At 62.5% G+C, this 56,431-nt stretch carries 54 protein-coding genes (1 of these 54 cut by a window edge); 22 read left to right on the top strand and 32 right to left on the bottom strand.

Annotated elements, in window-relative coordinates; all coding sequences use genetic code 11:
* The 5 genes in view from AC0L25_RS22950 to AC0L25_RS22930 are tightly spaced (at most 30 nt apart) and all read right to left on the bottom strand, a layout consistent with a single transcriptional unit that may run on beyond the window.
* Window positions 1–1,153: the 5' portion of a ribulose-bisphosphate carboxylase large subunit gene (locus AC0L25_RS22950; protein WP_473597607.1), read on the bottom strand. 341 nt of this gene lie to the left of the window's left edge; the window shows 1,153 of its 1,494 coding nt (coding positions 1–1,153); the start codon lies at window positions 1,151–1,153; the stop codon falls past the left edge of the window.
* Between the two features lie 21 nt (window positions 1,154–1,174).
* Window positions 1,175–2,254: a class II fructose-bisphosphate aldolase gene (fba, locus tag AC0L25_RS22945; protein ID WP_473597606.1), complete on the bottom strand. Its 1,080-nt coding sequence runs from the start codon at window positions 2,252–2,254 to the stop codon at window positions 1,175–1,177.
* Between the two features lie 30 nt (window positions 2,255–2,284).
* Window positions 2,285–4,291, bottom strand: coding sequence for a transketolase (gene tkt / locus AC0L25_RS22940; RefSeq protein ID WP_473597605.1), 2,007 nt, complete (start codon window positions 4,289–4,291; stop codon window positions 2,285–2,287).
* A gap of 10 nt (window positions 4,292–4,301) precedes the next feature.
* Complete coding sequence (locus AC0L25_RS22935) at window positions 4,302–5,174, bottom strand: phosphoribulokinase (RefSeq protein ID WP_352961916.1); 873 nt, start codon at window positions 5,172–5,174, stop codon at window positions 4,302–4,304.
* 5 nt (window positions 5,175–5,179) lie between these two features.
* Entirely contained in the window at window positions 5,180–6,226 is a 1,047-nt protein-coding gene (locus AC0L25_RS22930) for a class 1 fructose-bisphosphatase (RefSeq protein ID WP_473597604.1), read from the bottom strand.
* A 123-nt stretch (window positions 6,227–6,349) separates the two neighbouring features.
* On the opposite strand from AC0L25_RS22930, the gene AC0L25_RS22925 reads away from it, so the two are divergent.
* Window positions 6,350–7,309 (top strand): LysR family transcriptional regulator, encoded by a 960-nt coding sequence (locus AC0L25_RS22925; RefSeq protein ID WP_473597603.1) that lies wholly within the window; start codon window positions 6,350–6,352, stop codon window positions 7,307–7,309.
* 24 nt (window positions 7,310–7,333) lie between these two features.
* On the opposite strand, the gene AC0L25_RS22920 is transcribed toward AC0L25_RS22925, so the two are convergent.
* Window positions 7,334–7,792, bottom strand: coding sequence for a nuclear transport factor 2 family protein (locus AC0L25_RS22920; protein ID WP_473597602.1), 459 nt, complete (start codon window positions 7,790–7,792; stop codon window positions 7,334–7,336).
* 121 nt (window positions 7,793–7,913) lie between these two features.
* Here AC0L25_RS22920 and AC0L25_RS22915 point away from each other — a divergent pair, with 121 nt between their 5' ends.
* The 3 genes from AC0L25_RS22915 (at window position 7,914) to AC0L25_RS22905 (ending at window position 10,314) form a co-directional block, all read left to right on the top strand.
* Complete coding sequence (locus tag AC0L25_RS22915) at window positions 7,914–8,492, top strand: TetR/AcrR family transcriptional regulator (protein WP_473597601.1); 579 nt, start codon at window positions 7,914–7,916, stop codon at window positions 8,490–8,492.
* Window positions 8,493–8,539: 47 nt separating this feature from the next.
* Window positions 8,540–9,844: a beta-ketoacyl-ACP synthase II gene (gene fabF, locus AC0L25_RS22910; protein WP_473597600.1), complete on the top strand. Its 1,305-nt coding sequence runs from the start codon at window positions 8,540–8,542 to the stop codon at window positions 9,842–9,844.
* A gap of 269 nt (window positions 9,845–10,113) precedes the next feature.
* Window positions 10,114–10,314 carry a hypothetical protein gene (locus AC0L25_RS22905; RefSeq protein ID WP_095518885.1) on the top strand — a complete coding sequence of 67 codons (201 nt, stop codon included), beginning with the start codon at window positions 10,114–10,116 and terminating at the stop codon, window positions 10,312–10,314.
* Window positions 10,315–10,340: 26 nt separating this feature from the next.
* Here the strand turns inward: AC0L25_RS22905 and AC0L25_RS22900 are convergent, their stop codons facing one another.
* The 6 genes from AC0L25_RS22900 to AC0L25_RS22875 all read right to left on the bottom strand — a co-directional run bounded on the left by AC0L25_RS22900 (window position 10,341) and on the right by AC0L25_RS22875 (window position 15,508).
* Entirely contained in the window at window positions 10,341–10,970 is a 630-nt protein-coding gene (locus tag AC0L25_RS22900; RefSeq protein ID WP_473597599.1) for a hypothetical protein, read from the bottom strand.
* The gene (locus AC0L25_RS22895) at window positions 10,970–11,830 is read right to left on the bottom strand and encodes an ABC transporter permease (protein ID WP_456008565.1); all 861 of its coding nucleotides are present in this window, start codon (window positions 11,828–11,830) and stop codon (window positions 10,970–10,972) included. Before AC0L25_RS22895 ends, AC0L25_RS22900 begins: the two co-directional genes overlap by 1 nt.
* A gap of 11 nt (window positions 11,831–11,841) precedes the next feature.
* Window positions 11,842–12,630 carry an ATP-binding cassette domain-containing protein gene (locus tag AC0L25_RS22890; RefSeq protein ID WP_473597598.1) on the bottom strand — a complete coding sequence of 263 codons (789 nt, stop codon included), beginning with the start codon at window positions 12,628–12,630 and terminating at the stop codon, window positions 11,842–11,844.
* 99 nt (window positions 12,631–12,729) lie between these two features.
* The gene (locus AC0L25_RS22885; protein ID WP_192359671.1) at window positions 12,730–13,230 is read right to left on the bottom strand and encodes a cupredoxin domain-containing protein; all 501 of its coding nucleotides are present in this window, start codon (window positions 13,228–13,230) and stop codon (window positions 12,730–12,732) included.
* A gap of 37 nt (window positions 13,231–13,267) precedes the next feature.
* Window positions 13,268–14,194 carry a YVTN family beta-propeller repeat protein gene (locus AC0L25_RS22880; RefSeq protein WP_473597612.1) on the bottom strand — a complete coding sequence of 309 codons (927 nt, stop codon included), beginning with the start codon at window positions 14,192–14,194 and terminating at the stop codon, window positions 13,268–13,270.
* Window positions 14,195–14,260: 66 nt separating this feature from the next.
* A complete protein-coding gene (locus tag AC0L25_RS22875; protein ID WP_473597597.1) occupies window positions 14,261–15,508 on the bottom strand; it encodes an ABC transporter substrate-binding protein in 1,248 nt (415 codons plus the stop codon).
* A 225-nt stretch (window positions 15,509–15,733) separates the two neighbouring features.
* On the opposite strand from AC0L25_RS22875, the gene AC0L25_RS22870 reads away from it, so the two are divergent.
* From AC0L25_RS22870 to AC0L25_RS22855, 4 genes are read left to right on the top strand one after another with little or no spacing between them, the layout of a single operon-like run.
* Window positions 15,734–17,575 (top strand): (5-formylfuran-3-yl)methyl phosphate synthase, encoded by a 1,842-nt coding sequence (locus tag AC0L25_RS22870; RefSeq protein WP_473597596.1) that lies wholly within the window; start codon window positions 15,734–15,736, stop codon window positions 17,573–17,575.
* A gap of 3 nt (window positions 17,576–17,578) precedes the next feature.
* Window positions 17,579–18,130, top strand: a complete 552-nt coding sequence (locus AC0L25_RS22865; protein WP_473597595.1) for a flavoprotein — start codon at window positions 17,579–17,581, stop codon at window positions 18,128–18,130.
* On the top strand, window positions 18,123–19,517 hold the full coding sequence (locus AC0L25_RS22860) for a DUF6513 domain-containing protein (protein WP_473597594.1): 1,395 nt from the start codon (window positions 18,123–18,125) through the stop codon (window positions 19,515–19,517). The genes AC0L25_RS22865 and AC0L25_RS22860 overlap by 8 nt, the downstream gene beginning before the upstream one ends.
* Before the next feature lie 3 nt (window positions 19,518–19,520).
* Window positions 19,521–20,111: a DUF447 domain-containing protein gene (locus AC0L25_RS22855; RefSeq protein WP_473597593.1), complete on the top strand. Its 591-nt coding sequence runs from the start codon at window positions 19,521–19,523 to the stop codon at window positions 20,109–20,111.
* 237 nt (window positions 20,112–20,348) lie between these two features.
* On the opposite strand, the gene AC0L25_RS22850 is transcribed toward AC0L25_RS22855, so the two are convergent.
* The 3 genes from AC0L25_RS22850 to AC0L25_RS22840 all read right to left on the bottom strand — a co-directional run bounded on the left by AC0L25_RS22850 (window position 20,349) and on the right by AC0L25_RS22840 (window position 25,484).
* Window positions 20,349–22,958 carry a DEAD/DEAH box helicase gene (locus tag AC0L25_RS22850; protein WP_473597592.1) on the bottom strand — a complete coding sequence of 870 codons (2,610 nt, stop codon included), beginning with the start codon at window positions 22,956–22,958 and terminating at the stop codon, window positions 20,349–20,351.
* Entirely contained in the window at window positions 22,955–23,926 is a 972-nt protein-coding gene (locus AC0L25_RS22845; RefSeq protein ID WP_473597591.1) for a hypothetical protein, read from the bottom strand. Before AC0L25_RS22845 ends, AC0L25_RS22850 begins: the two co-directional genes overlap by 4 nt.
* A 523-nt stretch (window positions 23,927–24,449) precedes the next feature.
* Complete coding sequence (locus AC0L25_RS22840; RefSeq protein ID WP_473597590.1) at window positions 24,450–25,484, bottom strand: hydantoinase/oxoprolinase family protein; 1,035 nt, start codon at window positions 25,482–25,484, stop codon at window positions 24,450–24,452.
* A 52-nt stretch (window positions 25,485–25,536) separates the two neighbouring features.
* Here AC0L25_RS22840 and AC0L25_RS22835 point away from each other — a divergent pair, with 52 nt between their 5' ends.
* Window positions 25,537–26,235 carry a HisA/HisF-related TIM barrel protein gene (locus tag AC0L25_RS22835; protein ID WP_473597589.1) on the top strand — a complete coding sequence of 233 codons (699 nt, stop codon included), beginning with the start codon at window positions 25,537–25,539 and terminating at the stop codon, window positions 26,233–26,235.
* A 243-nt stretch (window positions 26,236–26,478) separates the two neighbouring features.
* Here the strand turns inward: AC0L25_RS22835 and fae are convergent, their stop codons facing one another.
* The 7 genes from fae to AC0L25_RS22800 all read right to left on the bottom strand — a co-directional run bounded on the left by fae (window position 26,479) and on the right by AC0L25_RS22800 (window position 33,061).
* Window positions 26,479–26,985, bottom strand: coding sequence for a formaldehyde-activating enzyme (gene fae, locus AC0L25_RS22830; protein WP_473597588.1), 507 nt, complete (start codon window positions 26,983–26,985; stop codon window positions 26,479–26,481).
* A 167-nt stretch (window positions 26,986–27,152) separates the two neighbouring features.
* Window positions 27,153–27,974 carry a triphosphoribosyl-dephospho-CoA synthase gene (locus tag AC0L25_RS22825; RefSeq protein WP_473597587.1) on the bottom strand — a complete coding sequence of 274 codons (822 nt, stop codon included), beginning with the start codon at window positions 27,972–27,974 and terminating at the stop codon, window positions 27,153–27,155.
* A gap of 63 nt (window positions 27,975–28,037) precedes the next feature.
* The gene (locus tag AC0L25_RS22820) at window positions 28,038–28,994 is read right to left on the bottom strand and encodes an ATP-grasp domain-containing protein (protein WP_473597586.1); all 957 of its coding nucleotides are present in this window, start codon (window positions 28,992–28,994) and stop codon (window positions 28,038–28,040) included.
* A gap of 85 nt (window positions 28,995–29,079) precedes the next feature.
* Window positions 29,080–30,036 carry a methenyltetrahydromethanopterin cyclohydrolase gene (mch, locus tag AC0L25_RS22815; protein WP_473597585.1) on the bottom strand — a complete coding sequence of 319 codons (957 nt, stop codon included), beginning with the start codon at window positions 30,034–30,036 and terminating at the stop codon, window positions 29,080–29,082.
* Window positions 30,033–31,181 carry an ATP-grasp domain-containing protein gene (locus AC0L25_RS22810; protein WP_473597584.1) on the bottom strand — a complete coding sequence of 383 codons (1,149 nt, stop codon included), beginning with the start codon at window positions 31,179–31,181 and terminating at the stop codon, window positions 30,033–30,035. The genes mch and AC0L25_RS22810 overlap by 4 nt, the downstream gene beginning before the upstream one ends.
* On the bottom strand, window positions 31,159–32,052 hold the full coding sequence (locus AC0L25_RS22805; protein WP_473597583.1) for an NAD(P)-dependent methylenetetrahydromethanopterin dehydrogenase: 894 nt from the start codon (window positions 32,050–32,052) through the stop codon (window positions 31,159–31,161). Before AC0L25_RS22805 ends, AC0L25_RS22810 begins: the two co-directional genes overlap by 23 nt.
* 40 nt (window positions 32,053–32,092) lie before the next feature.
* A complete protein-coding gene (locus AC0L25_RS22800) occupies window positions 32,093–33,061 on the bottom strand; it encodes a beta-ribofuranosylaminobenzene 5'-phosphate synthase family protein (protein WP_473597582.1) in 969 nt (322 codons plus the stop codon).
* 157 nt (window positions 33,062–33,218) lie between these two features.
* Between AC0L25_RS22800 and AC0L25_RS22795 the strand changes: the two genes are divergently transcribed.
* On the top strand, window positions 33,219–33,599 hold the full coding sequence (locus AC0L25_RS22795) for a 4a-hydroxytetrahydrobiopterin dehydratase (RefSeq protein WP_352956233.1): 381 nt from the start codon (window positions 33,219–33,221) through the stop codon (window positions 33,597–33,599).
* A gap of 88 nt (window positions 33,600–33,687) precedes the next feature.
* Here AC0L25_RS22795 and AC0L25_RS22790 read toward each other — a convergent pair whose 3' ends face one another.
* On the bottom strand, window positions 33,688–34,020 hold the full coding sequence (locus AC0L25_RS22790; protein ID WP_473597581.1) for a hypothetical protein: 333 nt from the start codon (window positions 34,018–34,020) through the stop codon (window positions 33,688–33,690).
* Between the two features lie 193 nt (window positions 34,021–34,213).
* Between AC0L25_RS22790 and AC0L25_RS22785 the strand changes: the two genes are divergently transcribed.
* Genes AC0L25_RS22785 through AC0L25_RS22770 form a run of 4 tightly spaced genes read left to right on the top strand, consistent with a single transcriptional unit; the run spans window position 34,214 to window position 38,131 of the window.
* Complete coding sequence (locus tag AC0L25_RS22785) at window positions 34,214–34,804, top strand: hypothetical protein (RefSeq protein WP_473597580.1); 591 nt, start codon at window positions 34,214–34,216, stop codon at window positions 34,802–34,804.
* Window positions 34,798–36,429: a formylmethanofuran dehydrogenase subunit A gene (locus AC0L25_RS22780; protein WP_473597579.1), complete on the top strand. Its 1,632-nt coding sequence runs from the start codon at window positions 34,798–34,800 to the stop codon at window positions 36,427–36,429. Before AC0L25_RS22785 ends, AC0L25_RS22780 begins: the two co-directional genes overlap by 7 nt.
* Window positions 36,417–37,325: a formylmethanofuran--tetrahydromethanopterin N-formyltransferase gene (gene fhcD / locus AC0L25_RS22775; RefSeq protein ID WP_473597578.1), complete on the top strand. Its 909-nt coding sequence runs from the start codon at window positions 36,417–36,419 to the stop codon at window positions 37,323–37,325. The genes AC0L25_RS22780 and fhcD overlap by 13 nt, the downstream gene beginning before the upstream one ends.
* Window positions 37,322–38,131 (top strand): formylmethanofuran dehydrogenase subunit C, encoded by an 810-nt coding sequence (locus tag AC0L25_RS22770; protein WP_473597577.1) that lies wholly within the window; start codon window positions 37,322–37,324, stop codon window positions 38,129–38,131. The genes fhcD and AC0L25_RS22770 overlap by 4 nt, the downstream gene beginning before the upstream one ends.
* Window positions 38,132–38,152: 21 nt before the next feature.
* Here the strand turns inward: AC0L25_RS22770 and AC0L25_RS22765 are convergent, their stop codons facing one another.
* The 3 genes from AC0L25_RS22765 to AC0L25_RS22755 are packed head-to-tail and all read right to left on the bottom strand — an operon-like array spanning window position 38,153 to window position 41,721.
* Complete coding sequence (locus AC0L25_RS22765) at window positions 38,153–38,977, bottom strand: alpha/beta hydrolase (RefSeq protein WP_473597576.1); 825 nt, start codon at window positions 38,975–38,977, stop codon at window positions 38,153–38,155.
* Between the two features lie 11 nt (window positions 38,978–38,988).
* Entirely contained in the window at window positions 38,989–40,476 is a 1,488-nt protein-coding gene (locus AC0L25_RS22760) for an NAD-dependent succinate-semialdehyde dehydrogenase (RefSeq protein WP_473597575.1), read from the bottom strand.
* 18 nt (window positions 40,477–40,494) lie between these two features.
* Window positions 40,495–41,721, bottom strand: coding sequence for an iron-containing alcohol dehydrogenase (locus tag AC0L25_RS22755; protein WP_473597574.1), 1,227 nt, complete (start codon window positions 41,719–41,721; stop codon window positions 40,495–40,497).
* Between the two features lie 145 nt (window positions 41,722–41,866).
* On the opposite strand from AC0L25_RS22755, the gene AC0L25_RS22750 reads away from it, so the two are divergent.
* On the top strand, window positions 41,867–42,568 hold the full coding sequence (locus AC0L25_RS22750; RefSeq protein ID WP_473597573.1) for a GntR family transcriptional regulator: 702 nt from the start codon (window positions 41,867–41,869) through the stop codon (window positions 42,566–42,568).
* A gap of 190 nt (window positions 42,569–42,758) precedes the next feature.
* Complete coding sequence (locus AC0L25_RS22745) at window positions 42,759–43,352, top strand: DJ-1/PfpI family protein (RefSeq protein ID WP_065009308.1); 594 nt, start codon at window positions 42,759–42,761, stop codon at window positions 43,350–43,352.
* Window positions 43,353–43,438: 86 nt separating this feature from the next.
* Here AC0L25_RS22745 and AC0L25_RS22740 read toward each other — a convergent pair whose 3' ends face one another.
* The 3 genes from AC0L25_RS22740 to AC0L25_RS22730 form a co-directional block, all read right to left on the bottom strand.
* On the bottom strand, window positions 43,439–44,962 hold the full coding sequence (locus AC0L25_RS22740) for a xylulokinase (RefSeq protein WP_473597572.1): 1,524 nt from the start codon (window positions 44,960–44,962) through the stop codon (window positions 43,439–43,441).
* An 87-nt stretch (window positions 44,963–45,049) separates the two neighbouring features.
* On the bottom strand, window positions 45,050–46,003 hold the full coding sequence (locus AC0L25_RS22735; RefSeq protein ID WP_473597571.1) for a shikimate dehydrogenase family protein: 954 nt from the start codon (window positions 46,001–46,003) through the stop codon (window positions 45,050–45,052).
* 73 nt (window positions 46,004–46,076) lie between these two features.
* Window positions 46,077–46,718, bottom strand: coding sequence for a glucose-6-phosphate isomerase (locus tag AC0L25_RS22730; protein ID WP_473597570.1), 642 nt, complete (start codon window positions 46,716–46,718; stop codon window positions 46,077–46,079).
* Between the two features lie 228 nt (window positions 46,719–46,946).
* Here AC0L25_RS22730 and AC0L25_RS22725 point away from each other — a divergent pair, with 228 nt between their 5' ends.
* The 6 genes from AC0L25_RS22725 (at window position 46,947) to AC0L25_RS22700 (ending at window position 53,125) form a co-directional block, all read left to right on the top strand.
* A complete protein-coding gene (locus AC0L25_RS22725) occupies window positions 46,947–47,546 on the top strand; it encodes an orotidine 5'-phosphate decarboxylase / HUMPS family protein (protein WP_473597569.1) in 600 nt (199 codons plus the stop codon).
* 4 nt (window positions 47,547–47,550) lie between these two features.
* Entirely contained in the window at window positions 47,551–48,099 is a 549-nt protein-coding gene (locus AC0L25_RS22720; RefSeq protein ID WP_473597568.1) for an SIS domain-containing protein, read from the top strand.
* 218 nt (window positions 48,100–48,317) lie between these two features.
* Window positions 48,318–49,790 carry an ABC transporter substrate-binding protein gene (locus AC0L25_RS22715; RefSeq protein WP_473597567.1) on the top strand — a complete coding sequence of 491 codons (1,473 nt, stop codon included), beginning with the start codon at window positions 48,318–48,320 and terminating at the stop codon, window positions 49,788–49,790.
* Between the two features lie 91 nt (window positions 49,791–49,881).
* Window positions 49,882–51,000, top strand: coding sequence for a carbohydrate ABC transporter permease (locus AC0L25_RS22710; RefSeq protein WP_473597566.1), 1,119 nt, complete (start codon window positions 49,882–49,884; stop codon window positions 50,998–51,000).
* Between the two features lie 77 nt (window positions 51,001–51,077).
* Complete coding sequence (locus tag AC0L25_RS22705) at window positions 51,078–52,043, top strand: carbohydrate ABC transporter permease (protein ID WP_473597565.1); 966 nt, start codon at window positions 51,078–51,080, stop codon at window positions 52,041–52,043.
* A 5-nt stretch (window positions 52,044–52,048) separates the two neighbouring features.
* On the top strand, window positions 52,049–53,125 hold the full coding sequence (locus tag AC0L25_RS22700) for an ABC transporter ATP-binding protein (RefSeq protein ID WP_473597564.1): 1,077 nt from the start codon (window positions 52,049–52,051) through the stop codon (window positions 53,123–53,125).
* Window positions 53,126–53,131: 6 nt separating this feature from the next.
* Here the strand turns inward: AC0L25_RS22700 and AC0L25_RS22695 are convergent, their stop codons facing one another.
* From AC0L25_RS22695 to AC0L25_RS22685, 3 genes are all read right to left on the bottom strand, one after another.
* Complete coding sequence (locus AC0L25_RS22695; protein WP_473597563.1) at window positions 53,132–54,640, bottom strand: tripartite tricarboxylate transporter permease; 1,509 nt, start codon at window positions 54,638–54,640, stop codon at window positions 53,132–53,134.
* 10 nt (window positions 54,641–54,650) lie between these two features.
* On the bottom strand, window positions 54,651–55,124 hold the full coding sequence (locus AC0L25_RS22690) for a tripartite tricarboxylate transporter TctB family protein (protein WP_473597562.1): 474 nt from the start codon (window positions 55,122–55,124) through the stop codon (window positions 54,651–54,653).
* A 95-nt stretch (window positions 55,125–55,219) separates the two neighbouring features.
* The gene (locus tag AC0L25_RS22685; protein ID WP_473597561.1) at window positions 55,220–56,191 is read right to left on the bottom strand and encodes a tripartite tricarboxylate transporter substrate-binding protein; all 972 of its coding nucleotides are present in this window, start codon (window positions 56,189–56,191) and stop codon (window positions 55,220–55,222) included.
* Window positions 56,192–56,431 lie beyond the last annotated feature (240 nt).

Raw genomic sequence — 56,431 nt, 5'->3', positions numbered from 1 at the left:
TGTTGAGCGAGGCCCACTCCTGATCGAAGAACAGCCCGGTTTCGAGGTTCTGCGGCGTGCGCTCCTCGCGCAGCGTGTCATAAAAGCCCTTGATCATCAGCGGGTCGCCTTCCAGCTTGCCGACAACGGTGCCGGCATGGATGTGATCGACGCCGGCCATCCGCATCCATTTGCAGATGACGCGAAAATTCATGCCGTGGTTCTTCTGGCGCGAATAGGTCGAGTTGCCGGCGCGGTGCAGGTGCAGGATCATGTCGTTGCGGCGTGCCCATTTGGCCATCGACTGGATCGCCGTGTAGCCAATGACGAGGTCGATCATGACGATGCAGGAGCCAAGCTGTTTTGCGAATTCGGCGCGCTCGTACATCTCCTCCATCGTGCCGGCGGTGACGTTGAGATAATGGCCCTTGACTTCGCCGGTGGCGGCCGACGCCTTGTTCACAGCCTCCATGCAGTAGAGGAAACGGTCGCGCCAGTGCATGAAGGGCTGCGAATTGATATTCTCGTCGTCCTTGACGAAGTCGAGGCCACCCTTCAGCGCCTCATAGACGACGCGGCCGTAGTTGCGTCCTGACAGGCCAAGCTTCGGCTTCGTCGTCGCGCCGAGCAGCGGCCGGCCGAACTTGTCGAGCCGCTCGCGTTCCACCACGATGCCGGTCGCCGGGCCCTGGAAGGTTTTGAGGTAAGCCACCGGAATGCGCATGTCCTCGAGCCGCAAGGCCTTGACTGCCTTGAAGCCGAACACGTTGCCGATGATCGATGCAGTCAGGTTGGCGATTGAGCCCGGCTCGAACAGGTCGAGGTCGTAGGCGATGTAGGCGAAGTACTGTTGCTCGGTCTTGGTGCCGGGACCTGTGTTCGGCACCGGCTCGGATCTGAACGCCTTGGCGCGGTAGAGCTCGCAGGCGGTCAGCCTGTCGGTCCACACCACGGTCCATGTCGCGGTAGAGGATTCACCGGCGATGGCGGCGGCCGCCTCCTCGTGGTCGACGCCGGGCTGCGGCGTGATCCGAAACATGGCGATCAGGTCGGTTTCCTTGGGCCGGTAGTCCGGCTCCCAGTAACCCATCTTCTTGTAGGGTATGACGCCCGACTTGTAGCGTTCCTTGCCTTCCTTGAGGGTGCCTGCTGACGGCATGTCGATCTTGTTCATGACAGGTCTCCTGTTTGCCGCTCAGGCGGCTTTCGCGGTTGCGATTTGCGGGTCGAGCTTTCCCGCGGCGTAACGTTTCGCCATCTCCTCCATGGCGATAACCCTGATCTTCGAGGCGTTCCCCGCGGTGCCGAAGCGTTCGAAGCGATCGCGGCAAAGATCGCGCAAGGCGTCCATGGCGGGTTTCAGGAATTTGCGCGGATCGAATTCGCGCGGGTCTTCCGTCGCGACGCGGCGGAACTGCCCGGCCATGGCCATGCGGCAATCGGTGTCGATGTTGACCTTGCGCACGCCGTAGCGAATGCCGCGCTCGATCTCCTCGACCGGGACGCCAAAAGTCTGGGGCATCTCGCCGCCATATTTGTTGATGATGTCCTGCAGTTCCTGCGGCACCGAGGACGAGCCATGCATGACCAGATGCGTGTTGGGCAGCTTTTCGTGGATCGCCTCGATCACCTGCATGGCCAGTATACCGCCGTCGGGCTTACGGCTGAATTTATAGGCGCCGTGCGAGGTGCCGCAGGCGATCGCCAGCGCGTCGACCTGCGTCGCGGTGACGAAGTCGACCGCCTGGTCGGGGTCAGTCAAAAGCTGATCGTGGGAAAGCGCGCCTTCGGCGCCGTGGCCGTCCTCGGCCTCGCCCTGGCCGGTTTCCAGCGAGCCGAGCACGCCGAGCTCGCCTTCGACGGAAGCGCCGACCCAATGCGCCATGCGTGCGACACGTTCGGTGATGGCGACGTTGTAATCGTAGCTCGCCGGCGTCTTGGCGTCCGCCATCAATGAGCCGTCCATCATCACCGAGGTGAAGCCATGGCGGATCGCCGAAAGGCAGGTGGCTTCGTTGTTGCCGTGATCCTGATGGATGCAGAGCGGAATGGCCGGATGCATTTCGGTCAACGCCTCCATCATCTTGGCCAGCATGATGTCGTTGGCATAGGAGCGGGCGCCGCGCGAGGCCTGGATGATGACCGGCGCGTCGCAGGCCCTGGCGGCCTCCATGATGGCGAGGCCCTGTTCCATGTTGTTGATGTTGAATGCCGGAACGCCGTAGCCGTGCTCGGCGGCATGGTCGAGAAGCTGGCGAAGGGTGATGCGGGCCATTGTCGGGTCCTCTTAGCTGCGGAAGTTGGGCTAGATGATGAGCTTCAGCGCCGCTGCGGCGACGGCTTCAGGCGTGATGTCGAAATGCCGGTACAGATCCGGGGCAGGGGCGCTGGCGCCGAAACCGGTCATGCCGACGAAAGCGCCGGTGTCGCCGATCCAGCGATCCCAGCCGAGCCGCGCCGCGGCTTCGATGGCAATGCGCGGCGCCGAGCCGAGGACCGCCTTACGGTAGTCCGCATCCTGTTCCTCGAAAAGCTCCCAGCACGGCATCGAGACGACCGCGGCGGCGATGCCATGTTCGGTCTCCAGCCGTTCGGCGGCGGCAACGGCAATCTCGACTTCCGAGCCGGTGGCGATCAGCGTAACGGCGCGGTGCTCGGCGGGCTCGCGCAGGACGTAGGCACCCTGGCTCGACCGGTTCTCGTCGCTATGTGCGTGGCGCAGCATCGGCAGGTTCTGGCGCGAGAGCACAAGCACGCTCGGCCGGTTCTCGCTCTTCAGCGCCAGTTCCCAGCACTCCGCCGTTTCGATGATGTCCGCCGGGCGGAAGACGTTGAGGTTCGGCGTGGCCCGCAGCATCGCCAGGTGCTCGACCGGCTGGTGGGTCGGGCCATCCTCGCCGAGACCGATGGAATCATGCGTCATCACATAGATGACACGCTGGCCCATGAGCGCCGAGAGCCGCATCGCGCCGCGCGCATAGTCGGCAAAGCACAGGAACGTGCCGCCATAAGGCACGAAGCCGCCATGCAGCGCTATGCCGTTCATGGCCGCGGCCATGCCGTGCTCGCGGATGCCGTAGTGGATGTAACGGCCGGCATAGTCATCAGGCGCTATGCGGTCCATGCCCTTGGTGATCGTCAGGTTCGAGTGCGTCAGATCGGCGGAGCCGCCGACGGTCAGCTCGGTTGCGGCGTTGATTGCGCCGAGCGCCATTTCGGAGGCTTTTCGCGTTGCAACCTTGGTTGCCTTCTCGACATGCTCCTTGCCGAAAGCGTCGAGCGCTTCGAAGACCGCGTCGGGCAGGTTGCCGGCGACCGCGCTCTCGAAAGCCTGGCGCCGCGGCGAGGCGGCAAGCCGCTGCTCCCAGGTGCGCCGTGCCGCTTGCCCGCGGCCGGCGATTTCGCGCCAGGCGAAAAGGATGTCGTCCGGCACCTCGAACGGCGCGTGGGCCCAGCCGATGTTTTCGCGCGTCGCGGCGATCTCCGCATCGCCCAGCGGCGCGCCATGCGTCTTTTCCGAACCGCCCAGATTGGGTGCGCCCTTGCCGATCACCGTGCGGCAGGCGATCAGAGACGGTCGGTCCGACTGCTGCGCTGCTTCGATTGCCGTTGCGACAGCTTCCATATCGTGGCCGTCCACCGATTGGACTTGCCATCCAGCGGCCTTGAACCGGGCCGCCTGGTCCATCGATGTCGACAGCGACGTCGGTCCGTCGATCGAGATCGCATTATCGTCCCAGAACACGATCAGCCGGGAGAGCTTCAGGTGACCGGCAAGGTCGATCGCCTCATGGCTGATGCCTTCCTGCAGGCAGCCGTCGCCGGCGATCACGTAGGTGAAATGGTCGACGAGATCGGCGCCGTGGCGGGCAGCAAGCATGCGCTCGGCCAGCGCCATGCCGACGGCGGTCGAGATGCCTTGCCCAAGCGGACCGGTGGTCGTCTCGATGCCAAGCGCATGGCCATATTCCGGATGTCCGGCGGTACGGCTGCCCAGTTGGCGAAACCGCTGCAATTCCTCGATCGGCATGTCTTCAAAGCCGAGCAGGTAATGCAGCGCATATTGCAGCATCGAGCCGTGCCCGGCCGAAAGTACGAAGCGGTCGCGATCGGGCCAGTTGGGCGCCGACGGATCGATATTGATGAAGCGGCTGAACAGCACCGTCGCGACATCGGCCATGCCCATCGGCATGCCGGGATGACCGGAATTGGCCTTTTGGACGCTGTCCATCGCCAGTGCACGAATGGCGTTCGCCATGTCGCGTTCCGAGACGGCGGCGACGGGCTTCAGGGCTGCTGCTTGGCTGTTCATGGCGTCCTCCTCACGACACACGGTTCTTGCGTTCGATCAATTGCAGGATGAGCGGCGTCAGGATCAGCTGCATGGCAAGATCGAGCTTGTTGCCTGGCACCACTATGGAATTCGGCCGCGACATGAACGAGTCGTGGATCATCGAAAGCAGGTAGGGGAAATCGATGCCGCGGGGATTGGCGAAGCGGATGACCAGCATCGATTCGTCGGGCGTCGGAATCCAGCGTGCGATGAACGGGTTGGACGTGTCGACGATCGGCACGCGCTGGAAGTTGATCGCGGTCTGCGAGAACTGCGGGACGATGTAGCGGACATAGTCCGGCATGCGGCGCAGGATCACGTCCATCACCGCCTCGGTGGAATAGCCGCGCGTTGCGCGGTCGCGATGGATCTTCTGGATCCATTCGAGATTGATGACCGGCACCACGCCGATCTTGAGGTCAGCGTGCCTGGCCAGGTTGATCTTGTCGGTGACGACGCAGCCATGCAGGCCCTCGTAGAAGAGCAGGTCGCTCGGCGGGAATTCGCGCCATTCGGTAAATTGTCCCGGCGGCGTGCCGTACTGCTTCTCCTCGTCCTCGTCATGGATGTAGGTGCGGGTCTTTCCGGTTCCGCGGCGGCCATATTCCTCAAACACCTCTTCGAGGATTGCGAGTTCGTTGGCTTCGGCATTGAAGTGGGTGAAGTTCGGATTGCCGGCCTTCTCCTGCTCGGCCACCTTCACCTTCATCGTGGCGCGGTCGTAGCGGTGAAAGGCATCTCCTTCGATGAAGGCGGCCTCGATATTCTCGCGCCGGAAGATCAGATCGAAGATGCGCTTGACCGAGGTGGTGCCTGCGCCCGACGACCCGGTGATGGTGATGATGGGGTGCTTTGCCGACATGGTGCTCAGGCCCTGAACAGGCCGCGGCGGCTGAACAGCGGCGCACGCTCGCCGATCGCGCTGGGCTCGGTGTGGTAGCGGGTGATGCGGGCGACTTCCCGCGCCGATCCGAACACCACGGGCACGCGCTGGTGCAGGCTCTCGGGTTCGATTTCGAGGATGCGGGTGATCGTATCGGTAGCGGCGCCGGCGGCCTGTTCGATGAGATAGGCGATCGGGTTTGCCTCGTAGACGAGGCGCAGTCGCCCTTGGCGGTAACCCTTGCGCTTGTCGCCTGGATACAGGAATACGCCGCCGCGCATCAGTATGCGATAGCAGTCGGCGACCAGGGAAGCGATCCAGCGCATGTTGAAGTCCTTTCCGCGTGGGCCTTCGGTACCTTCGAGGCAGTCGTCGATGTAGAGCCGCACCGCCTCGTCCCAATGCCGGTAGTTGGCGGCGTTGATGGCGAATTCCTGGGTGCGCTGCGGGATGATCCGGCTCTCATAGGCCTGGACGAAGGTGCCGAGCCTGGTCGAGAGAACGAAGACATGCGTGCCGCTGCCGAGCGACAGAACCAGCGCCAGCTGCGGCCCGTAGATGAAGAAACCGGCACCCAGCTGGTTCACGCCTGCCTGCAAAAAAGAGGCGGCCGGATTTTCGTCCGGCGCGCCAGTTGCAGGGAGGAGCGAGAAAATCGTTCCAATCGACACGTTGGTGTCGATGTTGGAAGAGCCGTCGAGCGGATCGATGGCGATGGCGAGAGGCGCCTGCCTGTCGAGCAGGACCGGCTGCTCCAGTTCCTCGGAGGCGTAGAGCGCGACCGGAGCGTGGCGCATGGCGTCGAGGAAGATGTCGTCGGCGAAGATGTCGAGATCCTTCTGGATGTCGCCGTCGGCATTGGCGCCGCGGGACCCGGCAAAGGCGGTGCCGAGCACCCCTTGATTGATGGTGTTGCGGATCTTGGTGGCGGCCTGCGTCAGCTGGCGGACGGTCGCGACGACCGCGGAGCGCAGTTCGTCCGGCTGGCCGAGATAGGAATTCAGAAAAGCGTCGAGCGTTGCCGCTGGCATCGTAACCTCCCGATCCAGCCGCCTCTCCTCGGATCGGCCGGATAGGGGAATGAGAACAAACGGAACGAGATAAGTAAAATTCAATAACTTTACTTTCGCACTAAAAAAATTTTAGTATGACACATGAGAAACCTCACGCTCAAGCAATTCAAGACCGTTCAGGCAATCATCAGCCACGGAAAAATCGTCAGCGCTGCCAAAGTATTAGGCCTGTCTCCTCCAGCGGTGACGATCCAGTTGCGGCAAGTCGAGGAGGAGTTCCAGCTGGCCTTGTTCGACCGGACGTCGGACGGCATGCGTCCGACTGCCGCAGGTCTGGCCTTCGTCGAGACGGCGCAAGCCATCGAGGAGCGGCTTCGTCTGCTCGAAGACAAGATGGACGCGATCAAGGGCGTGCGCATCGGCAGCTTGCGGCTCGGCGTCGTTTCCACCGCCAAATATTTCGCGCCGCGGCTCATGGCCGGCTTCATGAAGGAACACCCCGACATCGACATGCGGCTTGCCATCGGCAACCGGGCCGAAACGATCGACAGTCTGAAGAACCACGACATCGACATCGCGCTGATGGGGCGCCCGGCCAAGGAAGTCCCGGTGCGTGCCTCGGTCTTCGGCGATCACCCTCTGGTCATCATCGCGCCGCCCGACCATCCGCTGGCGTCGGCACGCGAGATATCCAAGGAGCGGATCGCCGAAGAGCATTTCCTCATCCGCGAGCCCGGCTCCGGCACGCGCATCTCGCTGGAGATATTCCTGAGCGACGTGCCCGGCCGCATCGACGACCTCGGTGTCGAGATGGGCTCGAACGAGACGATCAAGCAGGCAGTGATGGCCGGGCTCGGCATCGCCTTCATCTCTGCCCACACCATCGCCGCCGAAACCGAAGCCGGCCGGCTGGTCATCCTCGATGTTGTCGGAATGCCGATCCGTCGGCAATGGTTTTCGGTAATGCGCAACGATCACGCGATCTCGCCGGCGATGGCGACCTTCCACGATTTCCTGATGCGCAAAGGCGCGATGTACCTGCCGCTGTTCGGCAAGCTCTATCCGCACGAAGAACCGAACACTGGAGGTCGCGCGAGTTAGGGCGGGCCGCCGACTGCGCTTCTGCTAGACTACAATTGGTTCGGCGGCAGCTTCTTCGAGGCCAGTTGCCGCTTGGGCGGCAAGACCGCGGGCTGCTGCTTGTGAATCGTAGAATTCCTCAAGGGCATAGACCTTGCCCCATCGCAGGGTGAACACGTGAAGACCGCTGTTGACGTAGGACGCGTCGCCGTTGAGCAGCGTCGCGGTGCCGTCCCACTGGGCAAAGACGGTGGTATGCCACGGCCAGCCCTTCACCCAGACGTGGTTGACCGTAAGATGGAGATTGGGCAGGACGCGGCCGAGGCGCTCAAACCAGCGGCGCACGGCTTGCTTGTCGTGGCGCTCGCCACCAAGCGCATGAGTACCGGAAACGCGGTGATGGACATGCGGCACAAGTGCTTTCACCGCCTCATCCCAGCGATGTTTGTTGACGTGGTCGAAGCTCTCCCGGATCGATTTCTCGACAAAATAACTGTATAGCATTTGACCTCTCCTCCAAATTTTCGATGGCGTGTCGTTGGCACCCGTGCGCAGCCAAATTGGATTGCGTTCGCACTCTATATCTTTTATAGATGTCGAACGCAAGCTAATTTAGGAGATGACGATGCGTGTGAGTCGCGTTCAGGCCGCGGAAAACCGCGAAACCGTGATCAATGTGGCAAGCCGGCTTTTTCGGGAGCGCGGCTTTGATGGCATCGGCCTCAAGGACCTGATGGAGGCTGCCGGGCTGACCCAGGGCGCGTTTTACAAGCAGTTCGCATCCAAGGACGATCTGGCGGCGCAGGCGTCCAGGCGGGCGATGGAGAGCGCCACGCTGCGGTGGTCGGCCGCGACTGCGGCAAAATCCGAGGATCCGCTTGGCGCGGTGATCGCGTTCTACCTAAGTATGGACCATCGCGGAGAAAAGATGGACGGCTGCCCGATCGTGGCGCTCGGTTCGGATGCCGCCAGACAGGGCAGCGACGTGAAAGCGTCGTTCGAAGCCGGGATCAAGGAGCATCTCGAAATCCTCGGCCGTTTCATTGCCGAGGCCAATGGTGAGGAGTCCGATGGAAAGGCTATGGCCATTCTCTCGACGATGGTCGGTGCGCTGACCCTATCGCGCGTCGTCAACGACCCGGACCTCGCCCAGGCCTTTCTGGACGCGGCGACCGAACAGGTTCGCGAAGCAGCCGCCGCCTAGACGGCGTGTGCAACGCTGGCAGCGCACCCAAATTGATAGGAGAATAGATGCGACGGATTGTCGTTACAGGCATGGGAGCGATCACGCCGCTTGCTGCCGATGTCGAAGCGTCCTGGTCGCGGCTCCTGGCCGGTCGCTCAGGCATCCGCAGGCTTCCGGACGACGTGGTGGGAGAGCTGCCGGCGAAGGTTGGCGGCGTGGTTCCCTCGCTGGCAGAAGATCCGGACGCTGGCTTCGATCCGGATGCAGTGCTGGCTGCGAAGGACCAGCGCAAGGTAGACCGGTTCATCATCTTCGGGCTCGCCGCTGCACAAGAGGCCCTCGCGCAAGCAGGATGGGCGCCCGTCTCGGAAGCGGATCGCTTGCGCACGGCCACGATCATCGCTTCGGGCATCGGCGGCTTCCCCGCCATAACCGAGGCGGTGCGCACAGTCGACCGGCGCGGCGTCCGCCGCCTATCGCCGTTTACGGTGCCGTCCTTCCTGGTGAACCTCGCAGCAGGCCACATCTCGATCCGCCATGGCTTCAAGGGCCCACTCGGCGCACCGGTGACGGCGTGCGCGGCCGGCATCCAGGCGATCGGCGATGCGGCTCGCCTTATCCGCGCCAATGAAGCCGATATCGCCGTGTGCGGTGGAACCGAAGCCTGCATGAATATCGTCAGTCTCGGTGGGTTTGCCGCGGCTCGCTCTCTTTCCACCGGCTTCAATGAAACGCCGGCTCAAGCCTCGCGCCCCTTCGACATCTCGCGTGACGGCTTCGTCATGGGCGAAGGGGCCGGCATCCTGGTCATCGAGGAATTGAGCCACGCGCTTGCGCGCGGTGCGAAACCGCTCGCCGAGCTCGTCGGCTACGGCACGACAGCGGATGCTCATCACGTCACCTCCGGTCCCGAGGACGGCGACGGGGCGCGCCGGGCCATGGCGATCGCGATTGCCCAAGCCGGCATTTCGCCGCGTGAAGTTCGCCACCTCAATGCGCACGCGACCTCCACGCCGATCGGTGATCTCGGGGAAATCGCGGCGATCAAAACACTCTTCGGCGCAGATTCCGCCATCGCCGTCAGCGCAACGAAATCGGCGACCGGACACCTGCTCGGAGCCGCCGGCGGGCTTGGAGCCATCTTCGCAATCCTGGCGCTCAGGGATCAGGTGGCGCCGCCAACTCTCAATCTGGGCGCGCCGGATCCAGCCGGCGACGGCATCGACTTCGTCGCAAACCAGGCCCGCCCGATGGGAATGGACTACGTGATCTCCAATGGCTTCGGCTTTGGCGGAGTGAATGCCAGCGCGCTATTCCGGCGCTGGACGGACGAGCTCGCCGGTGCGAGCACCAGATGGGCCGGCGATTAATAACCCTGCCTCTGGCCGCCTGGCAGCCCGGTGCTTGCGGGCGGCCCCCCGGTTTGGATTGGCGCAGTGCAAACCTGAAGCGATTGTCCTGGAAAACGGCCGGCGGTCGTTGGCGTTAGATAAGCGACATGTTATGTTGCAGTGCGAAAGAGCGGGGGCCGCGTCTTTTTCCACCCGTAAGCGATCTGTATGTGCGACCCCTGCAGACTGGTCGGTATCACTGAAACCTCCCGGGCATGGGGTTCGGGATTCGATGGGGACAAGGGGTAATGCTTTACACGCTCGTTATGATGGTCTGCCTGACGGATGTGCCGCAGACCTGTGAACAACGCGAACAGATGGTGGACGGCCTGGCGATGAATCCCGGGACCGCCTTCATGCAGGCGCAGCCGCTGGTCGCCCAGTGGATCGAGACGCATCCCGGTTATTTCGTGCAGCGCTGGCGCGTGCTGCCCGGCCGGGGATCGTGAGATCCGCCGCGAAGAGCGATGAGGTTCTACTTCTTCGCGGCGAGCGTTTCCGAAACGGCCTTGGACAATTGATAAAGCCGCTGCTCGATGATCGTCGGCACTTCACAGACGTAAGTCAGTGATTGGACGCGTTCATTGAAAATTCGCGTTGCGAATTTCAGCTGTTCGGTTCGCCGTTCGATCTCGTCGGGATCTGCATCCGCCTTTGCCCGCAACGCATCGACGTCGGACGCTTCCTTGCGCAACGCGGCGGCCATTTCGAGCTGCTTGTGGGCGTAACGGGAAATGCCTGAGATCACGTGCGAACGCTCGGCGTCCATGTGATCGAACATGCCTTGCACCAGCATCGCCATCTTCGGCGCAAGCTGCTCGGCCGGCAGCGAGGCGGCGAAATCCTTGATCTTCTTTTGGGCTTCGGCAATCGGTATTCGCCGGGCTGCCACCTCCTCGACCAGAGCGGAGATACCGGGGTCTTTCGACAAATCCTTCGCCGCTGGCGGCAGCTCCGGCCCGTTCCAGATCTGGCCGAGCGAGAGTTGCGGCACCTTGCGCTGTATGCAAGGCCAGTCCGGATCGGTGTTCGCCGCCATGGCGTTCACGCCCGGCGCGAGCATGGCAACCATAGCCAGGCTGCGACCAAGGCTCATTCGTGCCATCAGGCATTTCCTCCTGTGTCCTGTTTGCGGGTCATCAGGCCGCGCGAAGGGTCGTAGGCGATGATTGCGGCGGCAAGGAACAGCAGCGTGCAACCGGCGACGACGCCCAGCGACAGCCAGTTAATCTGGCCATAAAAGGCGAAGCGGATCAGTTCGACCGCATAGGTGAACGGATTGGCGAGGCAGATTTTGTAAAGCAGCGGGCTCGCCTCCTGGATGCGCCACAACGGATAGAGCGCCGGAGAGGCGAAATAGCCGGGAAAGATGACGAAGTTCATGATGCCGGCGAAATTTTCGAGCTGCTTGATCATCGACGACAAAAGCATGCCGAGCGCGCAAAGCATCATGCCCGACAGGAACAGCGCCGGCAGCACCATGAGATAGCCGATCGGCGGCGCCTTGACGCCCCAGAACCAGGCAACGATCAGGAACGCGTAGACCTGCGCGATCGATACGGAGACGCCGGCGAGCATCTTCGACACCAGCAGGAACCAGCGCGGGAAGGGGCTGACCAGCAGGGTGCGCATGTTGCCCATCTCGCGGTCATAGACCATCGACAGCGAAGACTGCATGCCCGAGAACAGCAGGATCATGCCGCACAAGCCCGGCGTGATGTAGACCTCGTAGAGCACGTAGGTCTTGTAGGGCGGGATGATCGATACACCGAGCACCTGCCGGAATCCGGCGGCAAAAATGAACAGCCAGATGAGCGGCCGAACCAGCGAGGATATGAAGCGCTCGCGCTGGTGCAGGAAGCGCAGGCACTCCCGCAGGACGACGCCCTTGAGGCAGATGAGATAGTGGCGCAGGCCGAATTTTTCGAACTTCACCGGGATGATGCCGGCGACTTTCTCGGGCATTGCGGGAGCGCTCATGGCGATATCTCCGCAATGCCGGCGGTTTCGATGCGGCTGAGCCTCGAAAAGGCGTCGCGGATCGAACCGGCGCCGCTCGTCCTGACGACATCGGCAACCTTGCCCTTGGCGACCAGTTCGCCCTGCCGCAGCACGACGACATGGTCGCCGTCTTCAACCTCGTCGATCAGATGCGTCGCCCACAGCACGCCAATGCCCTCGGTTTCGACGAGCTTGCGGATGGTGGCGAGAATGCCTGCGCGCGACTGAATGTCGAGACCGACGGTCGCCTCGTCGAGCAGCAGCAGGGAAGGGCGGTGGAGCAGCGCCCTGGCGATCTCGATGCGTCGCATCTGGCCGCCGGAAAGACTGCGTGCCTTGTCATGCTGCCGGCCCTGCATGTCGACCGTGTCGAGCAGCGCGGCAATACGCTGCCGGGCCTCGCGTCCGCCGATGCCATGCAGCGACGCATGATAGGAGAGGTTCTGGTGGACGCTGAGATCGAGGTCGAGCGTGCGTGCCTGGAACACGATGCCGACACGCCTGAGCGCCTCGCCCGAAGCGCGGCTGACGTCATGGCCGAAGATGCGGATCGATCCGCGGCGCGTGTCGTAAAGATGGCTGATCAGCGAGAACAGAGTTGTCTTGCCGGCGCCGTTGAGGCCGAGGAGAACGGTGAAAGTCGCCGGCGCGATCGAGAATGAGACGTTGTTGAGCGCCCGCTTCGGACCATAAGAATGGCTGACGCCCGCGACGTCGAGCGCCGCTACCTCATCTCCTGGTCCGCTTGTCCTCACATGCTGCACGCCGGCTGGCTCCTTGTCGTCGACGATAGTCTAACGCACCTAGCGCACCAGGAGTCTAGCGCACCGGGCCCGATCGCGCAGGTCCTGCTTCCGGTCACCCTACTTGATCGTGATCGTGCCCTTCATGCCTCTGTCGGCGAGGTCGGGCACCGACCATGTGTAGATGCCGGGCCTCACGGTGGTGAATTGTACCTGGATGGTGCCGTCGGCGTCGAATTCGAGCCATGCGGGTGCGCCGTTCATGTGCACCTCGAGGTCGTTGATGACGATCTGGTTGTTCCACACATTGCGGAAGAGGTCGGTATGGAATTTGTACTCCAGCCCGCCCGCCGCGGTAATCTTCCAGCGATAGCCCTGGCCGGCGATCAGCTGGAAGTCCTTCTGGTTGGCGGTGAACTGGTCTTCCTTGCTGCCGAGGATAAGTTCCGGCACGTCCTTGCTGGCCCGGGTTGCCTTCTCGGCTTCGGGGCTGGCGTCAGTTTTGGTGGCCGCGCCGGCGGCTGCGTCGTCGTCATCGTCGTTGTCCTGCGCCCAGACTTGGCCCTGCGTGAGTGCCATGCCCACCAGCGCCGCGAAAGCGACTGCCCGAAATTTCCGCATGATTTCCTGCCTTCTGCTGTTTTTCTGCCTGTTTGATTCAATTGGGCGAGACGACGACGCCCCACGGCAGCGCGCCGACGGTCACCGACTGCACCGGCTCGTCGGTTTCCACGTCGATGAAGGTGATGTCGTTCGACACGCCGTTGGTCGAGATGATGGTCTTCTGGTCCGGGGTGAAGGCGAGCTGCCACACGCGTTGGCCGACCAGCACGTATTTCTCGACCTCATATGTCTGCGTATTGATCACCGCGACGCGGTTGGCCGGTCCGAGCGCGACATAGGCTTTCTTGCCGTCGGCGGTGATGCGCACACCGACCGGCTGGATGGATTCGGCCCTCAGGCCTGATATCTCGAAGGTGATCTTCTGGACAACTTCGCGCGTTTGATTGTCGATCACCGAAACCGTGCCACCGATCTCGGCACTCACCCAGGCCTGCTTGCCGTCGGGCGTGAACTCGACGAAGCGCGGACGCGCATCCACCAGCACGTTGTCGGTGATTTCGTGGGTCGTCGTATCGATGAAATGCGCCATGTTTGTCGTTTCCGACGTATTGACCATGGTCTTTCCGTCCGGGCTGACGCCCATGCCTTCCGGTTCGACCCCAACCGGGATCTCAGCCAGCACCTTCTTATTCTCGATGTCGATGACGGTGACGAGATTGTCGTCCTCATTGGCGACATAAAGCGTCTTGCCGTCAGGCGAGAGCACGAAGAGCTCCGGGTCAGGCCCGGAGGGCAAGGTATCGACGATCTCCAGCGACGCCGTGTCGATCACCTCGATCGAATCATCGTCGCTGGCGCAGAGATAAATGTGTTTGCCGTCATGCGAGATGGTGATGCCGCGCGGCCGCTGCCCGACATTTACGGTCTTCACCACCTGCATCGTCGTGGTGTCGACGACGGACATCGTGTTGTCCTTCTCGTTGGAAACATAAGCCATGTAGGCCGACGCCGGGCCGGCCATGAAGCCGGTCGCGAGAATGGCGAGTGCGCAAGCTCGTCTCTGCACTGAAATTCCTCCCAATTGGTTCTACTCAAGCACGCATTTTGTTTCCGGCTCATCGACCCCGAGCGTATCGAGCTCGGATACCTGGTGCAAAAAACCTTCCTGCGGCGATGTCGAGACGACTGACCTGGTGTCGCCGAGGAAGATCGGCTGCCTCAACTGCTGGTTCCACTTGCGGAAGGTCAGTTTCTGCCCTTTGAAGGCGGCGATCGAAAAATCGTCGGAGCGGATGAAGTCGGCCATCTTGCGCGGGTCGGCACCCGTGCGGGTCGCTGCCTCGCCGAGGATGCGCACCGCGGTCCACGCCGCCATGTCCTTCGACATCATGCGGCGGCCGTTTGCCTTGGCGAAGCGGTTCTGGATCTGGGTGCCGCCCCATTGCTCGCTGGCCGGATGCCAGGCCGACGGGGTGAGGCCGGCGGTGCCGGCGACCGGCCGGGGAGTCCAGGTGCGGAACGGAACATAGGTGCCGAACACCTCGCTTTCGTCGGCGACCAGCAACACATCGTGCTCCGGCAGATCCTGGGTGAAGACTGGCATCTGCCGCTGGATCTGGACGACGCCGGAATCGGTCCGCCGTGCCGTGCCGGTATCCTCGAACAGCTTTTCGCCGACGATCTCGCCGCCGAAGCGCGTCGCCGCCCGGCGCAGCGCCTCGGCAAAAAGCTGGTCGCGCTCGTGCGAGCCGTAGATCAGCACCCAGCGCCGCCATTGCTTCCAGATGAGATATTGCGCCAGCCCGTCGGCCAGCATGCTGCGCGTCGGGATGGTGTGGAAGACGTTGGCGCGGCACTGCTCCTCGCGAAGACTATCGTCGGAGGCGCCGGCATTGAAGATCAGAATGCCGTTGTCGCGGGCAAGATCGGCGATCGATAGCAATTGTTTGACCGAGAGGTCTGCGACCACGTAGCGGTCGCCTTTGGCGATCATGTCCTGGAAGGCTGCAACGACGTCCGCGTCCGGCTTTACCTCGGTCACGTCGAGGCTGAATTTCTGGCCGAGGAAGCTGCCGGTCGTGTTGTTGTCGGCAATCGCCACATTGCCGCCGGCAACGCCTTCATCGCGCGGCGGGACGTCGAGCACCGACAGGGCCAGCTGCGGCGCATAAGCGCGCAAATAGCCTATCTTGATTTCGGTTATCTTTTTTTCCGGCTTGGCCGTTGCGGTTGGCTGCTTGCCCGTCTCTTCCTGGGCTAGCGCGCCCGGAACGTTGACGGTCAGGGAAAAAAAGCACAAAAAGGCCGCGAGAGTGCCCGGCACCGCGCTCGTCATCGATAAAATTACCCGTTCTTGCGCTAAAGTCCGATTGTTGTCGGACCGGCGCGAAGTCAAGGTGCCCGTGATGAGCTTAGCTGACCGGCAAATTTTATCAAACCCTGAAAGTGGACGTCTCGCGTCTGCTTTAGTGCCATGCCTGCTCGCCGGAACGGCAACTGAGCGGATGTCGGTATTCGGGCCCGAGAACGTCCTGTCCCTCATGCCGAAGAAAGTCCTGCAATGACCAGAATGCTGGCCAGTGTCACCGGCGTCGACGAGGCGGAGATCGCGCTTTCAGGCGGCGTCGACATTGTCGACCTGAAGGATCCGAAGGCGGGGGCGCTGGGCGCGGTATCCACGCAAACCATCCACCGGACGATTTCATTCATCGCCGGCCGGGCGCCGGTCAGCGCGGTCTGCGGCGACCTGCCGATGGAACCCGAGACGATCCGCGCCAAGGCCGAAGAGATTGCTGCGACCGGCGTCGATTACGTCAAGATAGGCTTTTTTCCGTCGGCAAATGCGGCCGCTTGTGCGAAGGCGCTCGAGCCGCTCGCCGCGCGAACGAAGCTGATCGCGGTGCTTTTCGCCGATCTGGCGCCGGATTTCGAGCTTCTGCCGAAGTTTGCCAACCATCGCTTCCACGGCGCCATGGTCGACACTGCGAACAAGGCAAACGGGCGGCTGCTCGACCATCTGCCGCCCGAGCGTATCCCGGGGCTCATCGATCGAACGAAATCGCTCGGTCTCATGGTCGGCCTGAGCGGATCGCTGGAAGCCCCGGACATTCCGCGCCTGCTGCCCTTCGCTCCCGATTTTCTCGGCTTTCGCGGGGCGCTGTGCGGCGACTCCGGCCGCGTGGGTTCGATCAGTGCCGAGGCGGTTTCGCAGATCCGCGAGCTGGTCCCGGAAGCATCCCGGGCCGGCGGCGCGTCGAGCGTCGACTACCGCTTGCTGGCGGCGAGGGGCTATTCGCCGGGCACCGACCCGACACTGGGCACCGACAAGATATTCGTGCGGGACTTTGTCCTGCCGGTCCAGATCGGCGCTTACAGTTTCGAGCACGGCCATACACAGAAGGTGCGTTTCGACGTGACCGCCGACGTGCTGCAAGTCACTGACCATCCCGAAGACATGCGCCATGTGTTCTCCTACGACATCATCATGGATGGCATTCGCACCATCGTCGCGCGAGGCCACATCCAGCTTAGCGAGGCTTTGGCCGAGCAGGTGGCGACCTACATTCTGGAGAACCCGCGTGTCGTGCGCGTCACGGTAAGGGTGGAAAAACTCGAACTCGGCCCAGGCGGCGTCGGCGTCGAGATCGAACGCAAGCGCCAAGCGGCAGGCCGCGGCGTTGCCTCCGGCCCTGCCGGCCGAAAAGAGCAAAGCGCTGCTTCCCAGCCGCGACAGGAAAGGCCTGAGGTCGTGAGGCGAGCCGCGGTCAAGCCAGCCGTCGTCAAGCTTGGCGGCAGCACGGTCCATGCGGCGGAAATGGAAAGCTGGATCGCGGCGCTGGCGGGTTCCAAGCTGCCGATCGTCATCGTGCCCGGCGGCGGGCTGTTCGCCGACCAGGTGCGCGAGACGCAGTTCCGCATGGATTTTTCCGACACCGCTGCCCACGCCATGGCGATCCTCGCCATGGAGCAGTTCGCCCAGGTCATCCTCGACCGTGACGAAAGGCTGGCGCCGGCACGGTCGCTGGAAGAAATGCTGCGGACGTTGGACGCGGGGAAGGTGCCGGTGTGGCTGCCGTCGTCCTTGGCCCTGTCGGCGCCGGACATTCCGGCGTCCTGGGATATTACCTCCGATTCCCTTGCCGCCTGGCTTGCCCGCAAGCTCGGCTCGAATGCGCTGCTGCTGATCAAGCAGACCGGCGCCTTCCTCGGCAGCGACACGATCGACAGCCTGGCAGTCAGAGGCATCGTCGACGCCGGTTTCGCCGCCATGCTGCCCGACGGTGTCGATTTCCATCTCGCCGGTCCGAAAGATGCAGCCCAAGCCGGGGCGCTGCTGGCGTCGGGCAATCTGCCCGGCATCCGGATCGCGGCTCCGATCCGGTCGGCAAGAAAAGCAGGGTAGGCGATGGCGACGCTGCATACGCCGCGCTGGGCATGGGTTCTGACCGGTTCCGGTCATTTTTTTACGGAGAGCTTCGCACTCATTCACCAACTCGAACATTGCGATGTCTTCGTGTCGAAAGCCGCCAACGAAGTGCTGCGCATGTATAAGCTCAAGCTCGATTTTCCGGAGACGACGCGCGTGCTGCACGACAAGACGGCGAGCGCGATCCCGGTCGGCGAATTCTATCATGGTGTCTATCATACGGTCGTGGTGGCGCCGGCCAGTTCCAACACGGTCGCCAAATGCGTGCACGGCATTTCCGACACGCTCGCCACCAACGTCTTTGCCCAGGCGGGAAAATGCCGGGTGCCGGCCATCGTCTTTGCCTGCGACACCGCGCCGGAACTCGAAACCATGGCACCGCATGGGCTGGTCAAGGTCTATCCGCGCAGCATCGACCTGGAGAATACCAGACAATTGAAGAGTTTCGAGCGCACCGAGGTGGTCGAGTCGCTCGCCGAACTCGAAGCCTCGGTCAGACGGCGCCACGCCGAACTCGCAAGCCATGGCTGAGCGGCTGGCCTTTCTTACCGGCCATCTGGCCAAGGTCCGGCTGGAAAGGCTGCTGACTGGGCTGGGCGAAACCGAATTTGCGTGGGAGATCATCGACATCGGCGTCAAGGTCGCGGCGCTGATGAGCGAAGACATCATCAAGCGGCGGCTCACCCTGACAGGCGGCACCGACCGCGTCATCCTGCCCGGACGCTATCGCGGGGACATCGAGCATCTGTCGAACCATTTCGGCGTGCCTTTCGTGCGCGGTCCCGACGAGATCGCCGATCTGCCGGGCTTTCTCGGCCGGGCGGGCGAGCCGCCTGACCTTTCGCATCACGACATGCGCATCTTCGCCGAAATCGTCGATGCGCCGATGCTGTCGATCGAGGCGCTGGTGGCGAGGGCACGAAGGCTGGCCGCGGCCGGGGCCGATGTCATCGATCTCGGCTGCCTGCCGGAAACGCCGTTTCCATTGCTGGAACAGGCCGTGCTCGAGCTGAAAACACAGGGATTTCGGGTCAGCGTCGATTCCGCCAGCACGGACGAACTGTCGATCGGCGCACGCGCCGGAGCGGACTATCTGCTCAGCCTCGATGAGAACACGCTGCCATTGGCCTTCGACCACAAGGCTGTACCAGTGCTGATCCCGTCTACCCCAGGCGATTTGGATTCGCTCGGGCGGGCCATCGAAGCGGCGCAAAAGGCCGGCGTCGCTTTCATCGCCGATCCCGTGCTCGACCCGATCCATTTCGGCTTTGCGGCGTCACTTGCGCGCTTCATCGAGGCGAGGCGGCGCTGGCCCGAGGTCGAACTGCTGATGGGCACCGGCAATCTCACCGAATTGACCGACGCCGACAGTTCCGGTGTCACCGCGGTTCTGGCCGGGCTCTGCTCCGAACTTCAGATCAAAAACGTGCTTGCCGTGCATGTCAGCCCGCACACGCTGCGAACGATCGAGGAGCACGATATTGCCCGCCGCATCCTGTTTGCCGCGAAGAATGACGGTGCGCTGCCGCGGAGTTACCATCCAGGGCTGCTGCAGGTTCACGACCGCAAGCCGTTTACGGCCTCGACCGAGGATATCGCAGCACTCGCGGCCGAGGTGCGCGACACCAACTTCCGCATCATGACTGCCGAGGACGGCATCCATGTTTTCAACGGCAAGGGGCATGCGGTTGCCACGGATGCGTTTGAACTCTTTACCGGGCTTGGCGTTGAGGCGGATGGCGCACACGCGTTCTATCTCGGCGCGGAACTGATGAAGGCCGAGATCGCGTGGCGCCTCGGCAAGCGCTATGTGCAGGACGAGCCGCTCGCATGGGGCGTTGCCGCGCCGGCTCCCGAAACCGACCGCACCCGTCTTGCGGAAGCGGGCCACACGCTCCGCGCGAAGAAAGAGCGCTAAACCATGTCGTATATTCGCGAATCGATCATCACCACCGTCAACAAGGCCGGTGATCTCCACATCGCGCCGATCGGCATCATCGCCGAGAAGGACGGCTGGATCATTGCGCCGTTCCGGCCCTCGGTCACGCTCGACAATCTCGCCGAAGTGCCGTTCGCCATCGCCAATTACACCGATGACGTGCGTATCTTTGCCGGCTGCCTGACCGGGCGCAAGGATTGGCCAACGGTTGCGGTCGACGGGTTTCCGGTGCCGCGGCTCGAAGCGGCGCTCGCGCATTCGGTCCTCGAAGTCGAGAGTATCGATGACGACGCTATGCGGCCTCGCCATTTCTGTCGCGTGGTGCAGGAGGCAACGCATGCGCCGTTCACCGGCTTCAACCGCGCCAAGGCGGCGGTGTTGGAACTGGCCATCCTGGTCAGCCGGCTCGGCATGCTGCCGCGCGACAAGATCGAGGCGGAGATAGCATACCTTTCGATCGCCATCGAAAAGACCGCGGGCGAGGGCGAAAAGGAAGCCTGGGGCTGGCTGATGCAGCGCGTCGGCGATCACCTGTCGGGCAAGGATGCCAGCGGCGAGGATGCGCGGGGGTGAACCGGAGATGCTGAACCTGGATAAGCGTCCGGGCTGACGCGTTTTAGCGTGATACGCGGTGGCGGTGATCTCAAACGGCGGTGTTCGATCCTTTTGCAGGCATTGAGCCCGGTATGCACGATGACCGGAGTGGAGCCGGATTGCTGACTGTCGGTTTTCGGCACCAGCACCATGTAATCGCTAAGCGGCTGATCCGCTGATGGGTTTATGTCGGTCACAAGAACGACCGCGTCGTTCCTACGCGTTCATTGCGGCACCCACGGAAATCAGAAAACTCCGTCTTCTTGGTCGGTTGGTCTGATCTTGTTTGTGATGGGATCCCAGTAAGCCATCGACCAATCTTGACCAGTCTGCTGGATGGTCGTGCGGCACCATTCCCAAGACTCCTCGACCTGTTTCATAACTGTAGACGAGCATCTCGGAACCACCGAAAGGGAGCATTTGTGGACCAATTAATGTTCGTTCCAGGAGAGCACCGTTCTGCATCACGGAGACGATGCTTCCAGGCGCGTATACGATCAATTCGCCGTCTGGGGCTACCAGCGTGCGCTCTGGGCCAGCGGTCCCCTGTTGCAAGTCCAACGTCCAAGCTCGAAGTTTTTTCGTAAGCACCAGCGGTAAGGCCGCGGCGTCCCCGGCCAACTCGGCCGCATTGTGTAGCTTCATCAGATATTCGGGAAACGCATTATAGAGCGGCTCGGTGAGCCTCAGCCCGCCGTATATACTGTCATAAACTACAATCGTGTCGGTAGCGCGGCTCAGGGCGCCGTTCTGATAAATTGCGATGTGCGTCGCAGCATGATCGATGTCATTTTGGGAAACACTGCGTTCACGTTTGAGGAGATCGGCCAGGGCCGTCGCCACAAGCGCCCGATTTGTAGCTTGGACCGTGCCACTTCCGGCAAACCAATCTTCCGAGATTTTTAATACCACCCCCGTAGTGCGGAACTCCCGCTGTTTACGAGACATCTTAGGGTTGCTTTGCCGCAAGTCTCGATAGGCAAAAGTGTTAGGGCCAATACGATAACCCTCGACGGACTCGTTCACTTGTAGGAAGACCTCGGCAAGCAGTCCGCTCGCACTGCTCTGAATTCTTCCTCCGACGATTTCATCCGGGCCAAAACCTACGTTGACGGTCTTACGCAACATTGGCTTCGTGGGTGGCGCCTTTTTGGCCTCTTCTACACGGATGGAGCGGTCGAAACTGGTGCGCCACTCAAGCACTCGAAGGGGTTGGCGATAGTGCAGATAGGTGGCTCCTGGATAGGCTTCGCGGATCGCCTGATTTAATGCAATGTTGCCGACGTCATCCTCACCGCCTTTCGTCTTGATAACGTAATTGGGCTCGCCAACCTGCCGTAGCGGATAGTTCTGATGTGGATTGTCAGCTCCTAATTGAGCTATAAAATCAAACTCACGCGGCCGCCTAGCGCCAGGTTTTGCGAGATCGAACACGCCTCCAAAGCTGTCGGGCCACGATACGCCAGGCGGCGGCTCTTTGAGGTCGCTCCCGAGCCCTTCACTTTCATCCATCAAGCAGCGCGCCTGCGCAAATTGGATGAACCTGTTTGCAAGATACAAATGGGAAGGCTCAACTGACCCGGCGTAGTAGTCGGAAAAGCTGGAGCCAAAGCGCGTGAATGCGTGCCTCGGCGCGATCACGGCGAACACGCCCGGCGCCGCACGCCCAACGCGTCCAATTCTTTGTCGAAACGCCTTTTTTGACTGCGGCACGCCCACGTTGAGGCCTAGAAGGAAACTGGAGATGTCTATTCCCAGTTCCAGTGCTGGAGTAGACACGACACCCCTGAGCGACCCGGCCCGCAAACGTCGCTCGATGGATTGGCGATCCTTAGCCTCATATCCGCTCCGGTAGGGTAGTACGTCGTCTTCATCAACGGCCCTGGCCACCCGTTCGACCCCTTGGCGAGAGTCGTGAAAAGCTATGAAAGTGCCATCGTTTGACCTGCCCACTAGACGCGAGCAGACATCCACGATCATAGCCTCGGCGGCGGCCCCGCCATCTGGCCCTTCGATATGCAACAATCTCCGTCCGTGGCTGGGTGATCCATCATCTTCATCCCCCACGACCGCAAAGGGCCATCCAGTGAGGTTTTCGAGATGTTCGGCAGGGTCTGAAATTGTGGCGGTAGCGCCGATGACTTGAAATTTTCGGCTGACGTTTCGGTCCCGGCAGGCACGTCGACGCGCCGCAAGGACCCTGCGAAGGAGGTAGGCGACGTTGCTGCCAAAGACTGATTCGTAGGTATGAGCTTCGTCAAGGATCAGGAAGCGAAGACTACAAAGCATTTCGCGCACCATCGGTGTGGCGACCTGCCGCATGAGCCACGCCTGGATGATGTCGGGCGTTGCCAGGATTACCCTGGCCTTGCGAACCGCGTCAGCCCGGTCTTCAAAGTCAATTTGCCCGTGAAGCTCGGCAACGGTGTCTTTCGGTAGACCCAGATCATCCGAGAGCCGCCGCCAGCGCTGCGCCTGATCGGCCAGCAACGCCTTTAGAGGATAGAGCACAAGTGCGGTGCCCGAACCCGCCAACAATTCTTGTGCGACCGCCAATTGGAAAATGAGGGATTTCCCCGAGGCAGTGCTGGTAGCTACGGCGATGTTCTCGCCGTTTTCGAGCAACTGTAAGGCCATGCCTTGATGACGCCATATTGTACCATCCGGTGCCAACCCATTGCGAAGCCAGGGGCTCAGGGGACCATTAATGTAGGCGCCAGGAATGGGACCGCGCCGTTCGGCTCGCGGGGGGCTGGTCAGTTCTTCGACGATTGTCAGATCGGCTGCCGTCAACATCGCTCCAAACGCTTCGAGAAGGTTGGTCATGATTGAGGCGTCCAGCTCCGGGGCTTGCTTGTTTGCGAAGCGCGCGAGGGGCCAACGGAATATCCCTTGGCAGCTCGCTCCAAGCGGTGCCCTTCATTTCTAAGGTCTTGGAGGGTTTCACTCAAGGCACGAAGTTGGCCGGTGTCCAGTCGAAGAACCACGACCGTGCCAGACCAGGAAGCGGGGTGGAGTTGCTTCTCGGCACCCCTTATGTCGAGCACAACGTCGCCGCTCATCAATTGGAAAGTACCCCCGAGCCGACAGAGACCTTCAGTCATAAAGAGACCGTAACCGCTATTAGCCCAATCATCATGGTGGCGCGATTTACGCCACGCCTTTGACGACATCCCAGGTTGGATCGCCGTGGTTAGGGCGTCCCCATCGCTCTCAATCGATAGAGTGGGATTTTGCCGGAGGGATTGTGCTAAGCCTATACCCTGATCCGATACGACCATTTCGACCTCCTGCCGGCTTGGCCAGTACTGGGCTGCGAAGGTGTAGCTATGCGCCTCGCTGTGTTCGATGACGTTGCGGATGATCTCCCGGATAGTAAAAGCTAACGTGTCTTGCAGGGCACCACTGTCAGTACGGGTCAGTACTGCGGCCAACCGTTCCGCCTCGGTATGGATATGCTCGCCAACTGGGACCATTTTCTCCGCAGCAGCGCGACGGACCTCGCCTGTAAAACGTTCGGTCAGCGGCACATAGGTTTCGCTGCCAAGCGCGGCACCAAGTGGCGATCCGAAATTGAGGCCGAGATAGTCGAAAAACCCCATGTGGGCAGCGTAGCTTAGGTGCTTATAGTCGAGGGCGCGGCGCTTTACCTTAGGATGGTCAATCTTCAGCTGGCGCAAGGATCCGCCGATAATCGCAAGCCAAGCCGGCGAAGTGAACTTCACCTCACCGAAATCTAGCTGGATCTCTTCTTTCGGTTGGATCTTCCGCAGTTCTCGCGCAAAGAGCGCCATGCGTGAGACGTCGGTCCCGCTGGAACCTCAACTTTCATCATTCCTCCCCAAGCCTCGCCCGAAGCCTAAAGAAAAGGTTTGCCTATGTCGAGCCAAGCGTTGGAGCGCAAAAGGGCTTAGCAACGTAGGGCGTGCGTCCAGCCAAGAGGGTCGGCGCACGGACTTTTGTCAGATGGACTGCACATAATGCCGCGCCAAGCGCACCTTGAGAGCGTATGGGAGCGGCGCACGCCGAGGCCAAAGCCAGCTATCGATCACTTTGTCTGGAATTATTACAGTCGCGATTTACCACCTCCTCCGGATGTCGGCTTTGATGACGCGGTCGAACCGAGTTCTATGACCGACACCAGGCGCGAAGCGGACATGCGCCGAGCGGGTGCCGAACGTCAGCTTTCAACCCTGTTGCGACCCTGCGCGCGGTCCGATTTTGGATGCGCTGGTACGGGTTGAGATATTTCAAGCCGGGCCAATTCCAGGGCGGTATCTCATCTCCCCGATTGATCGGGTGGCCATGATAGAGCGCCTACAATTGCGATCCCGCCAACAGCGCCACCGCTGACGCAGGTGCCACGCTGCTGGCTTCGCCGCGAACGGCGTCATCCGCGGGGATGATCTCGGCGAAATCGACGAAGCGGCGTTCCATGCGTTCGGCCAATCGCCTGATCTGCCAGCGGCCGGTTCCGGCGCCGACGATCGGCGCATCCCGGGCAAGGGATCCGGCAACCAGGGACGCTGCGTCGTGGATCTTGCGCAACTGCTGTTCGCTGAACCAGCGCGCGACTTCACGCCATTCCGGCAGCGTCAGGTCGGCTGCGTCGCGCCCGATCATGCGCGCCAGTCGCGCTATCGAACCGTCGATCGTCTTTTCCTTGCCGTCGGCGGTGGCGTGCCTGTCGTCCTTCTCGTCGAGCACCCCCAGGATCCGGTGCGCGTCGGCGATCGAGGCGAAATACTCGTTCATCAGCGGTGTCAGCTTGCCGCGGACGGGGGCAGACGAGGCCACACCGAACAGGAACGTCCTGGTGAAGCCGGTATAAACCAGTTCGCCGCTCAGAAGCCGTCCGGCATCGGTGTAGCCGTCATTGGCGACGGCGCCATTCCTGACGGCGATAATGTCGGTGGTGGTGGAGCCCATATCGACGAACAGGGCATCGCCGGCGAGTTTTGCCACCAACGACGCTGTCGCATGCCAGTTGGCGGAGGCGACATCGGCGCTCAGCCGCGCTGCCTGCTCGACCCCGACAAAGCCGGACCGCCCGGCATAGATCAGTTTTTCGCCTGGGAAACGGGTTGAAATTTCATCCAGCAGAGCTGCGACGCCGGCATCGCGGGACGGAAAGATATCAGCCAGTTCGCCGGTCATGGTGAATGCGTTGAGATCGGCGCCCGCATAAATCGGAGCCGTTTCCTCGAATGCCGAGGTCAAATTGTCGAGCCCCAGCCAAAGCGGCGTGGCGATCGTTACTGCCTCGACGATGCGGCCGTCTTGCGCGCGCGTCACCTTCAGATGCGCGCCGCCAATATCGAAGCCGGCAACGATGCTCTTTCTTTTTTCCACACTTCAAGCTTTCATCACAGTTGGACAGGGCAGTTGGTCAGCGAGAAAAGCGTTGCGTATCATTCCGGTTCTCGACCTGAAAGGCGGCGAAGTGGTCCGCGCCCAACAAGGAAAACGCGATCGCTACAAGCCGATCGTCACGCCGCTCAGCCAAAGCTCCGATGTAATCGCGGTCACTGAGGGCCTGCGCGGACTTTACGCTTTTCCGACCTTCTATATCGCCGACCTGGATGCCATCGAAGGCGGAACGCCAAACAGCGGCGCGCTTGCCCGGTTGAAGGCGATGGCGGAGCCGCCGGAGCTTTGGGTCGATGCCGGCATCGCCGACGAGAAAACCCTTTCGGCAGCACTTGCCGAACCCTGGCTTTACCCGGTCCTGGGTTCCGAATCGCAGCAAGACGACGCGCTGTTTCGGCGTTTTCGCGATCATCCGGAGCTTATCCTGTCGCTGGATTTCTTCGACGACGGGTTTCGCGGCCCGGCATCATTTCTCGACGAGCCGGAGCTTTGGCCGCAAAAGGTGATCGTCATGACATTGGCCAAGGTCGGCTCCGCCTCCGGTCCCGACTTCACGCGGCTCGAGGCGATCAAGGCGAAGGCTGGAAGCCGCTCCGTGATCGCGGCCGGCGGGGTGCGCAACGAGGCTGACATTCGCGCCCTTTCGTCACTCGGTATCGCCGCGGCGCTGGTCGCGACCTCGCTGCATGACGGCACGCTCACGCCAGGGCACCTCGCAACGCTTGGTACCTGACGTTCGCGTAACCTCGAACTTCGGCCTCGGAAACTGGGCCTTGTAGAGCGGCGGGCTCTCAAGTCGATCGTCTCGGCGCTCTATCGCTTTGCTGGAACATCGGATTTCCCAAACCGGTCCACCCTCGGGCAGGCCCGAGGACAGTTTTTGTCCGATGCTCTAAAGGCCCAGAAACTTCTTCAGGCGGCGCAACAGACCATCCGGCTCCGCGGAGGGTTTTATCTGTGCGGGGCTGTCTCTTGTCTAAGCCGCGAACGGATGCTTCACCTGGTCCCGCTTATCCGTGGCTTCGGCGGCCGTCGGCGTTCCCGAGACGGCGCGTTGGATGGCTTCCTTTGTCGCTTCGTAATTGTACTTCTGGATCTTGGCGTCGTCTGCCGCATCCCAGTGGATGAAAACGCCGACGCAGATGAACAGATCGTCCGCCTCACTGGTGGGAATGATTCCCTCGGCGACGCTGTCCTGCACGGCCTTTGCAACCGCATGCTGGGCCGGACCGAACATCTGCACGGCCTGCTTGGCGCCCTTGATCGTGACCTTGTTGAACATCACGGTGTTGGGCTTGCACTGAAGATTGGGCGCGATCACCGCCAAAAGGGAGGTAAAGCCGTCCTTGTTGTTGGTAAGCGCGTTGCAAAATGCCGTTTCGACCGCGCTCCCCCGTGGGCCGATAAGCAGGTCGACATGCGCCACTTCGTTGCCGTCCCCTACCAGCGATTCACCGACCATTACTTTCGAGATTTTTGCCATGCCAATTTCCTCCAAGACACAGTTATGGTGTCCAAAGACGCCGCAAACCGAGCGAGCGCTCGATGGACAGCTATCCTTGTTGGCAGCGCCCGGACATCCGGACCGGTTGGCTGGATAGCCGCGGAAGCCCAGCTTCCGCTCTTGAAAGTCAACCACCAACGTTGGGATTATGCAAGCTGAACGCCGAGGGTGTGGACTAAAAGAGTAGCCACGGTCAGGTCGGCCGAGGTGCCGGGGTTGACGTTGTCGGCCTTCAGCCGGCGGTCCAGTTCCATGAGCAGACGAATGCGTGACGGCTCGTCATCGCTGGCATGCAGCGCCGCCTGAACGTCAAGGGCTTCTTGCCGCGCCTGATTTGCGGCTTCAGTTCCATGGTTGCGCACCACATGACTGTCGGGGAACCCTGCGAGAAACGCCATATAGGCGAATACTGTTGGCCACATGCCGCCTTCCCCGCGTGCCAACGCCGCTTCCAGAGCCGCGAGCCCGACGCCGAACACGTCGCCGAAACAGGTAGCATACTGGCGGGCGATCATGTCGCGGTCGGCCGCCTCCCGCATGGCTTCGAGCAGATGAACCTTCGGCTCCTGCCGCACATCGTTCGCGGCCTCTCCAAGCCCGCCCGGCGCGGCCGCGACGATCGCCGCGAACACCGCCCTGGTATCGTCCATGCTCATTTCGCGCAGCACCGCGTCGAGATTGTCGTGCAGCCAATTGTCGTGCAGCCAATTGTCATGGGGTCGGGCGCCCGCCATTTCGGCGGCGCATAGCAGAGGTCCTGCCAGAAGAATGATACCGAGATTGGTGTTGGTCGCGACCGCCAGACGTGTCGCGCGGACCGCTTCCAGCATACGCTGTCCGACCGGCAGGCGCGGATCGGTCAGCGGCCCGGACGAGACCTCTGCGCTCGTCATGAACTGGGCAGCGGACATGCCGTGCCCGTCGGCGAACAGATGGACGTTGCCCGGTTTCAACGCCTCGATCTCCATCCGGCAGGAATCCTTGTAGGCAGCCCGGAGGCGTTCTCGCGAGAGCGCCATGCTACCGGCCCGTCACGAATTCGCCGGCGCGGTGAGGCGGTAGGGGCGCGCCGCCGTCGCCTCGGTGCGATCAGCCAGGAATTTCAGCAGGGCGTCGGCAATCGCATCGGCGATGTTCACCGCGACGACCGATTGAAGTCCGGACCAGGCGGGCATGCTGTTGACCTCCAGCACGAACAGCTCGCCGTCGGCCGCCGGCACGATGTCGACGCCGGCGAAATCGGCGCCGATAGCTGCGGCGGCGGCCCGTGCCAGCGTCGCCAATTCGGTTTCGCCGTGCAGCGAAACCTGCCCCGAAACCAGCTCGGGCACCGCCCCGCGATTGACGTTGGTGATCCAGTCGTCGCCACGCCGGCTCATCATCGCCAGGACTTCGCCGGCGCAGACGAAAACGCGAAAATCGCGGTAAGGGGGGCCGGGACGCGGCACGTAATGCTGGAGATAGTAGACGCAGTTCACCTCTTCCTCGGCGGGGAGATCGGACAGTGTTTCGATCAGCCTGATGCCGCGGCCTTGTGCGCCGAAAAGCGGCTTCATCACCAGCGGCGCGAACGGCAGTTCGCGTTCGGCGATCGCTTCGGCCATGGCACGTCCCTCGACCGCGAATGTCTGCGGCGTCGGCAGGCCGGCATTCTTCAGGAGGAAGGTCGTCATCGACTTGTCGACGCAGCGTTCTATTGCCTGTGCGGAATTCCACACCGGAATGGAAAGCCTGCCGAATGCGTGCAGCACGCCGAGACGCCGGGTGACCGCTTCGAACGATCCGGCGGCGATCGAACGGACAAGCACGGCGTCGGGCAGCGCGCCGTCGAAGCCGGGTATCGACAGTCCGCTCGGGCTGCCGGTGTCGAACGCGATCGCCGCCAGCGGCACGGTTGCGACCACGGCGCCGCGCCGGTCCAGCCTTGCCGCCAGGCCCTTGGAGCGGGCGTCCGAGACGTCGCTGACGATCAGGATGCGAGGGATCATGTCACGCCTTGGATACGGTATACCGAGAGCCGGAACGAGCGGCCCGGCAGGCGGATGACAGACTAATCCAGTGCCCCGCCATGGCCTAACCGAGGCTCCGTTCGAGCATCTGCAGATCACGTTCGCCGGCGCGAAACGTATCGCCGGTGTCGATCGCCGTAACGATCACTTCGGCCGGGCTGAACAGCAGCGGATCGATGGCATAGAAATCACCCTTGAACCGCTTGAAGACCTCGGCGAAGGGGTGGCCGTGGTCCCGCGAGGCGCGGCTCGGCAGTTGCTCCGCGAGATCCCTGGCGTCTTTCGCCGAGCCCTTTACGAAGAGCTGGACGCTGCCGCCATAGATGATGGCGTCGTTGGTTCTGCCCATGGCGGTCAGGAAATCCGGGTGAGGGGCGGGGATAGGCGCCGTGCCGATGCCGTCGACCACGTTCTCCAGCGGAAATTTGAGATCGTTGGCCTTGTGCAAGGCAACCTCTAGCGCGCGCGCAACGATCTGCACGCTGCCGGCAAGGCTTTGTGTCGGCGCATAGAGGAAGGTGAGCTTTTCGGTTGCCAGTCCGGTCGCCTTGCCGACCTTCTCGACGATCGCTCGGGGCGGCGGTTCCGCGGTCTCCAGGATCAGCACGGCGGATGACGCGGTGTCGCGATAGGAAAGGGCTTCGAACAGCGGTTCGACGCGGGCGAGCGCCCGCGCCGGTCCCGATCCCATGGCAAAATAACCCTGGCCCGATAGGTTCCAGCCCGCATACTGGCTGCCCAGGCAGGCAAGCACCGGCTGCGAAGACCGCACCTCGACGGTGAACGGCCATTTCTGCGACGCGCGGTCCATGCAGACCGAAATGCTACCGAGACCGCCCATTGCGGCTTCCGCCATGCGCAGCCCGGCCTCGACGCCGCCGGCGGCCTTGGCGCCGGCATCGATCAGGCACTCGCCCAATGGCCCGGTGGAAACGGCGATCCGAAGGCGTTCGGCGTTGCCGATCATGCCGTCGATGATGCGCTGCGCATTGTCGTTCAGGAATGCCGAACCGTCTTTCATGTCCGGTCTCCTTCCCATTGGTGTTGCAATCGGCTGGCTTGTCCCTTGATGAGCCGCCTGGTCAAATCGGCGCTCGGACCGCGCGCGAAGATGGTGCAGACAGGATCGCCGGCGATCAGACGGGTGCCGGGCGACTGATGGTCGGCAGTCCATTCAGGCCAGGCAACCGATGGAAACTGGGCGATCGGCGTCGCGGCGTACGTCACCATCGACGCCATCGAATCGACGAAGCGCGGCAAGTGGTAGGCCCTGCCTGCCGCTGCGCGCAGATGCGCTTCGATCAGTGGCGCGTCGGCATCGTCGAAAATGTCGAGGGTAGCGCCTGGCCTCGGATTGATCTCGATGAGCTTGTAGCCATCTGGTCCGCGAATGAGATCGGCGCTGCACAATCCAGCCAGGCCGGCGCGGCGCACCAGACCTGAAAGCCAGCCGCGGATCATCGCCGCCTGCCTGCGATCGAAGCGTCTCAACCGCACGGCGCCGCCATAGCGATAGGGCGCTGCCGGGGCAGGCGACGCCCATTGTTGGCTGAAGCCGACGATATCAGCGGTTTGGCCGTTGGCGACGAACAGGGCCGAGATGCTGCGGCCGGCAACGAAACGCTGGAAATAGCGGCCGCCAGGAGCCTGACTCTGTAAAACCGGGGTTTCTCCGGCGGCCTGTCTGATATGCGTGCCGCCAGCGCCGCCCGCGGTCTTGATCACCCAGTTCTGCGGATCGGGCGGCCGGTCCCATCGGAATTCCGGATGCGGAATGCCGAGCTCGGCGCAATCGGCGGCCAGCAATTGCGGGTCCTTGATCCTGCGGATCGCGGCGCCGCTATTGCCAGCAAGCGGAAAATGGCGCGCGACTTCGTCTACGGTCTGCGTCATCCGCTCGAAGCCCGAGCCCAGGACAATGGCGACCGGCCGGTCGTCTCCAGCCAATTGCCGAAGCGTCTCGATGATGCGCTCGCCGTCGATGCCACCTTGCAGGTCGCCCGGCAGCACGGTCGCGCGTTCGGCGAGCGCGACCGTGTCCGTGTCGCAAAAGAAATCGGCGACCAGCGGACGATAGCCGGCGCGGCGCGCGGCGGCAGCCAGCGCCCGGCCTGAAATCGCCGCGATCAGGAGAGATCCGGCGTTATTTGGCGATTTCGCGTGCAAGGGAAAATGCTTCCTGGAAATCGAGCGTGATGGTTTTTTCGGCTTCGATCATTCTTTTGAAGAGGCCGAATTCGACCTTGTATTTCACGTTGCCGATGGCAAGCGGACCAATGCCGACAGCTTTTGCCGCTTCGAGCGGATCGCCATTGGCATTGACGGCCACGCCTTCGATGCCGGCCGGTGGGACCGCATTGACGTCGGCGGCGATAAGCAGACCATCGCCTTTCAACTGGGCTTTCGAGACCACCTGGACACCGGCCTTGGCGCAAGCCAGGATCACCTCGCTCGCCTCGACCAGCTTCGTCTTGCGGGCGTCGCTCGATCCGTCAGCCGCATCTACGGCGATCTTGAATCGGCTTTTGATCTCGGCCGCGATCTGCTCGACCCTTTCGATGCCGTCGTGACCGACAAGCGTGACCCGGGCGCCTTCCCTGGCCGCAATGACGGCCGTGCAGAAGCCGACGACGCCGGTGGCGCCGAAAACAGCGATCCTCGTGTCCCTCAGCCCGCGCTCGAATTTCTTCTCGAGCGCTTTTTCGACCTTGGCCACCATCGCCGCGGCCGTGGTGAACGAGCCGGCCGGATCGGCGAATACCGAAACCTGGAAAGGCGGCACCATCGCCTTTCGCGCTGCGTCGAACATGTCGAGCGCCAGCGAGGCATCCTTGCCGGCGATGAAGATGCCGGTATCGACGCCCGCATCGGGCGGGCGCGAGAAGATCGCGTCCTGCACGAGGCCTGTGACCTCTCCCAGGCTTACATCGACATAGGGGACGACGGCGTCGAAGCCTGCATCGAGCGCCATGTTCACGTCGAAAGGGCTCATATGCTTCAATGGCGTCAGCATGTGCAGGATTTGTTTGCGGGCCATTTCTCGCCTTTCTTCTGGAACCTGATCGTTTGCGGAGCCGTCAGCTGCCGACGAGATCAAGTTTGGTCGAACTGATCTTCGCGCCGGAATTCCGGCCCTTGACGATCTTGATCTCGATGCCGTTTTCAACCGTCTTCTGAACCGCGCTGACGAAGCTGACCGCGGCGTCTTGCGAGGGAGCGAAGGCAAACCCTGTTGGCCCCCACGAGCTCTGGCCGATGCCGACGGCGCCCGCTTCATCGAGATCGTGGGCCACCCTCTCGACCCGCTTTGAGGTGAACACGCCGCCTTGCGCTGGGGCGAAATGGGTGCCGATCAGCATCTGGATCGCGGCGACGGCGGCGCCGAAGGCTGGAAGGTCGTGCTCGATCAAAGCCGGCATAATGCCCATCAGCACCCGACGGCAGATTTCTCCGCTCCCGGACGCCGGAAAGGGCGGCAGCGAACGAAACGCCGCGATTTCGGCATCGCCATGCAGTCCATGCCCGCCACGGTCAAGGATCAGGATGACGCGCCACTCTTCCGGAAACGGCAATCGCGCCACGACCGGCGGCGGCCTGCCGCTGTCGTCCTTGCCTGCGTCGACAATGACGCCACCGCGTTCGAAACTGGCGATGCCGATGCCGGATCGGCCGCCGCGCTCGAGCAGGGTCGCGTCGCCCCCGATATCGAGAGGCAGGTTGTGGAGCGTGCGCAGCGCCGAGGCGACGGCAAGGGCGATCTGCGTGCCAGAACCCAGGCCGGCATGGCTCGGGATCGACTGTTCGACCACCAGACGGTGCTGGCCGCGAATGCCAAGATGGCTGCAGAGCGTCGACAAATGCTCGCCGGCGCGCCGGCTCTCCGGGCCTTCGACCACGGTTTCGCTGGATCGCGACAGGGTGACGACGGTTTCGGGTTCGCCCAATGGAAGCCCGACGCTGCCAAAGCGACGTCCGGTATCGCCGCTGAGATCGAGGAAGCCAAGATGCAGGCGGGCGGGCACTCGTATGGTAACAGAATTCGACATCTACCCCCCGATGGGTGCATCATAGACGCATCATGGAAGTTTAGGTGCCCGTCGCCATGATAGCTGTTTTCGTCGAAGGGGCAAGCCGGAGAGAGCATTCGTTTTATCTGTTTTGGCCCGGGCGCGAAGACAGACCGGGTAAGTCGCGGAGGTCGAGATGAACGAGACAGCTAAGGAAAAGGTCTATTCGGAAGCCGAGATTGCCGCTCGGCTCGAGAAGGAGCTGCCGAAATGGCGCTACGAGAACGGCTGGATCCGGCGCAAATACAAGACCCACAGCTGGAAATCGACACTGATGGTCATCAACACGGTCGGCCATCTCGCCGAGGCGGCGTGGCACCATCCCGACATCACGGCGTCCTATGCCTGGGTCGAGGTGCGCCTGATGAACCACGCAGCGAAGGGCATCACCGACAAAGACTTCGAGCTGGCCAAAAAGATCGAGGATGTCGTCCAGTGGCAGCCGGCCAAGGAAGGCGGCGCGCTGGAAGGCACTCCGCCGACCGATCAGCGCTTCGCTTACATCAAATATGATTAAGCGCGGTCGGAATTTGTTGATGGCGTAAGAAAACATTCGCTAATCTGCGGACAGGCGGGGTTCACGGCCAATCCAGTTTCGTCTAGGATCAAGCCGGCACCAGAAAGTAGCGTAGTGAATGGCGGTTGCTTGGATCGGCAATCGGGAAACGCTGGTCGAGCGCGCAGCTGCACATGCCGGCGCGCTGTTGGGGTCGAGCCGGTGCCCGGTTTTCAGCTTGGATACGGATATACACGGCACCAGGGCGGCGATCGCGCTGGCTGAGCGGGTTGGCGCGACATACGATCATGCCAACGGTGCGGCAGTTTCCCGGGAGACCGCGCTTTTTACCGACAAAGGCGCGATGACCGTTGCGCCCGGCGAGACGCGCCGGCGCGCCGATGTCGTGGTGATTGTCGGCGAACTCCCGCAAATCCATCATGAATTTGTCGGCGAACTCTCAGCCACGGTTCCCGATCTCTCGGCCCCCGATCTCTCGGCCAGGAATCAACGCGAATTCTTTCTGGTCGGGTCGAACGGGGCGTCTGCGCCGCCGTTGAGCAACGGGCGGACGGCGACGCTCCTGTCCTGCGGCGCTGAGGACGCGGTGCAGGGGGCGTCTGACATCGCAACCGGTGTCGAATTTCGACGATTTCGCCAAAGCCCTGGAGGCTGCGCATTTTCCCGTCTTCCTGTTTTCAGGCGACGCAACCGAAGGGCTGGCGCTGGAGATGCTGCAAGGACTGATCACTGATCTCAACCGCAAATCACGCGCATCCGGCCTTCATCTGCCGGCAAGCGAAAACGGATGGGGTAGCGCGCTCGCCTCGACCTGGATGACGGGTTTTCCGCTGCGCACCGGCTTCGTGCGCGGCGTCCCGGAATTCGATCCCTGGCGTTACGATGTCGAGCGCATGATCGCTGCCGGCGAAGCCGACCTGCACCTGCGGATATCTTCCTCAATTGTCCAGCCGCAGAAGAAGCAGAAGAAAAAGAACCGCATGGCGCTGATTGCGCTGGCGAAAACGCAGGAGCCGGTCGCGGGCGCTGCGGTCACCATCGCCATCGGCGAAGCGGGCGTCGATTACGAGGCGGTGGTCTATTCCAGCCGCACCGGTTCGCTAAGGTCGATCGATGCGCGAGCGGCGTCCGAACTGCCCTCCGCTGCGACTGTTATCCGCCTGGTCGCCAGTCACGTCTCCGCCGAGGCCGCGTTGCCATGCTGACGAAAATTGCGGGCGGCGACATCATCGATCCCGTCAACGGCCGTCTTGGCAAGGGCGACCTCTGGATCAGGGACGACAAGATCGTTGCGGCGCCGGCGGGGGGCGCTGCCGAACGGACCATCGACGCTGCCGGCTGCATCGTCATGGCGGGCGCCATCGACATCCATTCCCATATCGGCGGCGGCAACGTGAATACGGCACGGCTGCTCTTGCCCGAGCAGCATGCCGCGCATCAGGCGCGGCCGGCGACGACGCCGCTCTCGAACGCCGGCTGGTCGACCTTCCAGACCGGCTGCCTCTACGCCAAGATGGGTTTCACCACGGTCGTCGAGCCGGCGATGTCGCCGGGAGCCGCACTTCACACTCATCTCGAACTGGCCGACATCCCGATTATCGACAAGGCGACGCTCGCCATTCTCGGCAACGACGATTTCCTGCTGTCAATGATCCGCGACGACGCTCCCCCAACGATGATCGAGGACTATGTCGCCTGGACGGTCGCCTCAACACGGGCGCTTGGGGTCAAGGTGATCAACGCCGGCGCGGCGGCCGCCTTCAAGGAGAACGTCCGCACCTTCTCGCTGGACGATGTGGTGCCTTCCTATGGCGTCAGCTCGCGCAAGATCGTCAAGACGCTACAGGCGGCCCTCGACAGCCTTGGCGTCCCGCATCCTCTGCATGTCCATTGCAACAATCTGGGCAGCCCCGGATCGGCGGACACGGCGGCCGCGACGATCGCGGCGGCGGAAGGACTGCCGATGCACCTCGCCCATCTCCAGTTCTATGGCTACGGCACGGAAGGCAAGCGCAGGTTTTCCTCGGCCGCGGCGCGTCTTGCCGAACTGGTCAATGCGACGCCGGAGGTCACCATCGACATCGGCCAGGTGATGTTCGGCCAGACGGTCACTGTCTCCTCCGACGTCATGCGGCAGTTTTCGGCGCGTGGCAGTGCGAGCCCGAAGAAATCCGTCATTCATGACGGTGACGGCAATGGCGGCGGCATCGTGCCCTACAGCTATGGCAAGGATTTCTATGGCGCGATGCAGTGGGCGATCGGGCTCGAGCTTTTTCTCCTGATCGACGATCCCTGGCGTGTCTTCTTCACCACGGATCATCCGAACGGCGCGCCGTTTACCGTCTACCCGGCTCTGTTCGAGCTGCTGATGAGCAGGCAAGCGCGCACCGAAATGATTGCCGGACTTCCAAGATCCGCCATGGCGCTCTCCACCCTGGCTGCTATCGACCGCGAATACACGTTCGAGGAAATTGCCATCATGACGCGTGCGGCCCCAGCCAAGCTGCTCGGGCTGACCGACCGTGGCCATCTCGGCGCCGGCGCCATAGCCGACATCGCTGTCTACCGCAGGGACGGGAGTATCGCGAAAATGCTGGGGCAGGCGGCGTATGTCTTCAAGGATGGCGATCTCGTCGTGCAAGACGGAGAGATCACCCACTACCGCTGGGGCAAGGCGCTCAGGCTCAATCCGTCGCCGGACAAGGCGATGGTGCGGCGCCTGGAGGACTATCACCAGCAGCGCTATGGCCTATCGCTGGACTGGTTCAATTTCCCAGATTCCGCGATTGCGCGCGAACAGCCGTTCGGCGAGGTAGCATGCCGAATGTGAGCGTAAATGGCATAGTGATCGACGATACCTTTGCCGAGGCCTTCGGCATGCGCGCGACCGCCATCATCATCACCGCGCCGAACCGGAAATGGGCGCGCCAGGCGGCGATCACCATGACCGGCTTTGCCACCTCGGTGATCGGCTGCGGCTGCGAAGCGGCAATCGATGTCGAATTGCCGCCATCGGCCACACCGGATGGCCGGCCCGGCTGCCGCGTGATGATCTTCGCGATGGGGACCGACGAACTGCAGAAACAACTGCTCAATCGCGTCGGCCAGTGTGTTTTGACCTCGCCGGGTTCCGCCTGCTTCGCCGGACTGGAGGGCAGCGCCGAGTTGAAGCTCGGTTCGGCGCTGCGTTATTTCGGCGACGGCTGGCAGATCTCCAAGAAAATCGGCGGCAGGCATTTTTGGCGCGTTCCCGTCATGGATGGCGAATTCCTGTGCGAAGCGACGACCGGGCTGACGAAGGGTGCCGTTGGCGGCGGCAATTTCTTCGTCATGGCTGAAAGCAGCGCCAAGGCCTTGGTTGCCGCCGAGGCCGCGGTTGCCGCGATAGGCCTGGTGCCGGGCGCGATCGTGCCGTTTCCGGGCGGCATCGCCCGTTCGGGTTCCAAGATCGGCGGTAAATACAAGGGCATGATCGCCTCGGCCAACGAAGCCTACGCGCCGACACTGCGCGGTGTCGTCAGGAGTGAGCTTGGTGCCGACATCAATGCCGTCCTGGAAATCGTCATCGACGGCGAGACCAACGATGCCGTTGCCGCCGCGATGAAGGCCGGCATCAAGGCGGTCCTCGAGCTTGGGCCGCAGCGAGGCGCGGTTCGCATAAGCGCCGGCAATTACGGCGGCAAGCTCGGCAAGTTCATCTATTCGCTGAAGGATATGCTGCCGTGAACGCGCTGACCTTCACCCTTGTCGCAGAGCCGCCCGAGCGCCTTGACCTGTCGCCGCTGACGCCGGAGCGGCTTGCCGGGATGGAAAGGCGCGCTATCGAAAAAATCCAGATCGGCATGTCGAAGCATGGATCGAAGGTCGGCGATATCTTTCGCGTCGCCGGCAACGATCCGCTGGACATCGTGTTCGAAGGTGGAAGCACGCGCCTCGACCGCGTGGCGGAAGGCATGCGGGGCGGTTCGGTTCGTGTCGTCGGTAATGCCGGCGCCCAGGCCGGGCGTGCCGTGCGCGGCGGCAAGCTCACGGTCGAAGGCAATGCGGGCCCGCACGCCGGCTCCGGCATGCGCGGCGGCAGGCTTGAAATAACAGGCAACGCCGGTGATCACCTTGGCGCGCCGCTCGCCGGAGAACTGGCCGGCATGAATGGCGGCGTGCTGATCGTCAAAGGCAAAGCGGGCGCCTTTGCCGCCGACCGGATGCGGCGCGGCCTGATCGCGGTGCTGAAAGGCTCAGGCGACAATGCCGGCAGCCGCATGATCGCCGGGACGCTGGTGGTGGCCGGCGGCACCGGAGAGATGCCCGGCTATCTGATGCGTCGCGGTTCGATCCTGCTCGATCGCGCGCCGAAGAGCCTGTCGCCGAGTTTCGTCGAATGCGGCGCGCCAGAGAGCGTTTTCGCCGCCGTCATCGATCGCCATCTGATCGCCGAGGGTATTTTGAAACGGCCGCTGCTGGGCAATGCGCCGCAAAAATATGGCGGTGACAACGCGGTGCTCGGAATGGGTGAGGTTCTTTTCCCTCGCTGAGGGGCACTTCTGCGGGGAGGGTCAACGGTCGTCGTTGGCAATCAGTTTCGTCAGGCAATCACCCGCCTGGCTCTCAGGCACGCCGAGATCTCTGACACTGTCCATGTGGTTGCGGTTCGCGAGAACAAGCGACGTTACCGGCGAGCCCTGCTGCAGCAGGTTCTCTTTGAATCGATCTGCTTGCTGATGGAAGGGCGGCGTCTCATTAGCTCCGACCAGAACCGTCGCCTTGGTTTGAGGATCATGCCGATAGGCAAGAGGTGTAAACATGGCGACTTCCTCATCGGTGATTCCAATCTCGTTGGCGAGAAAGGAGTTCTGGAGCGGTTTCAAATCGTAGAGCCCGCCGAGCAGAAGAGCTGCCCGGACATTCGAGGGGGTATTCTCGCTGTTGAACAGAAACGTTGAAAGATGTGCTCCGGCCGAATGACCGCTGACAGTCAGTCCTGCAGGGTTTCCGCCATGGCCGGCAATATGGGCCAGAACCCACTGCTTGGCGCGGCGCACCTGGTCGACGATCGTAGCCATTCTGACCTTGGGCATCAGAGCATAGTCGACGATGACGGCAATCGCACCCGCCTTGGTAATCGTCGTCGCGACGTATGAGTAGTCGCGCTTGGAGAACATTCTCCAGTAGCCGCCATGGATAAACATGTGCACCGGCAGGCCGCTTCTTTTGCCCGAGGGAAAGAACAGGTCGATGGTTTCGGTCTGATCCGGCCCATAGGCAACGTCCGCAGTCATTGGAATGGTTGCGCGGACAGCCTCGCTGCGGTGAACGATGTCCTGCACGATTTTGTCAAAATCCGCGACGTGGTCGCGGATGCGAAACGGATCGCTTTGCACTCTTCCTCCGCTCAGATGCTGATGGCGAGGTATTTCGCCTCCATGAACTCGGCAATGCCGTGATGCTGGCCGCCCTCGCGGCCGAGGCCGCTCTGCTTGACCCCACCGAAGGGTGCTGCCGGATCGGACATCAAGCCGCGGTTGAGAGCGATCATCCCGGCTTCGATCTTGGATGCCACCCGCATTCCACGCGCAAGATCGCGCGTGTAGATATAGGCGGCAAGACCGTATTCGGTGTCGTTGGCGCGCGTGATGATTTCGGCTTCCGTTTCGAATTTCGAGATCGGCGCCACCGGCCCAAAAATTTCCTCGTGCGCCATCTCCGCCTCGGCCGGGACGTCGCAGAGCACGGTCGGTGGATAGTAGTATCCCGTTCCCGAGCCTGCCTTGCCCCCGCACAGCACCCGTGCGCCACGGGCGACAGCATCGTTGACCAGACGGTCGATCTTGTCGACGGCCTTCCTGGTGATCATCGGCCCGCACTCCGTGGCCGCGTCCGTACCAGCGCCGATCTTGAGTGCCGACATCCGCCTGGCGAGGCTTTCGCCAAAGGCATCGTAAACGCCAGACTGGACATAGATGCGGTTTGCAGCCGTGCAGGCCTCGCCGGCGTTGCGCATCTTCGCCACCATCGCCCCATCGATCGCCGCGTCGAGATCCGCGTCATCGAACACAAGAAATGGCGCGTTGCCGCCAAGTTCCATCGAACACGAAACCACGTGCTTGGCGGCCTCGGCCAGCAGAACGCGCCCGACGGAAGTCGAGCCGGTAAAGGAGAGTTTTCGCACCCGCGGGTCGGCTAGCATCGCGGCCGTCACCGGGCCGGGCTTGGAAGTTGTCAGGACGTTCACCACACCTGGCGGAACGCCTGCTTCCTCATAGAGTGCGGCAAGCGCGTAAGCGGTAAGCGGGGTTTCACTGGCCGGCTTGAGGATGACCGTGCATCCTGCGGCGAGTGCTGGCGCGATCTTGCGCGTTGCCATGGCAGCAGGAAAATTCCAGGGTGTGAGAAGGATACAGATGCCGATCGGTTCGTAATCAACCACGATGCGGTTGGTGCCGGAAGGCGCAATCCCGAACTCACCGGTGATGCGAACGGCTTCCTCGGCATTCCAGCGAAAGAATTCCGCAGCATAGGCGATCTCGCCTCGCGCGTCCCGGAGTGCCTTGCCGTTTTCCAGCGAGATCAGCGTTGCCAGCGTCTCGGAACGTTGCGTCATCAGCTCGAAGCAACGTCTGAGGATTTCGGAACGCTTGCGGGGCGCCGTTGTGCGCCAGCCATCGGCGGCCTTGGCCGCAGCCTCCACGGCGGCCGCGGCATCTTCGATCGTCGCATCGGGAACCGCGGCGATCACCGCTTCCGTGGAAGGGTCCACGACCTGGATTTCCCTGCCGTCGGCGGATTGCCTCCATTGGCCGCCGATATACAAGCCGTGGGAGAATCTATGGAAGTCGGCAGTGTCCTGATCGTCCTCCAGCACCTGATGAGATATGTTCATCGCCTGCTCCTCGATTGCTCACATGACACAGGTGGCGAGGTCGCCATCATAGGCAGCCTGGATCAGGCCCCGCATGGCTGCCAGATCGAATGGACGCGGATTGTTCTTGATGAGACGGTCAATGCCGAGCGCCTGTTCGGCCGTCCAATCGAGCTTGTCGGCGGGAAGCCCGAGCTTGGCCAGCGTAGGCGTGATCCCGATTGCTCCAAACAGCCGGCCGATCTCGTCGATTGTCGCGTCGGCCATCTCACCGGCACTCCGGTCCTTCCCGTCGAGACCAAGGGCAAGACCGATCTCGGTCATCTCGGCGGCAGCGGCGGCCCGGTTGTACTTCATGACATACGGCAACATGGTGGCGACACCCAGCCCGTGAGCGGTGTGGGTAAGGGCGCCGACCGGATATTGCACCGCGTGCGCCGCCGCCGTTCCGGCCGTACCGAACGCGCAGCCGGCTGCGAGCGCGCCCATCATCACATCGGCCCGAGCGTCCTCGTCGTCGGGGTCGCGGTAGGCCTTCTCGAGACTGCGGCCAAGCAGCTTGATCGCGAGCAGCGCAAAATGATCGGTCAGCGCGCTTTTTCCGATGAAGACATGCTGTTGCGGCAGGCTGGGGTCAGTGCCGCGCCTGACGGCGGTAAAAGCCTCGATCGCATGTGTCAGCGCGTCTGCGCCCGCGATCGCCGTCAGCCCCGGGGGACATGTCATCGTCAGTTCCGGGTCGCAGATGGCGGCTGCCGCGATCAGATGCGGGCTGGAGATGCCGACCTTCAAGGTGCGATCCGGATCGGAGATCACCGCGACAGGGGTCACTTCCGAGCCCGTGCCGGCTGTTGTCGGCACCGCGATCAACGGCAGCGTCGGACCAGGCACCTTGAACTCGCCATAGTAGTCCTGGAGCAGGCCGCCGTGACTGATGAGCAACGCGGCGCATTTGGCCATGTCGAGGCAACTGCCGCCGCCGATGCCGATCACCATGTCCGGCGCAAACTTTCGCGCCTCCTCGACGCAGACGGCAACGGTGTCTCGGGGGACGTCGGGCAGCACACGGTCGTGCACCAGCACATCGATCGATGCGCCATCGAGCGCCGCCATGATCTCTGCGAAGGCGAAAGTTGCGGCAAAACGCTCGTCCGTACAGACGAGAGCGCGACAGCCCAGCCTGGCCGCAACGGTTGGAATGACATAGCGCTGGCCCTTCCCGAAGAGGATTTCACGCGGCAGCCTTACGGCCGCGAAAAGGCTCATGTTCTGCGTCCCTCAATGATGTTGGGAGTGGAAAGCGAAAGCTCGGCGAGCTCGGCCCTAGGGAATCCTCTATTAAATCGTATAGGATATAGGATTGCATTGGGCGAAGCATCGTGCTAGCCAGTGATCCTGTCAAGAGGCAAAGATGCAGGTCACAAACTTAAGCGATGCCCGAGAAGTCAATCCCGCCGGCGGACGCATCCAGCGATCTAACAGCCTGGTGGAGGACGTGTATGAAGCGATCTTCGCGCAACTCATGTCGCTGAAGATCGCGCCAGGCTCGCGGATCACCGTCGACAGTCTGGTCAAGGAGCTCGAAGTATCCCACACGCCAATCCGTGAAGCGCTTGGCCGCCTTGAAGGCGAAGGCCTTGTGCTGAAGACACATTTGATCGGCTACCGGGCCGCCCCCCAGATAACCAAGCGCCGATTTGACGAACTCTATGAGCTTCGCCTGCTGCTCGAGCCGCATGGGGCGGCCAAAGCAGCCGCATTGATGGATGAGACGAAACTTGCGGTGCTTCGGGAGTCCGCAGGGGGCATGGCGCGCCGCGAAGGCAAGGATGAACGCCTGCGTTACTCCAACTTTGCGCGGCAGGACGCCATTTTCCACGATAGGATCATGGAATTTGCAAACAATGATCTCGTGCGCGAGACTCTCGCGTTCCAGCATACGCACTTCCACATCTTCCGCCTGATGTTCCATTCGCGCGTTACCGAAGAAGCGCTCGACGAGCATGAGGCCATCCTGGCCGCCTTCGCCGCCTCCGACCCCGCTGCGGCGGAACAGGCGATGCGCCGTCATATCGAGCATTCTCGTGATCGTTTGTTGCTGGCGTTCGATTGAGACTGTCACGATGTCCATCACCGTCCACATCGGGAGCGGCGCCGTCAATCTGGATGCATTGTTGATCGAGCAAGCAAACGCCCGGGACATCCCGCATCCCCTTTTCTGAGACCCGCGCCGCCGGGAGAGCGCAATGCCCGCCCGCCTTCCATTTACAGAACCCTTCCATCCACAAACGAGGAAACCGACCATGCCAGGCAAGAAAATACTGATGTTGACCGGTGAGTTTACCGAAGAATATGAGATCTTCGTCTATCAGCAGGCGATGGAGGCCGTCGGCCACATCGTCCACGTTGTCTGCCCTGACAAGAACGCTGGAGACCTGATCAAGACGTCACTGCACGATTTCGAAGGTGACCAAACCTACACCGAAAAGCCCGGCCACTATGCTTTGATGAACAAGACCTTTTCGGAGGCGGAGAAACAGCTCGACCAGTATCACGCCGTGTATTGCGCGGGCGGTCGTGGCCCCGAGTACATCCGCACGGATAAACGCGTGCAGGCAATCGTCCGCCATTTCCACGAAAACAAGAAGCCGATCTTTACGATCTGCCATGGCGTCCAGATCCTGATCGCGGTCGACGGCGTCGTGCGTGGCAAGAAAGTAGGTGCGCTGGCTGCCTGCGAGCCGGAAGTGACCCTCGCCGGTGGAACCTATATCGACCTGTCCCCGACTGAGGCCTATGTCGACGGAACGATGGTCTCGGCAAAGGGCTGGACCGCACTTGCCGCGTTCATCCGCGAGTGCCTGAAGGTGCTGGGAACGGAAATCCGCCACAACTGAGACAATCGTCCGATGCACTCCAGACGGGATGCGTCGTGATTGCCAAGTCTGTCGCTGCAGGCACGGCTCCACAGGCCTGAGATGCGTCACGGCTGCGTCGGCTGCGTGGCGGCCGCCAGTGCGTCGAGGTCGTCGTAGAGCGCCTGGCTGTGAAGGTAGAGCCGGTCGAAAACGGGTTGGGTGCGCCTGTAGGTCTCGGCCCATCTGGGGTCCGGCAGGATTTCGGCGCCGTAGCTCACAAAGCGCTCGGCCGCCTGTTCGACGCGCGAGAAGCGGCCGGTCGCCGTCGCGGCCATCGCGGCACAGCCGACAATGCCGCATTCAGGCTCCCGCGGAACCAGGATCGGAATGTTGAAGGCACTCGCCTTGATCTTCAACCAGAGTTCGGCGCGCGCCCCGCCACCCGCGGCGACAACGCGCTCCAGCGGCTTGTTCGACGCGTGTTCCATGATGCGGATGTGGCGCGTCATGGCAAAGGCGATGCCTTCCAGGATCGAGCGGTGCAGATGCTCCATGCCATGCGCGGCGCCCAGTCCGAAGAACTGTGCGCGCGCGTTGCGGTGGCGCCCCAGGCGCTCGCCGGTGAGAAAGGGCATGAAGAGCAGTGCGTCGCAACCGGCTGGTGCCTCGGCGGCGCGGGCGACGATCTCGTCATAGGACAGCGCGTTGCCGTGAAAGGCGCGGCGTGCCCAGCGCATGCCGTCGCCGCCAGTCTCCAGCAGCACGAACTGCGCCCAGTTGCCTTCGATCGTCGCAACGTTCGAGATTTCCGGATCTAGCAGCGGCTTCTCCGCGATCGCCGTAATGATGGCGCCCGTGCCGGTGCTGTCGGAACCCATACCCGGGCGACAGGCGCCTGAACCGAGCAATGCCACCGGGTAGTCGGCGCCACCGACGAGCACGGGTGTTCCAGAGCGCAGGCCGGTGTCGCGAGCCGCCTGTTCGGTGACGTGGCCGAGGATATCCAGCGGGTTGCGGATCGGTGGCAGCTTGGCGGCGTCAAGACCCACGCGCTTGATCATCACCGGCGACCATTCAAGCCGCTCCGGGTTCATCAGGAAGCTGCAGGACGCGTCGCCAGTATCCATAGCAATCTCGCCGGTCAGCCGGTAGTTGATGTAATCCTTCGGCATGATGGCGACTGCGCTGCGGGCGTATGCGGCGGGATTGTTGTCTCGAATCCATTGCAGTTTGAAGCCCGGCCATGCCGGGGTCGGCGTGTTGCCGCTTTCGGGCAGGTAGCTGTCCGGCTCGTTGGCTTCCTCGAAGCGACGTACGAGATCGATGGTGCGCTTGTCGTTCCAGAGCGGTGCTGTGTCGCGAACCAGCGCTCCGTGCGCGTCGAGCAGGACCAGCCCGTGCATCTGCCCGCAGACGCAGATGGCGGAGATGTGTTCGCGGGCGCCATCGACGCGGTCCAGCACCGTCTTGACGCTAGCTCGCGCACCCTCCCACCAGTCGACCGGCCGCTGTTCGGCCCAGCCGAATTCCGGCACGATCTGGTTGTGCTCTCGCGATGCAAGTTCAAGGATCTTGCCGGTGACATCGATCAGTGCGGCGCGGACGCTGCCGGTGCCGACATCGATGGCGAGGAAAAGCTCGCCGCTCATTTCGAGAGAGTCCTCAGATGGCCAAACATGTGATCCTCTGTCTATCGATCAGAGCGAGCGCGGCGCGACGAGAATGGGTTCACGGCATTAGCCTTTGGCCGCTTCGATGGCGATGCGCGAAATCTCGTCGAAATCCGGGCCCGACACCGGGATCGCGATGTCGAACACCTCTGCGATCACCTGCGTCCAGCCATGCAGGAAATACGTCCAACCGTCCTCGATCTGCAACTGCTGTCGGGCCTGCTGCCGCCTTGCCTGCTCGAGGAAGATCAGGTCGCCGCGATAATTGAGGTCCCAGGCAATGCCGCGCTTGGGGAACACGCCGTCATCGCTAATCGGCGAGCCTGGGGCGTCCTTGCCAAGTCCCGTCGCGTTGATCACCAGCGAGCCGGGTTTCAGCGCCGCCAACGTCTCGTCATTGATCCCGGGCCGGTCTGCCAGGACATACTCGATCTCGACCGTCGACATCATGTCTCTGTGGATGCGCTCGATTTCGTCGAGACGCGGCTGCGAACGGTCGGTGACAATTATGCGCCAAGGTGCGTCGGCGCCACGTTCCTTGCGCATCAGGTGCCAGGTGATCGCAATCGTCGATCCGCCGGCGCCCATCGACAGGACTTCCGCGCCGGTGTCCGCGAAGTATCCCGCCGGGATGAAACCGTCTATCGCAAGGCCCGAAGAGATCGGATCCTTGGCATGGCAGATGAGCTTGCCGCCCCGCTTCGACAGGCAGCTGGTCTCGTGCATCAGGCGAGCGTGCGGATCGATGACATCGAACAGATCGCGCGTTGCGTTGAAGAGATCGATCTTGTGGGTGGTGACGAGCGCGCCAAGCGACAGCGGGTCGGATTTTATGAAGGAGACGACCTCACGGTAGGCCTCCGGATCGGCATGGAGTGGAAAGTCGATGCCCTTGAGAACCGCATCCTTTAGCCCGAGGTGGCGCGCCCATGCCGGGAAAACCCGCATGATCGAACTGCTCGTCGTCGTCACGCCGATAAAATAGAATGTCGGCTGGGTAGCCGGCCGGTAGCGGCTCATTCGCCACTCTCCCGGATTTTCTCCGCGCGCAGTTCAGCACTGCGAAGTAAAGCAGCGATCTCGAAGCGAGCGTTCATGCCGACACCGGGCGGGATCGCAGCCCATAGAGGGCGGAGATCAGCTTTGCGTCACGCGGTCGCCAATCCGGGTTGTCGACTTGCCTCCAGCCTCCATCGCCGGCGACCACACGCGAGCGCATCCCTCCCGATCTCGCGATGATCTCGTAGTCCTGCCCTGAATCGGCGGGGTAGCAGAACAGCATCACCAGATCGTCGTCTCCGACATTGATCGAGCGGTGGATCCAGAACGGCGGAACGTAACAGACGGTCTGCGCGTCGACCGGCACGATGCGAACCTCGCCCTCCGGTGATTCCATCAGCATGAGACCGTGCCCTTTCTGGCCATAGTAGACCTCGGGCCGGTCTGCCTGCTTGTGGATATGACCGCGCGTCATGAAATACTCGTCGCCGACTTTGCCGGGCGCCATGCGCGTGACGCCGAAAATCAGGTCGCCCGACTGCTCGGTCGGCCGGAACTCGGAGACTTCGTAGGCGATGCGCTCGCCCCATGTCGCGCGCATGGCTTCGAACGTCGCGGCGTCGGCGTAGAGCCCGTCCAGATCGCGGAAGCGCTTCTGGTAGCTGCCGGTTGCATTTGCCATCGCACCGGTCGACAGGTCGACCTTGCATCCAATGGGCTCAAACAATCTCGTCAAAGGACTGCCTCATATTGCATTGCATGTGGCATCGGCGCTGATCTGGCCCGCACCTCCTGATTTCAACAATAACCACACTTGCTTTGCAGGGCTCGATTTGCTCTCCCTATGCAGACCAGCCTGGAGGTTGCTGGATTATGGCAGATTTCGACCACGAAGCACACGACGGTAGGTTGGCCGTTGTCGTCATGCCGCATCCGCTGCCTTAAGCAATCCGAGAGAACCGCCTTGCTCCTCCAAGTCGCCTTTGACAAGCCTGAACACCTGGCTCTGCTACCGCAGATGAAGGAATTTGCCGACATTATCGAGATCGGCACGCCGTTGCTGAAACGCCTCGGCCTCTCAGCCATCGCCACGGCGCGCGAGCTCTGCCCGGAAGTCATGGTGTTGGCTGATACCAAAACCGTCGACGGCGGCCAGTTCGAGGCTGATATGGTATTCGGCGCCGGTGCCGCATTCATGACGGTGCTGTCGTGTGCTTCGTCCGCCACGCATGAGGCGGTCGGAAAACGTGCCGCCGCCTTCGGCGCGACGGTTGTCGTCGACACCATCACCGAGGCGGGCAAGGCAGAATTGCTTCCCTTGAATGCTGTCTTCCCCGAAAGCTTCGGTTACGTCGCGGTCCACTCGCCAACTGATGCGCGGCTGGCGGGCGACACCTCCACCTCACATATCGAAGCCGTGCCGGAAGATGCACGATCGCGGCTTTCTGGTTTCGCTCGCCGGCGGGATCGGGCCCGACTCGCTGGAAGCGGTGATCGCAGTCGAGCCCGAAATCCTCGTGGTTGGCAGCGCCATTACAGAATCCGCAAGCCCGAAAAGAGGTAGCACGATGGATTCGCGACAGATTGCCCAATCCAGGCCGTGGCTGGCCGTCGGACAGGAGATAGCCGACCTTCTTGGCCGGATCGACATCGACGCTTTTGCAAGGCTGGTGCAGGCGTTCGATGACCCCGGTCAGCGATGGTTCTTTTCCGGGCAGGGACGTTCCGGCCTTGTCGCGCAGATGGGTGCGATGCGCTTCATGCATCTTGGCCGAACGGTGCATTTCGTCGGTGAGGTATCGGCGCCATCGATCCGCAAGGGCGATGCGCTGCTGATCATCTCCGGCTCTGGGGAGACGCCGGTCAGTACAGGCTTTGCCCGCATCGCTAAGGCGGAGGGCGCCAAGGTCGTTACGCTGACGCATAAGCCGGCCGGGACCCTGGCCGGCATTGCCGATGTTACGCTGCATGTACCTGTCGAGAAATCGGAACAGTTTGGCGGCAGCCTGTTCGAGCAATCCTGCCTGATCCTGCTCGACAGCATTGTGCTCGGCCTGGCGCAGCAAATCCCCGACGCGCACAGACTGATGTTGTACCGCCACACCAACTTGCAGTGACTGCGCAGCCTTGGTCACGCCCGAGGCATGCTTTTGGCGTAGCCGGGAAGCCCCCTGGGCACGTCATCTTCCGTTGCGGCAAGGCACTGGACTCGCTGCGCGATGCCGATATTGTGCTAGAGGAGCGTTGGTGCCGTGCTCTGGCGACGGCAACCGACGGGGAGATACCGGCAGCTGGTTCGCAGGAACAAGTCCCGGTCAACACGGGAGGAAGTCTGATGAGAATTGGGGTCTTTCTGGCCGGCTTTTCGGCTTTTGCCGCGCTGGTTGGCGCGCCTGCTTTTGCGCAGGACAAGCCGTTTGCGGGAGTTACCGTGAACGTCATTACGCAGACCGGTGCGATTCAGGAGCCTCTACAGAGGCGCGCGCCCGAGTTCGAAGCGCTCACCGGCGCCAAGATCAATGTCATCGCGGTGCCCTTCTCGGATCTCTATCAAAAGATCCTCACCGACTGGGCGAGCGGCACCAACTCGGTCGACGCTGGCGTGTTCGCCCCGCAATGGATGGTCGACTACATCGCCGGCGGCTACCTCGAGGACCTGACGCCGCGGGTCGAGGCCGACAAGGACATCCAGCAGGAGGATGTCGGCGCGTTCTTCCGGGACTTCTCCGAGAAGTACAGCGGCAAGACCTACATGATCACGCTCGATGGCGACTTCCATATGATGTACTACCGCAAGGACGTGCTGGAAGCGGCCGGCCTGGCGGTGCCGAAAACCTGGGACGAGTATCTCGAAGTCGCCAAGGCCACGCATGGCAAGGACATGAGCGGCGATGGCACGCCGGATTTCGGCTCGTGCATCGCCAAGAAACGCAACGCGCAGAGCTACTGGTTCGTCACCGATGTGGTCGGCTCGATGACCCAGTCCAAGGGAACCAGCCAGGGCACTTTCTTCAACACTAAGGACATGACGCCGCTCGTCAACAACGAAGCCTTCCGCAAGGCGCTCGACTTCCTGTCTGAATCGACCAAATACGGCCCGCCGGACGAGCTGAACCTCGATGTCAGCGACACAAGGCCGCTCTTCGCTTCCGGCCGCTGTGCGCTGAACCTCGACTGGGGTGATGTCGGCACGATCTCGATCGATCCGAAGCAGTCCAAGGTGATGGGCAAATGGGGCGCGGCGATCATGCCCGGATCCAAGGAGGTCCTGAACTGGGACACCGGCAAGCTAGAGGCCTGCACAGCCGATAACTGCCCGCACGCGATCGATGGCGTGAACCATGCACCATTCGCCGCCTTTGGCGGCTGGGGCGGCGGCATCAACGCGGCGGCCGATCCAAAGGTAAAGGACGCCGCCTACGCCTATTTCTCGTTCATGACGCAGCCGGCACAGTCGAACGCCGACGTCACCGTCGGCGGCACCGGCTTTAACCCGTACCGCACCTCACAACTCAGCTACAGCGACCTTTGGAAGAAGGCCGGCATGAGCGAGGAGGAGGCCAACGTCTACCTGGGCGCGATCAACGACAGCATGAGCAGCCCGAACATGATCCTCGACCTGCGCATCCCACAAAATCAGAAGTATCAGCAGGTCGTGCTCGACGAGGCGGTGTCGCGCTTCCTCGCCGGCGAAATCGACAAGGAGGCGACCGTCGCGGCGGTCGAGGAAGGCTGGAATGAGCTGAACGAAGAGATTGGCAAAGACGAGCAGCTCAAACTTTACAAGGCGACTATCGGCGCCAAATAGGCGTCAAGCAATCGGCCCGGCGTGGCATCGGTCCGCGCCGGGTCTCATGCCTGCCCCACTTTCCCGGGTTATGATGACCGCAACCGACACTATGCCAGAAGCTGCCGACCGTCGCAGCTGGGCCGAATGGCTGGACGGTCACTCCGGCCGGATCATGGTGTTGCCAGCCGTCGTCGTGCTCCTCTGCTTCGCGATTTTTCCACTCATCATCTCGGCCTATCTCGCGCTTTCGCGCTTTGCGCTCGCGTCGGGCGGATTCACGCTGAAATTCATCGGACTTTTGAACTTCCGCAAGCTGCTGGTCGGCTCGCAGCAGTATCACCTGCTCGGCAAATTCGGCACGTTCGGTTTTGTCCAATGGGCTTTGCTGGCGTTGATCGCGGCAGCGCTGCTGTTTCTTCTCGCCCGCTATCTCCGGCGTGGCCGGCCGTCCATCGCCGGCATGGTTGGTCGCCTTGTCGCGACGGCAATGGCCATGGGGCTGGCGGTGCTTGCACTGGCCACCATGGCGCCGGGCGGCGTGCCAGGGACTGTCGTCAACACGCTTCTCTACGTGTTCGTCGGCGTGTCCGTGCAGTTCGCACTGGGGCTCGGCCTCGCGCTCCTTTGCGGCCAGCCGATCCGCGGCCGGAATTTCTTTCGCGTCCTGTTCTTCATCCCGCTGATGGTAACCCCGGTCGGCATCGCCTACACGTTTCGCATGCTCGCCGACATGCAGAAGGGGCCTTTCGCCCCGCTCGTGCGCGCTTTCGGCATCAGCGAGTGGTCGTGGGCCACGGAGGCCTGGTCGGCGCGCCTCATGGTGTTGGTCGGCGACACCTGGCAGTGGACGCCGTTCATGTTCATCGTGCTGCTGGCGGCCATTGAGAACCAGCCGCGCGATCAGGTCGAGGCGGCGCGGCTCGACGGAGCTAACGGCTTCCAGATTTTTCGCGACATTACCTGGCCGGCGATCGCGCCGATTGCCGCTACCGTCGTGCTGATCCGGCTCATCGAGGCTTTCAAGATCATCGACCTGCCGAACGTGCTCACCGGCGGCGGCCCTGGCCTGGCAACGGAATCGATGACGCTCCATTCCTTCATATCCTGGCGCACCCAGGATCTCGGCGGCTCGGCCGCTATCGGCTACATGCTGCTCTTCATCTCGACCATCGTATGCGTCTCGTTCTTCAACTTCGTGGTCCGGCCGGCGCGCCGGTTCGAAGCATGAGCGCCGAGCCGCGCTCCCTGGCGCGCCGGCTGTTCGAGCCGGCTTCGATCGACAGCCAGGCGCCGGTCGCCAGGGTCGTGACCTATGCGCTGCTGTTCCTGTGGGCGCTGGTTGTGGTGATTCCTCTCTACTGGGTGTTGATCACCTCCTTCAAGGGGCCTGGGGAGGTGGACAACGGGCCGTTCTATCTCCCGTTCGTCGACTTTGCCCCCTCGCTGCAGGCATGGGACTTCATGCTCGTGCAGAATTACACGCTGCGCCCATATATGAATTCCGTCGTTGTCGCGGTGGCCAGCACGCTGCTCGCGGTCCTGATCGGTTCGCTGGCGGCCTACGCGCTCGTGCGTATCCGCTTCCAGGTGAAGCTCGCCGCCGTTGCGATCTTCTTGATCCTGCTCACCGCAATCATCGTGGCGGTGGCCACTTTCGGCGTGCGGTGGGAAATCGCCATTGCCATGGCAGCCGCTCTTTTCATCATTGCGCTGTTCACGCTCGTTGGGCGCACGAAGCTTGCGGTCGGCAACAACGACATTGAGTTCTGGATCATCTCGAACCGGATCATGCCGCCGATCGTCGCCGTGTTGCCGATCTACGTGATGTTCCAGCAGATGCGCCTGCTCGACACGCAGGTGGCGTTGATCGCCACCTACACCGCCATCAACCTGCCGATCGTCGTGTGGCTGACGCGCGATTTCTTCGCCGGCATCCCGCTCGACCTTGAGGAGAGCGCACAGATAGACGGAGCTTCCAAGTTCCGCGTGTTCTTCACCATCGCGCTGCCGCTGGTGCGGTCGGGCCTGGTTGCGACCTTCCTGCTGGTACTGATCCTTGCCTGGAACGAGTATCTGCTGGCCCTCTTCCTTTCCAATGCCGATGCGCAGACCATGCCGGTGCTGGTATCGGCCCAGAACACGACCCGCGGTCCGCAATGGTGGAACATGTCGGTGTTGATCACCGTGATGATCGCCCCCGTGATCGTCATCTCCAGCATCCTGCAGAAGCACATCGCGCGCGGGCTGCTGGTCGGCGCAGTGAAGGGCTAGTCGATATGCGGGTCACCCTGTCCGATATCTACAAATCCTTCGGCGCGGTCGAGGTCGTCAAAGGGCTCGACCTGGAGATCGAGGACGGCGAGTTCCTGGTGCTGCTCGGCCCTTCGGGCTGCGGCAAGACGACGGCGCTGCGCATGGTCGCCGGGCTTGAATCGGTGAGTTCCGGCCGCGTCCTCATCGGCGACCGCGACGTCACCCACGTGCTGCCCAAGTATCGCGACGTGGCGATGGTGTTCCAGTCCTACGCGCTCTATCCCCACATGACGGTCGCCGAGAACATCGCATATCCGCTGAAGCTGCGGGGCGTGCCGCGAACCGAACGCGACGCCTCCGTCCGCAGCGCTGCAGTCAAGGTCCACCTTGAGGAGTTCCTCGACCGCTATCCACGGCAGCTTTCCGGAGGTCAGCGGCAGCGCATTGCGCTCGCCCGCGCCATGGTGCGGCGGCCGAGCGTCTTCCTGATGGACGAGCCGCTCTCCAATCTCGACGCCAAGCTGCGCGGCCACATGCGCTCGGAGCTGAAACGCCTGCAGGCCGATCTGGGCGTGACGACGATCTACGTCACCCACGATCAGATCGAGGCGATGACCTTGGCTCACCGCGTTGCCATCATGAACCGTGGCGTCGTGCAGCAGATCGCGACGCCTCGACAGATCTACGACGATCCAGCGAACCTGTTCGTCGCAGGCTTCATCGGCTCGCCGCCGATGAATTTTCTCCAGGGCGAGCTGGTCGAGGGTACCTTCGCCTGCCCGGAAGGACGATTTGCGACCAGCGTTGCCGAAAGCCGGAAAAAGGTCACTGCCGGCCTTCGGCCCGAGGATTGCCGGGTCACGGGTCCATCGGCGGGCAAGATCGCGGCGCGGGTCTATGCCGTGGAACTGATCGGCGATCATACCTTGATCACGTGCCAGTTCGGTGGGGCCACCGTAACGGTCAAGGCCGATAAATCGGCGCACTACGATATGGATGAGCCGATCGGCATCACTTTCCAGGACACCGCGGTCTTTCTGTTCGATTCGGAAACCGGAGCCCGCGTCGGCGGCCGCGCCCGTGGCGAGGCGGCCGCGTGACTTTCGCTAGTTCTCCTCCACAAACACTTCTTCGCGCTTCTTCTTGACCGCCGGCAAGAAGACGATGACGAGCACGGCGAGCGCGATGAAGAGCAGGCCGGCGCTGATCGGCCTCGTCACGAAGGTGCTCGGGTCGCCGCGCGCGAGAATCATGGCGCGGCGCAGGTTTTCCTCGAGCAGCGGCCCGAGCACGAAGCCGAGCAGCAGCGGCGCGGGTTCGCAGCGCAGCTTGGTCAGGAGGTAGCCGAGGAAGCCGAAGAAGGCGACGGCGTAGAGGTCATAGACGTTGGTGTTGACGCTGTAAACGCCGATCGAGCAGAACGCCATGATGATCGGGAAGAGCACGTAATAGGGGATCGTCAGGAGTTTCACCCAAAGCCCGATCAGCGGCAGGTTCAAGATGATCAGCATCAGATTGCCGATCCACATTGAGGCGATGATGCCCCAAAACAGCGCCGGCTGTTCGATCGCGACATTGGGGCCGGGCACGATGCCCTGGATGATCATCGCGCCGATCATCAGCGCCATCACCGGGTTGGCCGGAATGCCGAGCGTCAGCATCGGAATGAAGGAGGTCTGCGCACCGGCATTGTTGGCCGATTCCGGCCCGGCGACGCCTTCGATGGCGCCCTTGCCGAATTCCTCCGGGTTTTTCGATACGCGCTTTTCGACAGTGTACGAGGCAAAGGCTGCAAGGATCGCGCCGCCTCCCGGCAGGATGCCAAGCGCCGAACCGATGATCGTTCCGCGCACGATGGGCGCCGCCATTCGGCGAAAGTCCTCGCGGGTCGGCATCAGGCCGGAGACCCTTCGGATCAGCACGGAGCGCTCGTGCTCGTTTTCGAGGTTGCGCAGGATCTCGGCGACGCCGAAGACGCCGACCGCCACCGCGACGAAATTCAGCCCGTCGGCGTATTCGCGGATGCCGAGCGTGAAGCGCGGCGTGCCGGTGTAGATGTCGGTGCCGACAATGCCGAGCAGCAGGCCAAGCACGACCATCGCCAGCGCCTTGACAATCGAGCCGTGGGCGAGCGCGACGGACGAGACAAGTCCGACGATCATCAGCGAAAAATACTCGGCTGCGCCGAATTGCAGCGCGATCGCCGTCAGCGGCGGGGCAAAGATGGCGACGAGGAAGGTCGACACCGTGCCGGCGAAGAACGAGCCGATCGCCGCGATGGCGAGTGCCGCCCCGGCGCGGCCGTTCTTGGCCATCTGGTAGCCGTCGATTGCGGTGACGGCTGACGAGGATTCGCCGGGCATGTTGATGAGAATGGCGGTGGTCGAGCCGCCATATTGCGCGCCGTAATAGATGCCGGCGAGCATGATCAGGGAGGAAACCGGGTCGCCGATCTGGAAGGTGATCGGCAACAGCATGGCGATGGTCGCGGTGGCGCCGATGCCGGGCAGGACGCCGATCAGCGTGCCGAGAAGGACGCCGATCAGGCAGAAACCGAGGTTTGCCAGCGACGTAGCCGTCGAAAAGCCGAGCGCGAGGTTGTCGAGGAGTTCCATGTTCAGCCCCTCACAATACCAGCCATGAGGGCAGCCACGGGCCGAAGCGCCGGAACGGCAGGCCGAGCGCATAGCTGAAGACGAGGAACGCAAACAGCGTCAGGCCGGCGGAGAGCACGAGCGCGGTCAGCGGCCTCATGCGGCCGCTGGCAAAGGATGCGATCAGCGCCGTCAGGAAAATCGAGGGGAGAAAGCCGAGGCCGCGCACTGTCAGGCCGAAGAAGATCGGGGCAGGGAGGATGAACAGCATGCCGCGCCAGGCTATATGGCCGATCGGCTCGCTCTCGAAGCGCACCGCTTCGACGAGGATGACGGCGCCGAGCAGGATCAGCACGATCGCCAGGACCAGCGGGAAATAGCCCGGTCCCATGCGGAAGGCGGTGCCGATTTCGAGATCGAGCGACTGCAGCGCAAAAAATGCACCGAGAAAGATGAACAGCGCGGCGCATATGCCGTTGGTCGTGTCGATTGTGAAAGGTTTCATGTCGTCCTCCCAGGCCCGCGCCGCGGGCGCGCCGGTGCAGTGCGAAAACGGGCCGAAGCGAAACGGGGCGCCGGTGGGCGCCCCGTTTCGAAACCTCAGTCAGCGTACTGGCCGGCGGCTTTGATGATCGGCTTCCAGCGCGCGATCTCGCCCTCCAGCTTGGCCTTCAGCGCGGCCGGCGTCGCGTCGGCGTCGGACGACGGCTTGGTGCCGAGCTCGGCGAAGCGGGCGGCGACGTTCGGATCCTTCAGTGCGACCTGAAGCGATTTCGACAGGCGCTCGGTGACCTCGGCAGGCGTGCCCTTGGGCGCGTAGAGGCCGTGCCAGATGCCGACCTGCACCTCCGGGAGACCGGCTTCCGTCGTCGTGGGGACGTCCGCCAGAACATCGAGGCGTTCCGGCGAGGTGACGGCGTAGGCCTTGATGGTGCCGCCCTGGATCTGCTTGGTGGTATTGGTCGTCTGATCGCACATGATATCGACCTGACCGCCGAGAAGGTCGGTCATGGCCGGACCGGTGCCCTTGTAAGGCACCGTGACCAGCGGCGTGCCGATCGCGCTCATGAACAGCATGCCGCACAGATGCGAGGCCGCGCCTATGCCGGCATTGGCGACGGTGACGGTATCCTTGTTGGCCTTGGCGTAGTCGACCAGCCCCTTCAGATCGGTCGGCTCGAGGTCCTTGCGGCCGACGATGGTCATCGGCACCTCGGTGACGAGGCCGACATATTCGAAGCTGTTCAGCGTGTCATATGCGAGCTTTCGGTACAGCGTGGCGCTCGTCGCCATGCCGATGTGGTGGAGGAGCAGCGTATAGCCGTCCGGCTCCGCGTTCGCGACGCGGCCGGCGCCCAGTGTGCCGCCGGCGCCGCCGACATTCTCGACGATGATCTGCTGGCCGAGATCCTTCGACATGGCTTCCGCGACCAGGCGCGTGACCGTGTCGGTCGGGCCACCGGCCGAAAACGGCACCACGACGGTGATGGTGCGTTCGGGATAGGTTTGCGCGCTCGCGGCGAACGAATACAGCGTGACGGCGGCGGCCAGAGCGGCGGCGAACTTTCTCATCGTGATTTCCTCCCAGGATATGAATTCCAACCGCCTCCTGGAGTTCTTCTCAACACCGGCTGCGGGTGGACCAATAACGAGCGTAACCCAGCGGATTGCAATCGGACTCAAGCCGCAAGCCGCTATTATACACAAGTCCGCGCAAATGGGTGAAAAGGTGGCAAGTTGTGTGCGTCAAGTTCTGCAAAAATGGCGTGGCATTCAGCGGTGACGTTGGCGTGTCCGCCGCGCAGCCCCCGT

Source organism: Mesorhizobium sp. WSM4813 (assembly GCF_055811555.1).
Note: the sequence above shows the minus strand (reverse complement) of the source record. Positions and strands in the feature narration are given on the sequence as shown.

Coding starts and splice junctions, on each gene's coding strand:
- fba (WP_473597606.1), bottom strand. CDS start 2,254: ATGGCCCGCATCACCCTTCGCCAGCTTCTCGACCATGCCGCCGAGCAC.
- tkt (WP_473597605.1), bottom strand. CDS start 4,291: ATGAACAGCCAAGCAGCAGCCCTGAAGCCCGTCGCCGCCGTCTCGGAA.
- AC0L25_RS22935 (WP_352961916.1), bottom strand. CDS start 5,174: ATGTCGGCAAAGCACCCCATCATCACCATCACCGGGTCGTCGGGCGCA.
- AC0L25_RS22930 (WP_473597604.1), bottom strand. CDS start 6,226: ATGCCAGCGGCAACGCTCGACGCTTTTCTGAATTCCTATCTCGGCCAG.
- AC0L25_RS22925 (WP_473597603.1), top strand. CDS start 6,350: ATGAGAAACCTCACGCTCAAGCAATTCAAGACCGTTCAGGCAATCATC.
- AC0L25_RS22920 (WP_473597602.1), bottom strand. CDS start 7,792: ATGCTATACAGTTATTTTGTCGAGAAATCGATCCGGGAGAGCTTCGAC.
- AC0L25_RS22915 (WP_473597601.1), top strand. CDS start 7,914: ATGCGTGTGAGTCGCGTTCAGGCCGCGGAAAACCGCGAAACCGTGATC.
- fabF (WP_473597600.1), top strand. CDS start 8,540: ATGCGACGGATTGTCGTTACAGGCATGGGAGCGATCACGCCGCTTGCT.
- AC0L25_RS22905 (WP_095518885.1), top strand. CDS start 10,114: ATGCTTTACACGCTCGTTATGATGGTCTGCCTGACGGATGTGCCGCAG.
- AC0L25_RS22900 (WP_473597599.1), bottom strand. CDS start 10,970: ATGGCACGAATGAGCCTTGGTCGCAGCCTGGCTATGGTTGCCATGCTC.
- AC0L25_RS22895 (WP_456008565.1), bottom strand. CDS start 11,830: ATGCCCGAGAAAGTCGCCGGCATCATCCCGGTGAAGTTCGAAAAATTC.
- AC0L25_RS22885 (WP_192359671.1), bottom strand. CDS start 13,230: ATGCGGAAATTTCGGGCAGTCGCTTTCGCGGCGCTGGTGGGCATGGCA.
- AC0L25_RS22880 (WP_473597612.1), bottom strand. CDS start 14,194: ATGGCCGGCCCGGCGTCGGCCTACATGGCTTATGTTTCCAACGAGAAG.
- AC0L25_RS22875 (WP_473597597.1), bottom strand. CDS start 15,508: ATGACGAGCGCGGTGCCGGGCACTCTCGCGGCCTTTTTGTGCTTTTTT.
- AC0L25_RS22870 (WP_473597596.1), top strand. CDS start 15,734: ATGACCAGAATGCTGGCCAGTGTCACCGGCGTCGACGAGGCGGAGATC.
- AC0L25_RS22865 (WP_473597595.1), top strand. CDS start 17,579: ATGGCGACGCTGCATACGCCGCGCTGGGCATGGGTTCTGACCGGTTCC.
- AC0L25_RS22860 (WP_473597594.1), top strand. CDS start 18,123: ATGGCTGAGCGGCTGGCCTTTCTTACCGGCCATCTGGCCAAGGTCCGG.
- AC0L25_RS22855 (WP_473597593.1), top strand. CDS start 19,521: ATGTCGTATATTCGCGAATCGATCATCACCACCGTCAACAAGGCCGGT.
- AC0L25_RS22850 (WP_473597592.1), bottom strand. CDS start 22,958: ATGACCAACCTTCTCGAAGCGTTTGGAGCGATGTTGACGGCAGCCGAT.
- AC0L25_RS22845 (WP_473597591.1), bottom strand. CDS start 23,926: ATGGCGCTCTTTGCGCGAGAACTGCGGAAGATCCAACCGAAAGAAGAG.
- fae (WP_473597588.1), bottom strand. CDS start 26,985: ATGGCAAAAATCTCGAAAGTAATGGTCGGTGAATCGCTGGTAGGGGAC.
- AC0L25_RS22825 (WP_473597587.1), bottom strand. CDS start 27,974: ATGGAGATCGAGGCGTTGAAACCGGGCAACGTCCATCTGTTCGCCGAC.
- AC0L25_RS22820 (WP_473597586.1), bottom strand. CDS start 28,994: ATGATCCCTCGCATCCTGATCGTCAGCGACGTCTCGGACGCCCGCTCC.
- mch (WP_473597585.1), bottom strand. CDS start 30,036: ATGAAAGACGGTTCGGCATTCCTGAACGACAATGCGCAGCGCATCATC.
- AC0L25_RS22805 (WP_473597583.1), bottom strand. CDS start 32,052: ATGGCCCGCAAACAAATCCTGCACATGCTGACGCCATTGAAGCATATG.
- AC0L25_RS22800 (WP_473597582.1), bottom strand. CDS start 33,061: ATGTCGAATTCTGTTACCATACGAGTGCCCGCCCGCCTGCATCTTGGC.
- AC0L25_RS22795 (WP_352956233.1), top strand. CDS start 33,219: ATGAACGAGACAGCTAAGGAAAAGGTCTATTCGGAAGCCGAGATTGCC.
- AC0L25_RS22790 (WP_473597581.1), bottom strand. CDS start 34,020: ATGATGGATTTGCGGGAGTTCGCCGACAATCACCACGACATCGGCGCG.
- AC0L25_RS22780 (WP_473597579.1), top strand. CDS start 34,798: ATGCTGACGAAAATTGCGGGCGGCGACATCATCGATCCCGTCAACGGC.
- fhcD (WP_473597578.1), top strand. CDS start 36,417: ATGCCGAATGTGAGCGTAAATGGCATAGTGATCGACGATACCTTTGCC.
- AC0L25_RS22760 (WP_473597575.1), bottom strand. CDS start 40,476: ATGAACATATCTCATCAGGTGCTGGAGGACGATCAGGACACTGCCGAC.
- AC0L25_RS22755 (WP_473597574.1), bottom strand. CDS start 41,721: ATGAGCCTTTTCGCGGCCGTAAGGCTGCCGCGTGAAATCCTCTTCGGG.
- AC0L25_RS22750 (WP_473597573.1), top strand. CDS start 41,867: ATGCAGGTCACAAACTTAAGCGATGCCCGAGAAGTCAATCCCGCCGGC.
- AC0L25_RS22745 (WP_065009308.1), top strand. CDS start 42,759: ATGCCAGGCAAGAAAATACTGATGTTGACCGGTGAGTTTACCGAAGAA.
- AC0L25_RS22740 (WP_473597572.1), bottom strand. CDS start 44,962: ATGAGCGGCGAGCTTTTCCTCGCCATCGATGTCGGCACCGGCAGCGTC.
- AC0L25_RS22735 (WP_473597571.1), bottom strand. CDS start 46,003: ATGAGCCGCTACCGGCCGGCTACCCAGCCGACATTCTATTTTATCGGC.
- AC0L25_RS22720 (WP_473597568.1), top strand. CDS start 47,551: ATGGATTCGCGACAGATTGCCCAATCCAGGCCGTGGCTGGCCGTCGGA.
- AC0L25_RS22715 (WP_473597567.1), top strand. CDS start 48,318: ATGAGAATTGGGGTCTTTCTGGCCGGCTTTTCGGCTTTTGCCGCGCTG.
- AC0L25_RS22710 (WP_473597566.1), top strand. CDS start 49,882: ATGCCAGAAGCTGCCGACCGTCGCAGCTGGGCCGAATGGCTGGACGGT.
- AC0L25_RS22700 (WP_473597564.1), top strand. CDS start 52,049: ATGCGGGTCACCCTGTCCGATATCTACAAATCCTTCGGCGCGGTCGAG.
- AC0L25_RS22695 (WP_473597563.1), bottom strand. CDS start 54,640: ATGGAACTCCTCGACAACCTCGCGCTCGGCTTTTCGACGGCTACGTCG.
- AC0L25_RS22690 (WP_473597562.1), bottom strand. CDS start 55,124: ATGAAACCTTTCACAATCGACACGACCAACGGCATATGCGCCGCGCTG.
- AC0L25_RS22685 (WP_473597561.1), bottom strand. CDS start 56,191: ATGAGAAAGTTCGCCGCCGCTCTGGCCGCCGCCGTCACGCTGTATTCG.